This window comes from Leucogemmata humicola, from assembly GCF_055379415.1.
In genome coordinates, this window is the sequence record NZ_AP040875.1 from 2,415,348 (window position 1) to 2,473,018 (window position 57,671).

General features: G+C 63.3%; 40 protein-coding genes (2 of these 40 cut by a window edge). 17 read left to right on the plus strand and 23 right to left on the minus strand.

Annotation, left to right across the window (positions count from 1 at the left end):
- The 7 genes from AC6H4Z_RS10070 to AC6H4Z_RS10100 all read left to right on the plus strand — a co-directional run.
- Nucleotides 1-255: the 3' end of a hypothetical protein gene (locus tag AC6H4Z_RS10070; RefSeq protein ID WP_497546616.1), read on the plus strand. Its footprint begins 318 nt before the window's first position; only the last 255 of its 573 coding nucleotides appear in the window; its start codon lies off the left edge, out of view; the stop codon is at nt 253-255.
- A 297-nt stretch (nt 256-552) separates the two neighbouring features.
- Nucleotides 553-1,866 carry an alkaline phosphatase family protein gene (locus AC6H4Z_RS10075; protein WP_497546617.1) on the plus strand — a complete coding sequence of 438 codons (1,314 nt, stop codon included), beginning with the start codon at nt 553-555 and terminating at the stop codon, nt 1,864-1,866.
- A gap of 270 nt (nt 1,867-2,136) precedes the next feature.
- Nucleotides 2,137-2,586 carry a nuclear transport factor 2 family protein gene (locus AC6H4Z_RS10080; RefSeq protein WP_497546618.1) on the plus strand — a complete coding sequence of 150 codons (450 nt, stop codon included), beginning with the start codon at nt 2,137-2,139 and terminating at the stop codon, nt 2,584-2,586.
- Between the two features lie 264 nt (nt 2,587-2,850).
- Nucleotides 2,851-3,369, plus strand: coding sequence for a hypothetical protein (locus AC6H4Z_RS10085; RefSeq protein ID WP_497546619.1), 519 nt, complete (start codon nt 2,851-2,853; stop codon nt 3,367-3,369).
- A 12-nt stretch (nt 3,370-3,381) separates the two neighbouring features.
- Nucleotides 3,382-4,011: a hypothetical protein gene (locus AC6H4Z_RS10090; protein WP_497546620.1), complete on the plus strand. Its 630-nt coding sequence runs from the start codon at nt 3,382-3,384 to the stop codon at nt 4,009-4,011.
- 97 nt (nt 4,012-4,108) lie between these two features.
- Nucleotides 4,109-6,922, plus strand: coding sequence for an ABC transporter permease (locus AC6H4Z_RS10095; RefSeq protein WP_497546621.1), 2,814 nt, complete (start codon nt 4,109-4,111; stop codon nt 6,920-6,922).
- A gap of 2 nt (nt 6,923-6,924) precedes the next feature.
- Nucleotides 6,925-7,536 (plus strand): hypothetical protein, encoded by a 612-nt coding sequence (locus AC6H4Z_RS10100; protein WP_497547094.1) that lies wholly within the window; start codon nt 6,925-6,927, stop codon nt 7,534-7,536.
- A 73-nt stretch (nt 7,537-7,609) separates the two neighbouring features.
- On the opposite strand, the gene AC6H4Z_RS10105 is transcribed toward AC6H4Z_RS10100, so the two are convergent.
- Nucleotides 7,610-9,172: a M61 family metallopeptidase gene (locus tag AC6H4Z_RS10105; protein WP_497546622.1), complete on the minus strand. Its 1,563-nt coding sequence runs from the start codon at nt 9,170-9,172 to the stop codon at nt 7,610-7,612.
- Nucleotides 9,173-9,193: 21 nt separating this feature from the next.
- A complete protein-coding gene (locus AC6H4Z_RS10110) occupies nt 9,194-10,276 on the minus strand; it encodes a WD40/YVTN/BNR-like repeat-containing protein (RefSeq protein WP_497546623.1) in 1,083 nt (360 codons plus the stop codon).
- A gap of 259 nt (nt 10,277-10,535) precedes the next feature.
- Between AC6H4Z_RS10110 and AC6H4Z_RS10115 the strand changes: the two genes are divergently transcribed.
- Nucleotides 10,536-12,800, plus strand: a complete 2,265-nt coding sequence (locus AC6H4Z_RS10115; protein WP_497546624.1) for an ATP-binding protein — start codon at nt 10,536-10,538, stop codon at nt 12,798-12,800.
- Nucleotides 12,801-13,081: 281 nt separating this feature from the next.
- Entirely contained in the window at nt 13,082-13,291 is a 210-nt protein-coding gene (locus AC6H4Z_RS10120; RefSeq protein WP_497546625.1) for a DUF2934 domain-containing protein, read from the plus strand.
- A gap of 266 nt (nt 13,292-13,557) precedes the next feature.
- Here the strand turns inward: AC6H4Z_RS10120 and AC6H4Z_RS10125 are convergent, their stop codons facing one another.
- Nucleotides 13,558-17,253 carry a carboxypeptidase-like regulatory domain-containing protein gene (locus AC6H4Z_RS10125; RefSeq protein WP_497546626.1) on the minus strand — a complete coding sequence of 1,232 codons (3,696 nt, stop codon included), beginning with the start codon at nt 17,251-17,253 and terminating at the stop codon, nt 13,558-13,560.
- A 320-nt stretch (nt 17,254-17,573) separates the two neighbouring features.
- On the opposite strand from AC6H4Z_RS10125, the gene AC6H4Z_RS10130 reads away from it, so the two are divergent.
- The 4 genes from AC6H4Z_RS10130 to AC6H4Z_RS10145 all read left to right on the plus strand — a co-directional run bounded on the left by AC6H4Z_RS10130 (nt 17,574) and on the right by AC6H4Z_RS10145 (nt 20,679).
- A complete protein-coding gene (locus AC6H4Z_RS10130; RefSeq protein WP_497546627.1) occupies nt 17,574-18,566 on the plus strand; it encodes an aldo/keto reductase in 993 nt (330 codons plus the stop codon).
- A 98-nt stretch (nt 18,567-18,664) separates the two neighbouring features.
- Nucleotides 18,665-19,108 carry a MarR family winged helix-turn-helix transcriptional regulator gene (locus tag AC6H4Z_RS10135; protein ID WP_497546628.1) on the plus strand — a complete coding sequence of 148 codons (444 nt, stop codon included), beginning with the start codon at nt 18,665-18,667 and terminating at the stop codon, nt 19,106-19,108.
- Complete coding sequence (locus tag AC6H4Z_RS10140; protein WP_497546629.1) at nt 19,098-19,841, plus strand: class I SAM-dependent methyltransferase; 744 nt, start codon at nt 19,098-19,100, stop codon at nt 19,839-19,841. Before AC6H4Z_RS10135 ends, AC6H4Z_RS10140 begins: the two co-directional genes overlap by 11 nt.
- Nucleotides 19,816-20,679, plus strand: coding sequence for a class I SAM-dependent methyltransferase (locus AC6H4Z_RS10145; protein WP_497546630.1), 864 nt, complete (start codon nt 19,816-19,818; stop codon nt 20,677-20,679). The genes AC6H4Z_RS10140 and AC6H4Z_RS10145 overlap by 26 nt, the downstream gene beginning before the upstream one ends.
- A 12-nt stretch (nt 20,680-20,691) precedes the next feature.
- Here the strand turns inward: AC6H4Z_RS10145 and AC6H4Z_RS10150 are convergent, their stop codons facing one another.
- The 5 genes from AC6H4Z_RS10150 to AC6H4Z_RS10170 form a co-directional block, all read right to left on the minus strand.
- On the minus strand, nt 20,692-22,416 hold the full coding sequence (locus AC6H4Z_RS10150; protein WP_497546631.1) for a serine hydrolase: 1,725 nt from the start codon (nt 22,414-22,416) through the stop codon (nt 20,692-20,694).
- Between the two features lie 52 nt (nt 22,417-22,468).
- Entirely contained in the window at nt 22,469-23,056 is a 588-nt protein-coding gene (locus AC6H4Z_RS10155; RefSeq protein ID WP_497546632.1) for a hypothetical protein, read from the minus strand.
- Nucleotides 23,049-23,594: an RNA polymerase sigma factor gene (locus AC6H4Z_RS10160; RefSeq protein ID WP_497546633.1), complete on the minus strand. Its 546-nt coding sequence runs from the start codon at nt 23,592-23,594 to the stop codon at nt 23,049-23,051. Before AC6H4Z_RS10160 ends, AC6H4Z_RS10155 begins: the two co-directional genes overlap by 8 nt.
- A 73-nt stretch (nt 23,595-23,667) precedes the next feature.
- Entirely contained in the window at nt 23,668-26,868 is a 3,201-nt protein-coding gene (locus AC6H4Z_RS10165; RefSeq protein ID WP_497546634.1) for a VPS10 domain-containing protein, read from the minus strand.
- Nucleotides 26,869-26,919: 51 nt separating this feature from the next.
- Nucleotides 26,920-30,267: a WD40/YVTN/BNR-like repeat-containing protein gene (locus AC6H4Z_RS10170; RefSeq protein ID WP_497546635.1), complete on the minus strand. Its 3,348-nt coding sequence runs from the start codon at nt 30,265-30,267 to the stop codon at nt 26,920-26,922.
- Between the two features lie 157 nt (nt 30,268-30,424).
- On the opposite strand from AC6H4Z_RS10170, the gene AC6H4Z_RS10175 reads away from it, so the two are divergent.
- Complete coding sequence (locus AC6H4Z_RS10175; protein WP_497546636.1) at nt 30,425-33,523, plus strand: hypothetical protein; 3,099 nt, start codon at nt 30,425-30,427, stop codon at nt 33,521-33,523.
- A gap of 91 nt (nt 33,524-33,614) precedes the next feature.
- On the opposite strand, the gene AC6H4Z_RS10180 is transcribed toward AC6H4Z_RS10175, so the two are convergent.
- Nucleotides 33,615-37,082, minus strand: a complete 3,468-nt coding sequence (locus AC6H4Z_RS10180; RefSeq protein ID WP_497546637.1) for a WD40/YVTN/BNR-like repeat-containing protein — start codon at nt 37,080-37,082, stop codon at nt 33,615-33,617.
- A gap of 273 nt (nt 37,083-37,355) precedes the next feature.
- Here AC6H4Z_RS10180 and AC6H4Z_RS10185 point away from each other — a divergent pair, with 273 nt between their 5' ends.
- Nucleotides 37,356-38,414, plus strand: coding sequence for a PepSY-associated TM helix domain-containing protein (locus tag AC6H4Z_RS10185; protein ID WP_497546638.1), 1,059 nt, complete (start codon nt 37,356-37,358; stop codon nt 38,412-38,414).
- Here AC6H4Z_RS10185 and AC6H4Z_RS10190 read toward each other — a convergent pair.
- From AC6H4Z_RS10190 to AC6H4Z_RS10200, 3 genes are all read right to left on the minus strand, one after another.
- A complete protein-coding gene (locus tag AC6H4Z_RS10190) occupies nt 38,411-38,782 on the minus strand; it encodes an SPW repeat protein (RefSeq protein ID WP_497546639.1) in 372 nt (123 codons plus the stop codon). The two genes, AC6H4Z_RS10185 and AC6H4Z_RS10190, sit on opposite strands and share 4 nt — an antisense overlap.
- 66 nt (nt 38,783-38,848) lie before the next feature.
- Nucleotides 38,849-42,379, minus strand: coding sequence for an efflux RND transporter permease subunit (locus AC6H4Z_RS10195; RefSeq protein WP_497546640.1), 3,531 nt, complete (start codon nt 42,377-42,379; stop codon nt 38,849-38,851).
- 3 nt (nt 42,380-42,382) lie between these two features.
- On the minus strand, nt 42,383-43,552 hold the full coding sequence (locus tag AC6H4Z_RS10200; RefSeq protein ID WP_497546641.1) for an efflux RND transporter periplasmic adaptor subunit: 1,170 nt from the start codon (nt 43,550-43,552) through the stop codon (nt 42,383-42,385).
- Between the two features lie 122 nt (nt 43,553-43,674).
- Here AC6H4Z_RS10200 and AC6H4Z_RS10205 point away from each other — a divergent pair, with 122 nt between their 5' ends.
- Nucleotides 43,675-44,913 carry a TolC family protein gene (locus AC6H4Z_RS10205; protein ID WP_497546642.1) on the plus strand — a complete coding sequence of 413 codons (1,239 nt, stop codon included), beginning with the start codon at nt 43,675-43,677 and terminating at the stop codon, nt 44,911-44,913.
- Here the strand turns inward: AC6H4Z_RS10205 and AC6H4Z_RS10210 are convergent.
- From AC6H4Z_RS10210 to AC6H4Z_RS10230, 5 genes are all read right to left on the minus strand, one after another.
- Nucleotides 44,910-46,055 carry a sensor histidine kinase gene (locus AC6H4Z_RS10210; RefSeq protein ID WP_497546643.1) on the minus strand — a complete coding sequence of 382 codons (1,146 nt, stop codon included), beginning with the start codon at nt 46,053-46,055 and terminating at the stop codon, nt 44,910-44,912. The two genes, AC6H4Z_RS10205 and AC6H4Z_RS10210, sit on opposite strands and share 4 nt — an antisense overlap.
- Nucleotides 46,048-46,743 (minus strand): response regulator, encoded by a 696-nt coding sequence (locus AC6H4Z_RS10215; RefSeq protein ID WP_497546644.1) that lies wholly within the window; start codon nt 46,741-46,743, stop codon nt 46,048-46,050. Before AC6H4Z_RS10215 ends, AC6H4Z_RS10210 begins: the two co-directional genes overlap by 8 nt.
- A gap of 182 nt (nt 46,744-46,925) precedes the next feature.
- Nucleotides 46,926-49,433 carry an ABC transporter permease gene (locus AC6H4Z_RS10220; RefSeq protein WP_497546645.1) on the minus strand — a complete coding sequence of 836 codons (2,508 nt, stop codon included), beginning with the start codon at nt 49,431-49,433 and terminating at the stop codon, nt 46,926-46,928.
- Nucleotides 49,434-49,487: 54 nt separating this feature from the next.
- Complete coding sequence (locus AC6H4Z_RS10225) at nt 49,488-50,180, minus strand: GntR family transcriptional regulator (protein ID WP_497546646.1); 693 nt, start codon at nt 50,178-50,180, stop codon at nt 49,488-49,490.
- A gap of 66 nt (nt 50,181-50,246) precedes the next feature.
- Nucleotides 50,247-50,525, minus strand: a complete 279-nt coding sequence (locus AC6H4Z_RS10230) for a metal/formaldehyde-sensitive transcriptional repressor (RefSeq protein WP_497546647.1) — start codon at nt 50,523-50,525, stop codon at nt 50,247-50,249.
- Between the two features lie 217 nt (nt 50,526-50,742).
- On the opposite strand from AC6H4Z_RS10230, the gene AC6H4Z_RS10235 reads away from it, so the two are divergent.
- Nucleotides 50,743-51,624, plus strand: coding sequence for a cation diffusion facilitator family transporter (locus tag AC6H4Z_RS10235; RefSeq protein WP_497546648.1), 882 nt, complete (start codon nt 50,743-50,745; stop codon nt 51,622-51,624).
- Here AC6H4Z_RS10235 and AC6H4Z_RS10240 read toward each other — a convergent pair.
- From AC6H4Z_RS10240 to AC6H4Z_RS10265, 6 genes are all read right to left on the minus strand, one after another.
- Entirely contained in the window at nt 51,588-52,538 is a 951-nt protein-coding gene (locus tag AC6H4Z_RS10240; protein WP_497546649.1) for a sigma-70 family RNA polymerase sigma factor, read from the minus strand. The genes AC6H4Z_RS10235 and AC6H4Z_RS10240 overlap by 37 nt on opposite strands.
- A 19-nt stretch (nt 52,539-52,557) precedes the next feature.
- Nucleotides 52,558-53,367 carry a hypothetical protein gene (locus AC6H4Z_RS10245; protein WP_497546650.1) on the minus strand — a complete coding sequence of 270 codons (810 nt, stop codon included), beginning with the start codon at nt 53,365-53,367 and terminating at the stop codon, nt 52,558-52,560.
- A gap of 109 nt (nt 53,368-53,476) precedes the next feature.
- A complete protein-coding gene (locus AC6H4Z_RS10250) occupies nt 53,477-54,391 on the minus strand; it encodes an AraC family transcriptional regulator (protein ID WP_497546651.1) in 915 nt (304 codons plus the stop codon).
- A 29-nt stretch (nt 54,392-54,420) separates the two neighbouring features.
- On the minus strand, nt 54,421-55,386 hold the full coding sequence (locus AC6H4Z_RS10255) for an NAD-dependent epimerase/dehydratase family protein (RefSeq protein WP_497546652.1): 966 nt from the start codon (nt 55,384-55,386) through the stop codon (nt 54,421-54,423).
- A 10-nt stretch (nt 55,387-55,396) separates the two neighbouring features.
- Nucleotides 55,397-56,593, minus strand: coding sequence for an aminotransferase class I/II-fold pyridoxal phosphate-dependent enzyme (locus AC6H4Z_RS10260; RefSeq protein ID WP_497546653.1), 1,197 nt, complete (start codon nt 56,591-56,593; stop codon nt 55,397-55,399).
- A 12-nt stretch (nt 56,594-56,605) separates the two neighbouring features.
- A protein-coding gene (locus AC6H4Z_RS10265) for a beta-ketoacyl-[acyl-carrier-protein] synthase family protein (protein ID WP_497547028.1) crosses the window boundary here: on the minus strand, nt 56,606-57,671 show its 3' portion. Its footprint extends 164 nt past the window's final position; 1,066 of the gene's 1,230 nt are visible here — the last part of the coding sequence; its start codon lies off the right edge, out of view — the gene reads right to left on this strand; its stop codon occupies nt 56,606-56,608.

Below are 57,671 nucleotides of genomic sequence, written 5' to 3' on the forward strand. Positions count from 1 at the left end.
CAGCTCAAAGGCGAAGGGTTCTTCGAGCGCGAGATCTTGCACACGAGCGATACGTTCGGCGCCATCATGCACGTCTTCAGCACGTATGAGTCGCGCCACGCGCTAAGCGATCCGCAGCCGTTCGGCCGAGGCATCAACAGCATCGAGCTGTTCAACGACGGCACGCGGTGGTGGATCATCTCCGTGCTTTGGGACCGCGAGCGTCCGAACACGCCCATTCCAGCGAAATATCTGCCCGCGACGCGTACGCCGTGACGGCGGATTCGGTAACCGCTCGGTGAGGTGATGATATAGCCCGTCGCAAATCGTCGGCACGAGCGCGACCCGGCGAGAACTCGTCGTGTCCATGGTGCGGACCGTGTCCGAGGATCTTCACATCCTATCTGGGCATGTGCTTCAACAGCGCGGAAACAGTTCCGTAACGCAACGATCTACCGCCTTCGGGTTCCACCGCCGCGATCCCTTATTGTAGCTGCCTCGGCCCTTCACCTTGCTCGCGCTCTGGTGACCGAGTGACGCTCCCAACTCGACATCGCGCCCGCAGGTGACAGCATGAACATCGGATTCTCTAAACTCGTCTCGCTTGGCGCCGTCCTCACGATCGCGGCCAGCCAGGCGTTCGCCCAAAATGCGAACCGTCACGTCGTGGTAGTCACCATTGACGGCTTTCGTCCCGATTTCTACTTGGACGAGAAATGGAATGCGCCGAACCTTAAGGAGATGAAACAAACGGCGTACGCATATGGCGTGAACAGCGTGTTCCCGTCGATCACATATCCCTCGCATACGACTATCGTGACGGGCGTGCAGCCCGCCAAACATGGCGTGTTTTACAACGGCATGTTTGCAAAAGATGAAGCGACCAAAGGCAAGATCTACTGGCGCTTCGACCAGATTACGTCGCCCACGCTGTGGGGCGTGACCCAGCAGGCCGGGTTGAAAGCGGCGTCGGTGAATTGGCCCGTGTCGGTCGGCGCGCCCACGGTGTTCGATATTTCGGATGTGGGAGACCAGGGGCCACAGGTGATGAACGACTCCACCACTCCGTTGGGCATTAGCAGTGTTCTGAAAGAGAAGTTGTTTAACAATGCGCCGAGGATTGCGAACGGAACCGATCAGAACGTGGCTCGAATTGCCGCGTGGGTGATCGCAACCGACAAGCCCAACTTCATGACCGTGCACCTGTTGGGTATGGATGGCCAAGAGCATCGACACGGGCGCAACGGCCCGGAAATCGAGCATGCCATTGTCCTAGCCGACAGCGCTGTGGGCATCATGCGGAGGGCGATCGCCGATGCCGGGCTCACGGACAGGACGATCTTCATCGTGACCGGCGATCACGGGTTCGATGACGTCACCACCACGGTGAGTCCGAACGTGTGGCTGAAGCGGTGGGGCCTGCTCGACAGCGACGATCAGTGGAAGGCGAAGTTCCACGTAGCCGGCGGGGGAACGTTCTTGTTTCTGAAAGACAAGAGCGATACGGCGTCGCTCAACATCGCGCGCGCCGGATTGAAGGCGTTGCCCGAAGCCGAGCGCAAGTTCTTTGTGATCGAAGATCGGGCGAAGCTGGACTCCATCGGAGCGGACCCCAACGTTGCGCTGGCGCTATCAGCGATCAATGGCGCGGCCTTCGGTGCACGAGTCGAGGGTTTGTCCGTCGACAAGGGAAGCGGCGGCACGCACGGCTATTTCCCCGACACGCGAAATATTCAAACGGGCTTTGTGGCCGAGGGCAGTGCGTTGAACAAACACGTGATGCTACAGGAAATCAACTTGCGGGACATTTCTACGATCGTCACGAAGTATTTGGGGTTGCGAATGCCATCATCAGATGGAACGCTCCCGAGCGGGTTGTTCAAGTAGGCGCGTCTGCTTCATGCTCGGCCGCTTCGGGCTTCTCGGATAGTTGCACCGAAGCGATGGAGCGAGGTCGAAGCACCCGAGCATGAGCCCGGTGCCCAGATCTGTTCGCCGCTCGTGAGAACCGGACCGAGGGGCAGGTCGCTACGTAAGCTTGGGGTAGACCGCTAGACGACATGGGAAGACCCGCGTACAATCGTAGTCCGCCGGCGGCGATGCGTGCGTCGGCGTGAGACGCGGTCGGGCAGAAGCACCAGCGATGAGGAGGGTGTGATGAGCAATGTTGAATTGGCGCGGGACCTGTACGCCAAGTTCGCCCGTGGCGATATCCCGGGTGTCCTTGCGGGCTTCACGCCCGATATCGCCTGGCGTGAGGCCGAGGGAAGTCCCTACAGCATGGACGGATCTGCCTGGATCGGCCCGCAGGCCGTGTTGGAAAAACTCTTCATGTCGCTCGGGACCGAGTGGGACGGATTCGCGGTGAACATCGGGACGCTTCACGACGCCGGCGACGTTGTGGTGATGGAAGGGCGGTACGCGGGCACGTACAAGGCGTCGGGGAAGGCGATGACCGCACAGACGTGCCACGTCATTCGCTTTCGCGATGGCAAGATTGCGAGCTTCCAGCAGTACAGCGACACGGCGCAGTGGCAGGCCGTGATGACGCCGATCGCGACCGCGGCGCAGATGCCGGTGTCCAGCACAGCCGTCGGCGCGCACTAGGCGTTGGACGTCGGCACCACCCGTGGCGTGACGCAACCGACCCTCCGGTGCACGTTTTTCGGAGGGTCGTTGCGGCTGACGGTAGCGGACTCGCGCCGTTCGCGATGGAAGGCTAGTTTCGACGCGGCGCGCAGGCGACAGCGAAAGTCCTACCCACTGCCGAGCATCCGTGACTCGATTCCGCGTACCGAAGATCGACGCGTTCGAGTTCCTAACCCGCCTCGGGCACGGCGCCGCCGAAAACACTCTACGCCGAGACGAATCATGCACACGATGGCTAAGCTGGCTCGATTGACCGTTGCTGGCACGTTGCTCATGGCGAGCGTCGCGTCGGCCCAAGCAGGCACGAAAGCGCAGAAAGAACTGGCGACCGCAATGCGCGGTGCGAACCACGTGGCGCTCGTGGACGCGATCACGACGGCCAGCGCCTCCGGCAAGCCGATTTCCGCGAGGTACGAGTTCGAGGATGGCAAGCTGCAGCTCACGGTCTTTGTCGAAAAGGCGGGAGCGTTTTCGGAGGTGTTCGTCGATCACATGACCGGCAAGGTGGCGAAGATCGACAAGATCACCGGCGGCGACGACATGAAGGATGCAAAGGCCCAGAGCAAAGCCTCGGCGAAGGCGACTGAGGCGCTCGCTTCGGCGGTCGCCAAAGCGGTCGCGGCTAATCCCGGTTACACGGCGTTGGACGTTACGCCGATCCTCGAGGGCAAAGTCATCGTCGCCGAGATTACTCTGATGAAGGACGGGCGGTTCAAGGGAGTGTCGCAGCCGATCGGTTGAGATCAGCGATCAATGAACGTGCAACGACTCGGCGCGCTCGTCGTTGTGGTCGTTGCCGTTCTCGCGCTCGCTGGGTGTCGGTTTCCGTTGGTGAGCAGAGGGCCCGTTGTCCAGTTTCACGGTGAGGCGACGGACCCCATTGGCGACACGGCGTTCGTCGCTGATGCGCGTGTCGCGCGTCCGGCGGACCTCGTCTACGCCAGCATCCAAGTCACGAAGGACGCACTTCGTCTGACCGTCCGATTTGCGCCGGGGTCGTTCGACCCGACGACCACCGGTGCGACGTTCCTCCTCGACACCGATCTCAATCTGGAGACCGGCGTGAGTAGTCCCGGCCTCGGGGCTGACTATCTCGTGAGTCTGCACCCGGGGCCGGCGCGCGAGGCGACGGTCGCCCGCGCGGTGACGGACGCGAATTGCGAACCCCCCGCGAGTCCGTGCCGCTACGAGCCATTCGAGCGCGCCGGCGTCGCGCTCTCGAATGACGAGATGGAAGCGGTCGTTCCGCGATCGGCGTTCGCCCGGTTCGACGGACGACTCAATTTTCGAGTGATCGCCTATGCGATTCTCGAGGGTGGTCGTCAAACGCGGACCAGTGATCACATGCCTGACCTGCCTGCGCAATTCATCGCCGTTCGATAGTCGGCGTCATCGACTCTTAATCTTTCCCGCCAGCATTTGCGCTTGACCTACAGGCTCGCAGGTTGAATCATGCTTCCTCCACCAGGTGGAGGAAGTCATGGACACCGACTCGAAGGGCCTCCCGCGGGGCGTACGCCGCTTCTTTCGGCTCCCGGTGACACGCGAGCGACTCCTGCAAGACGCCGATGACGAGATGCGCACGCATCTCGAGCTCTGGGCGCAGGAGTTCCGCAACCAAGGCATGAGCGGCCCTGATGCTGAAGCCGCTGCCTTGCGCCGGTTCGGCGATCTGAGTGGCTATCGGGATCACGTTGCGCAGCGCGCCGAGCGGAAAGCACGGTGGCAGCGAATCACCGACTGGTTCGCCGAGTGGCGGCAGGACGTGCGTTTCGCGCTACGGCACTTCGCGAAGGCTCCGGCCTTCACGGCCATCGCGGTGACCACACTGGCACTCGGGATCGGCGCGAACACCGCGATCTTCAGCGTCGTTCACCGTTTGCTCATCGCGCCGCTGCCATACCCAAACGGCGACCGTGTGGTTGCGCTCAAGACACTCGGCAAGGTTGGAATGGCGGGCGGCCTGGCGAGCAATGCCGCCGATGCGCCGAGCGATCCGCCGAATGAAGTCTTGCAAGCATGGGCTGAACGAGCGCGATCATTCGCGCAGGTCGCTGGCGTCGAGCAGATCTTCATGTCCATCGGAGCGAATTCGCAACCGGACACGGTGAGCTACGCGTTCACAACTGCGAATCTCCTCGACCTGCTCGGGGCAAGACCGTCGCATGGAAGGATGTTCACGCGCGACGAGGAGAGGCCTGGCGCTAACCACGTTGCGATGATCAGTCATCGCTGGTGGCAGGCGGCCTACGACGGCCGTGACGATGCGCTTGGGAAAACCCTCGAGTACGGCGGAGCGAAGTACACCATCGTCGGTGTGATGCCGGCCGGCTTCACGATCCCGATGTCGGCACGCGTGGTCGATGCGCCGTCGATGCCGCCGCCCGACGTCTGGCTTCCGGCACCAATTGAAGACACATCGATCGGATTCGGGTTGCTGCGCCCCGGTATTTCCACGACGGCGGTGACGAACGAGTTGAACGCCATCGCGAATGCGGCCGACGCAGTCGGGCCGCCGATGCGCGCGGGGCCGCCGGGTACGCGGGACTCGATTCGTGCTCGCGCGATGCGCGCGCAGGATTTCCTCGGCGATCGTGAACGTCGAACGATCGAGATTCTCTTCGCTGCGGTAGGCGCACTTTTGCTCATCGCCTGCGCGAACGTCGCCAATCTGCTGCTCGTGCGCGCCTGGACGAGGCGGCGGGAGTTCGCGGTTCGCATGGGACTCGGGGCAGGGCGCGCGCGGCTCATTCGACTCGCGCTCACCGAGAGCGTGCTTCTCGCGGTCGCGGCCGGAGCACTCGGCGTGTTGGTCGCGTGGCAAGGACTCCGTGTCATCATCGCGCTGCGTCCGCTCGCGCTCGATCGTCTCGCCGATGTGCAGATCGATCCGACCGTGCTGTTGTGGACAGGCGCGATCTCGATGTTCACCGGTGTACTGTTTGGTGGTGCGGCAGCTCTCTTCGTGGCGTCGCAGGACGTGGCGGAGTTGTTACGAAGTGAGACGCGAGTTTCTTCGGGCGGCGGCGCGTCACGTCGCGTGCGCTCGTCGTTGATCGTCGTCGAGATCGCGCTCTCGTTTGCGCTGCTGGTCGGAGCGGGGCTGCTCACGCGTTCGTTCGCTGCACTGCAACGCACTCCGCTTGGTTTCGATCCACACAACCTCGTTTCCGTCGACGTGTTCCTCGGGCCGGCGATCAGACGTGCCGGTCGCACGATCGAGGTGCGTCACGCGATTGTCGCGCACCTTCGCGAGACGCCGGGCATCGTCGGCGTGTCGCTCGGAACACTTCCCACTGCAGGCTTTCGCGATGCGCCTGCGCTCGAGATGGAAACGGACGCCGGCCCCCGAACCGTGGGCATCTCGCAGTTTCAGAAAACGTGGATTGAAGGAGACTACTTCGGCGCAAGCCGCATCAAGCTGCTCGCTGGGCGTGCTCCGAACGCCGGCCCATCGGATGAGACGTCGAGCCATGGAATGGGTGCGTTTTCCGAAGAGGTTGTCGTGAGCCGCGCTCTCGCACGGCGCATTGCACCAGACGGCAACGCGATCGGCGCACTCGTGCGCGCTCGGGCCGCGTCACACCCATTGCCGCCGGGCCCGCCTCCGCCGGGGCTATCTCTCGGACAGATGCCTGCGCGCGCCGCTGACGCGTGGTCGACGATTGTTGGTATCGTGGACGACGCTCGACTGCCTGGCTCGCACGGAGATCTCGAGACCTTCCAGGTGTATCAAATGCCGGTCATGCCGCTGGGTGCGACGACGTGTGTCGTCCGCTTCGCGAGCGTTCCGTCGCAGGTTGAATCCGTTCTTCGAAAGACGATTCAACAGGTCGACCCGACGATCATCGTGCGGCGCGCCCGAGTCGCCGATGATTACCTGCGCGAGGCTCTTGCGCCCACGCGGTTTACGCTCGCGCTGCTCGGCGCGTTCGCCGGCGTGGCGCTCTTCCTCGCTATCGTCGGTTTATACGGCTCGATTGCGTACACGGTGAGCCAACGGACTCGCGAGATCGGCATTCGTATCGCGCTCGGAGCATCGGCGAAAACGGTTACTCGTCTCGTCGTCGGCGATGGTCTTCGGTTGGCGCTCGTGGGATTGGTTGTCGGCGCCGGGATCGCTGCCGCCGCGACTCGCACTCTTTCTAGTCTTCTCTATGCGGTCACGGCGAGCGACCCAGCTACCTTCGCTGCGATCGCGGCTCTGATTGCGGTCGTTGCACTTGCCGCGTCGTACTTGCCGGCGCGCCGCGCCGCGCGCGTCGATCCGGTAGATGCACTGCGATCGGAATAGAGATGATCTCGCGCATCGGGCTGCGATCCCTCGCCGTTTGCGCATGGTTGGCCGCACTCGGCTGCTCCGATGCACCGCGTGTCCGTGGAGTCGTCATGCTCTCGCGATGGCAGATGCGCGAGCCCGCGGCGTCCGTGGATGTCTACGCGCTGCCGGCACGCAACGAGATCGATCGCGACCTCGCCGAACTTTGCGCACACGATTCGCTGCTGAATGCGATTGGCGGACCGGAAATGCCAATTGGTCCGGTGCGTATCCGGGCTGACGGGATCGAGCTCGGCGCAGCGCTTCAGAGCTCTCGCCCGAGCGAGCGACGAGATAGCATGCCTACGGTGAAGCTCACCCCGTGGGCGAGGCGAGACGCGTATCTCGCGTTTCATGCGCGCATGGATTCGCTGCTGCGACGGCGGGCGATCGCGAGTGCCCGCACGGACGAGACGGGGCTTTATCAAATGCCGCTGTTGCGCCGCGACTCGATTGAGCTGTTCGCTTTCGCACGCTTCGACGACCGCGGCTCGTTGCTGATTTGGCGCGACCGGGTTCCGGGTGACGGCACGCACGATCTTCCGAAGCCGATTCGTCACATGAATCACGTGTATTGCGGCGAGCCATGAGCTGACGGCCTCATCAGGCGCACGGCGGCGTAAATGAAGGCCCGACACCGAAGCGGCGGAGCCGGGCGCCTGATCAACTCGATTTCGAGTGGGCCATGAACGCCATAAAGTGCGCCTTCTGCGCCGTGGTTGCATCGGGACGCACTTCCAGGGTCCACGCTTTGGTTGGGTCGGAATTCGGAATGAAGCGCAGCCCGAACCAGTCGAGCATTTCCGTATAGTCGATTTCGTCAGTGGTCGCGATCAACGAGTGCAACAACGGCTTCAGATCGAACCCGACGGCATCGGACGCGGTTTGATTGAACTGCTCGGCGGTGTAGCCGCGCGCGCCTGACCAGCGCTGGTACTCGAGGCGGATGACGTCGTCCATACTCTTCTTTCCGTCGGTCATCTTGCGGATGTGCGCATCCAGAATGATCCCGACGACTGGACCCTTCACGTAGTAGTCGACCGTCTTGTCTCTCGGCAGGCGCTCGAACATCTGCGACGATGATTGTTCGAGAGTCTGCGACAGACGTCCGGGACTATTCTGGAGATCGGTGATGTGCTTCGACGTGAGGTTGAGGTACTCTGTAGGTCCGCCGAGTCCCGCTCGCTCCGCGAGTAGATCGCCGAAGTACGACGTGAGACCCTCCGCCACCCACAGTCCGGTGGTCACGGGCGGATGCTCGTAGTCGAATGGCCCGAGTTCCACCGGGCGCAGGCGTTTGACGTTGATCGCGTGGAAGTACTCATGGCTGATGAAGCTTGCGGTGCGGAACTTCGACTCCGGCGTGGTTGGCGTTTTCGCTGCGCCGGTAATCGCGACGGAGTTGAGATGCTCGATACCGGAACCGCCGCCGGCGGTGATGATGTTGAGGAATGAGTATTTCTTAAATGGAAGGCGTCCCCAAAACCGGAGGTGCTCTTCCATGAGCGGCGTCATCGCCTGAGCCGCCGCGGGGGCATCCCACTCGGCGTTGCCGAGGTAGACCCAGGAATGCTTTGCGCCGCCGACCGTGAAGTCGGCGGACGTGAGGTGGACGCCGGCGATAATCGGCGAGTCCGCAAGGATGTCGTAGTCGGGAGCGACGAAGTGATTCGGCTGGCCGTCTGGCGCGGCGTCGAGCGAGGTGGCCGCGGGCTTCCACGTGGCGGGGAGCTCCAAGCGGAGGTCCGCGGGGCGGTGCGCTTGCTCGACGAGCGTGATGTAGGTCGCGGGGCCGACGATGACCAGCGAGGAATCCGTGACGCCATTGGACAGGTTGCTGCCGCGCGGCGCAGCCAACGTGTACGACACGATGACGGACGGGCGACCACCCGTGCGCACGATCCATCGGCTCGGGGTCGCGTTGGAAACGTCGAGAAGCGTGCCGTCGGGTGCCTTCGCCGTGAACGCGGAGACCTTATCGGCGTAGTTCTGCAGCACGTACATGCCCGGCGACCAGACCGGCAGCATCAGCATCACCGAGTCGCGCCTCTCGGTTGGTACTGTTATTTCCACGCTGAACGTCTTGGATGCCGGCTCGGGAATCCGAACGGTGTACTTCAATGGATCGAGTTGCCGAGATTGCGCGTTGCTCTCGTTCGGCACGAGCGCGGACAACGCCAAGAGGGCAGAGGGCAAGGTGTTCGAGAGGCGGCGACGTTTCGGCATTGAGTCTTTCCGAGTTCGTGGTTAAAAGCCGGATAGTTTGGTGATCCGACCGCGCACTCCCACAGCCCATCCGGCGCGCGGCGATGCGAAGCCAACTGACCAGTATTCGAGCGAGTCGATCGTCGTCCAACTTGCGCCGTCATTGCGCGAGAACACCGCGCCTCCTGGTCCAACTGCGACGACGGTCGGCACACGCGGCGACGGGACATAGGCGCCGCCCCACACGCCGGTTCGCAGCGGCGGACTCGCGCGCGTCACCCAGGTGTGTCCACCGTCGACGGTTGACGCTGCGAGAGCATCGCCACGTTTGGCGGAGTTCCCACCGCCCAGCACGATGCCATTTTCATTATCGCGAAAGGCGATCGACTGGGGCCCCGAGCCTGAGCGCGTTGTAAGCGGGAGTAGGTCGGTCGTCCAAGTGCGGCCATAGTCGCCAGTGCGAAGGACTCGGCCGCGCGCCTCGTTGCTCTCGACGATCCATGCGCGACCTCCCGGACGCGTGACGAGACACGTTCCGCTCGCGGCGAAGCTTCCGTCTCCGCGCTGCGCTGCTGGAAGACTTGATTGCGCGACGCGGCTCCACGTGGCACCGCCGTTCGCGGTCGTCAGGATCGCGACCTCCGTTCCGATCGCGTCGCCGATGACGATACCATGATTCGCATCCCAGAAGTCCATGCAATCGAAGAAGCCGGCTGAATCAGGATTCGTGTACTGCAGCGTCCAGTGCTCGCCCGCATCTGTCGTTTTGTAGATGCGCGATTCGGAACCGGAACCGATGCTCAGCAGATATGCCGTCGTGGCGTCGACCGCGTGGACATCGCGGAACTGCAGGGAATCAGCGCCGGCAACTCGACCCGATTCCCACGTTGTTCCGCCGTCCGTCGTGCGCAGCCACGTTCCGCGCGATCCGCTCACCCATACAACGCGCTCGTTGACCGGGCTCACTGCAATGAGTAGCGCGGTCGTACCGCTGGCCTGGTCGGTTCGCGCGATCTGTGTGAGCGTAGGCGCGACCGCCGGTGGGCGACCGCACGCGAGCAGCGCGAGACAGAGACCAATACTGCAGAGTGGTGCGGGGAAGGCCGTGTGACATCGGGGCGCCACTGATCATTCTTACTCCACGCCGGTGACGCAGCGAAATCCCGTGTTTCCGCGCGCGCCGGCGAATCTCGCGCAGCCAGTCGAGGTCCTGCGCTTGGTGACGTTGGCGAACGGGACGACCGCCCAGGCGGGTTGGTGAATCAGCGCGGCTGGTCGCCGAGGCGGGGCTGACGCATGGCCCCGAAAGTACGGATGGCGCGCGCGAGCCGCTACCCTCGGAGTTCGGCGTGCGCAACCCTCTTCCTAGGCGTACCTTGTTTAGATGCGTGAGCGGAAGGATGCGATCGGAGCGGCACCTGCCGGCAAGCTCTCCACTGAGCAACTACTCTCGATCGTTGCGGGCGTGGTCGTGTTGCTGGTCCTGACGGCAGGAATCGGGATCACGTGGTGGACGCTGACCAACGCGTCGCTGCACAGTGCACAGGACCGACTAGACCGAAGCGTGCGCCAACTCGCAGCGGTCAGCGCCACCGGCATCCGTCAAACGCAGAGTCGATACCGAGCTGTCGCGAGGAACGCGAGCGTGCAGGCCGCGCTTCGTGCGCGGGTGAATGCAGGCGGCGCTACCACGCGCGAACTCGTCGCGGCGCTTCAATCTCTTCGCACTCCGACGGACTCTGGACTTCCGATCGAGCTATGGCGCGCGGCGGATGGCCGACGAGTGGCGGTGGACGGCGTCGATGTGGCCAAGGGAATTGAACTCGGAATGCCCGGAGAGCTGGCTCCGGCAAACCGACCGCTGCGGCAGGGACTCGACTCGCTCGCGATGCGCGATTCGTTCCAGGTCGGGCAACTCTATCTTCAGAACAACCGTTCCCATTTCTGGGCGGTGTTGCCGGTGATCGATTCGGGGCGAGTGCTGGGATTCGTCCTGAAGCAAAGCCGCATCGCGACCAATCCGCAGACCGAACGAACGATTCGCGAGTTGAGTGGCGACTCCGTCACGGGCTATTACAGAAACGTAGACGGAACGGGTTGGACGACGTTCGGTGGCACTCCCGTGTCGGCACCCACGACGACGGGGAATCGACGCGAGCGTTCGCAGTCCGGATCCGTCTTGTTCTCGGAGCAAGTGGTTCCCGGTACTCCGCTCGTGCTCGTGATGGAGATCCCGCGTCGCTTCATCATTTCGGGCGCCGCCGCATCGATTCGTCGTCTCAGCATCCTGGCGATTGTGTTGACGATCGCCGCCGCAGCGCTTGCGTGGTTTGCGGGGCGTCGCGTGGCGCGTCCGCTCACGGTGGTCGCCGGGGCCGTCGAGGATTTCGCAAAAGGTGACTATGAGCGTCGTGTCGATACCGCAGGCACGCGAGAATCGCAGTCGCTCGCCATCGCGTTCAATACAATGGCCGAGCGAATCGGCGAGTCACGGCGGGCACTTGAACGGCGCGAAAACGACCTGCGTGCGCTTTCGGACGCGTTGCCGCAGCTCGCCTGGATGGCCTATCCGGGGGGAGACATTTTTTGGTTCAATGCCCGCTGGTACGAATACACGGGATTCGCCACGACGGACGACTACTCCGAGCAGTGGGCGGCAGCACATGATCCAGGTCTACTCCCTGACGTAACGCAGCAGTGGAATGCCTCCGTCGTTTCTGGATTGCCTTTCGAGATGGAGGTGCGCTTGAAGCGCGCCGACGGCGACGCGCGATGGTTTCTGACGAGAGTCGTTCCCCTCCGCGACGGCGACGCGGTGGTGCGATGGTTCGGTACGAGTACCGACATTCAGGCGCTTCGCGAGGCACGCGATGTCGCAGAGTCGGCGAGCCGGGCGAAGTCGGATTTCCTGGCGGCAATGAGCCACGAGCTTCGCACACCCCTGAATGCAATCGGCGGATATGCCGAGCTGATGGAGATGGGGCTTCGCGGGCCGATCAGCAGTGAGCAGCAGCGTGATCTCGCCCGAATCCGCATGAGTCAGCAGCATCTTCTGGGATTGATTGGCGGAATCCTTGACCTCGCCCGCATCGAAAGCGGTCGTGTTCAGTACACACTTGCCAGTGTCGCGCTCGATCCGGTCTTGGAAGACGTCGAAGCGCTGATTGCTCCGCAGGCATCTTCGCACCATCAGGATCTTGATTTCCGCGGCGGTGAGCATGGGCTCGTCGTGAACGCCGATCGTGAGAGACTCCGCCAGATTCTGTTGAACCTCCTCTCGAATGCCGTACGGCACACGCCACCGCGAACGCAGATCGCCGTCGCCGCTTCTACCGATCCCTTCGGGTGCGTACAGATCGCGGTGAGCGACACCGGTCCTGGAATCGCGGCGGACGTGCAGCAGACGATCTTCGAACCATTCGTGCAGCTCGAGCGTTCGCTAACGAATTCGGTACCAGGGGTCGGCCTCGGTCTCGCGATCAGTCGCGACCTCGCGCGAGGAATGGGCGGCGATCTCACCGTCGAGAGTGTGCCGGGGCAGGGCAGCACCTTCTGTCTCACCCTCGCCGCCGGCGTGCTCGATGACACAACGATCATAAAGCGGACGAGCGAGCTTCAGGCCGTTCCGGGGCGAAGCAATAGAGCCTGAACGGAAAGTTCGTCGTGCAGACGACTACGCCTGCCGACCAGAGCCGTATCGGGCGGCACGGGAGAGTAGCTCAAGATCGCTCCCCGCTCGCTGAGCCGGCGTTACGCTTCCTAGACACATCGGTGGCAGCGAAACGCTCCGAGTTCGCGAATATGAGAGAGTCCCGTGAGGTGGGAACGATGGAGGGCCACGGTACCAGGATCGTCGCGCCCGCGAATTGCGGGATCACCCACCCTTGGCCAACCAATCGTTGATGAACCCAATCCGCGGAGATTCCGAACGTGAACGCAAACGAATCGGCTGATTCATCGTTCGACACCAGCAGCATGGCAGACCGTGAGGCCCTCAACGCTGACGATCTCGAGAGTGAGATTCGCCGGCACGCGTATGAGCTTTTCCTTTCGCGTGGCAGAGGAGACGGCAATGATCTCGCGGACTGGCTCGAGGCGGAGCGATTGGTTCGGCGTGATCGCGAACCCGAGATTTCGTGAACCACGGGTCCGCGAGCCGGCTCTCACTTTGCTCCGCCGCCCAGCGAGAGAATTCTTAGCGCGACACTTCGCCGCTCGCGGACGTATGTGATGTAGACGCAAGGCGAGCGGATCGGTCGAAGTCTCGGGTGGGAGACTCCTCGGCCGGTCCGTTCTTGCGTTCCATAGAGGTGAGGCCGCGCCTGCAGGTCGCTAGTTCTTCGCGCCGAGCCGTGCCACGCGCTACTCGTCGCCGGCGCTCGTGTTGGCATCTCTGGCCATGAAGCTCAGAAGCCGTAGAAGAATCTGCCCTTATAGTCCGGCGTCGTCACCATGTCGCGAATCGATCCTGGCAGCAGCACGATCTGCCCTGGTGTGAGCGTCTTGAGGAGAAAGTCTCGCTCGCGATAGATCACCTGCCACACCGAATCGCTCGCTGCGCGGACGCGCGCCGCCGCCGCCTTGCGATCGAAGTCCTCCGGAAGCGCCGCGAGATAGTCCGCGAGTGGTGCGTAGATCGCGTCCGCCTTCAGCTTGAGCTGGATCTCCTGCGCCTGAACGCGCTCGAGCTGGTCACGCGACAGCGCCAATGAGTCGCCAAAGCGCAGCATCACCGCATAGATGTTACTGAAGCTGCTGCGCAGGTAGCGCGCCTTTACCGTGTCTGCCGACGCGCGCGTGCCGAGCATGCTCGGTCGCACGCGAATGTTCTGCTCCACCTGCTGTTCCTGCGTCGACGGCCCGAGATCGAGTTGCAGGTCGAGCGTGATCCTGAATGGATTGCGCCGCGTCGTTGTCGCCGGGCTCGACGAGCCGAAGCGCGGATTCACTTCATAGACGAAACGCTTTGCGGCGGCGTCGAAGCCGCGCACCTGGTAGAGCGTCTGATCGGGGAGCGGCAGCAGACCCCAACCGCGAAGCGCGTTGCCATGGAGAAGATCATCGAGCGCACCCGGCAGGTTAGCGAAGCTCAGATAGACGCGCGCTCGATTGTCGGTCCGCGGAATGTTATTGATGCCGATGTTGCCGTTCATCGTCGCATACCATGGGCCGACGCAACTGTTGCGCGCGGCGATCTGACCAAGCTGGCGCGCGAGACAGTCGCGCGCGGACGATGAACCTGTGCGCAGCAGCGACTGCATCCCATTCGCCACCGCAGAATCGCGCGCCGCGGCCGGGTTGAAGACGAAGGCGCGATCGTTGGAGCTGCCGTCGCCGCTGATGTCGCCGGCTACGATCGGCGTATACGTGAATCCCGAGGAGGCACGCAGCGCGGCGGAGAGGCCCAGGTCACCACCGAAGAAGAAGCGCGAGAGCTGCAACGTCACCTGATGCCGCGGGGTGAACGACGACGGCGCCCACTCCATGGAGCGCGGGTCACCGGCTGTGCTGCCGTCGAAACCGCGCGACTGCGTGCTGGCGTCGATAAACGTGTAGCCGAGGATGACCACACCCACATTGAACGGCAGATTGGGGATGGCGTAGACCGTGAGCTGTTTGGCGTTCGACCGGAGGTCTGAGACGCGCTCGCTCACTCGGCCGAACTGCCCACTCGTACGCGACTCCACCGACGAGATCGATCCGGTCAGCGGGACGATGCTCGCTGGGCTGACGAACACCGGGCGATTGGCTTCGTCGGCCAGTGAGAAGCGTGGTGTTCCCGCGAAGTTGAGGTCGAGTGTGCCGGGTTGGTGCAGATTGAGCGAGTACGTCGCATCGATCGCAACGTACGTCTTGAGGAAGCTTGTCGACGTCCATCCAACGTTCGCGCGCCAGCTCTCGGCGGGCTGATAGCCGCGATCGAACAGCGTCACCGCCCGGGCCGTGTCGGCAAACGTCGAGGCGCCGCCAGCGCAGGCTGTCGGCACGGCCGCTGTCGTTGACGCGAAGCGCTGCCAATCGGGCGTCGGCACGGCGTCTCCCACGCAGAGCAACTGCTGCATGCCGCCGGGCAACCCGGTGGAGGAGATCGCATCTGCGAGCAGCGTCGACGGCAGCACGCTGCGGAATTTCCCAATCCCGCCGCGCAACGAGGCGGACCCGCGGGTCACCGTCGCGTTGCCGGTCGACAGCGCGCTGTAGCCCGTGGAACCGGTGTACCGCCAGACGAACCCCAATCGCGGGCTCACGCCAAAGCCGTTCGGCGCATGATCGGTCCGTGCGCCAAACAGTCGCTCCACATCGGCGTTGAGCTGAGGAGCCGCAGTGAAGGCGTTGGCCTCGAGGCGCGCCCCTCCGGTGACCGTGACTTTGCCGTTGATCCAATTCCCCCCGAGCGCCGCAGCGCCGGTCCATTCGCCGCCCGAACGATCGGACGCATTGAGTGTTCTTAAAAAACTCGACGGCCGGTTCGCGGCAAGATCGGCAAGCGAGTTGAACCCGAACCGGCCCAGTCGATTGGCTGAGAGCGACTGATCGAATCCGTCGAAGCGCGATTGGAGATACACCTTGATCGGAAGCGACTGGCGTCCGCGCACCAACAGGCTTGTCTGGTTGATCGTTTCCCAGGTCCAGTTGCGCGAGTCGTTCGACAGCGCGCTGTTGCCGCCGAACGCCAGCGACCCAAGCCCAATGTCCGACGCGACGAGCACGCTGCCACTCGGGAGCGTGACGTACGGCGAGCCCCGATTCGTCGAGATGCTAAGGCCCGACGTGGTCTCGCTCACATAGTCGCCATCTTTGCCGAAGTAGCGTGAGTAGAGCCCCTGCACACCGGCGAGGCCCGCGGTGGACTTTCCTGCGAACGCCGGCGCGATGGTCGGTGATAGCGACTGCGCCTCGGCTTGAGACAGGCGCCCGAACACGGTGGCGGCCATCACTGGACCGGGTGGCGCGTTTGCTGGCGCGAGCGCCGCTGCGCGGTCGATGCGTTCGATGAACGAGAGCGTGTTCGTCGTTCGAGCGTGCGGAATACTGTTGGCACCGATCGGCACGCCCATGCTAGACAGCAGTTGCACGAGATGCGCTGCCGAGTCGGGTGCGATGCCGGCGTGGGCGAGCGCGTCGGAATCAAGGTCGGCGAGCGACGAGACCGACGCTGTCTGCCGCGCGGCGTGAACACCAAAATTGTAATAGTAGCGGTCGAGCCGATACGCTCCCGTACCGCCCTCGTCGAGCGCGATGTTGGTGAACTTCTGTCCGAGACGGCTGGCGACGGGATCAGAGAGCTGGAGGCCTGGCGCGTCGAAGGTGACATGGCCGCGCCGGCGGATGATGTTGCCACCGCTCGACAGCGATGCCGATGTCTGCACACCGGCGAATCCGCCGACCGTCGGATCCCACGGCGAGGTTCGAAAGCGCGTCGACGTCTGCGCGTCGCGCGGCAGATCTCCGCCGGCGAACGCCAGACCATTGAGCGTCGTGGAGTTCGCATCGGCCGCGAGTCCGAACGCGGAAACCCCGTTCGGACCGAGCGCTAAGCCTGGAATGAGCGACGCCATCGCCTCGAGATTTCCCTGGAGGTCGGGAGGTAGTGCGCCCGAGACACCGTCCACCGTTTTGTCTGTCGCGTCAGTACCCGCCGGCCCGTCGGTGCCGAGTGAGCGCGGCGGTCGCGCCTTGCGGGCTTCTACGCGCACCGCGGCCACGGTGGCCACCGCCGAGCCGAGCGATGCGTTGACGACGGCGACCGAATCGGTCGCGGCAATCGTTACGCGCTGACGAAACGGCTTTCGTCCGAGCGCGCCTATGTAGAGGAGGTATTCGCCTGTGGGTTTGGCGATGACGACGCGATAAATACCGGCCGAATCGCTCTTTTCCACGACCGTTTCGGCTGATGGTGCAATGGTCACGATGATGTCGGCGCCAGAAATGACGACGCCACTGTCAGTAGTGACCCGTCCCCTGATGACGTGGGGTGAGCGTTGCGCGCCAGCGGCGATCGAGAGAGCAACGCTCAGAACGAATGCGCACAAAAGGTGCGACGCCGTGATCCGCCAGGCCGACTGCCCGCCATTTCCCGCGCGTGGTCGTTGTTGGCGCATGCGTTATTTGGAGAATCCTAGATAAGGCATGACGGGATTCTGCCCATGAGACACTGGGTAGCTCGCGAGCGGCCGCCGACGATGACAAACTCTGCATGAGCGTCTCAGTATTCAGCAGTCGACGTCGCCGGCGTCGGCCGCAAGAGAATACGGAGCAAGTTCTGGATCGGCAACCGCGGCGACAACGAAGTGTGTTTCCGCGCGGCACTTCGCCGGCGACTCGTATGCTCACCCTGACGAGGCCGTCAGCCATGGCGGAGGCGAATAGCTTCCGTTGGCACGGGGTGATTCTTTCGATCTGAAATCAGGGTAGGGGAGCTATGAAGCTACGCCAGCTAGGTCGTGTCGGCCCGCAGGTGTCCGCCATCGGCTACGGCTCGATGGGTCTGAGCTCGGCGTACGGGCTGCCCACCGATCGGCAGGATGCGATTGCGATCATCCGCGCCGCCATCACGCGCGGCGTGACCCTCTTCGATACCGCCGAAGCGTATGGTCCCTTCACGAATGAAGAACTGCTCGGCGAGGCGGTCGCTCCGTTTCGCGAGCAAGTCACCATCGCCACGAAATTCGGCTTCGGCATCAATCCCGACGGTTCGCGCTACGGCCTCGATTCGCGGCCCGAGCACATCCGGAAGGTGGCCGATGCCTCGCTGCGTCGGCTGAATGTCGACGCCATCGATATCCTCTTCCAGCACCGCGTCGATCCGAATGTGCCCATCGAGGACGTTGCGGGCACGGTGAAGGAGCTGATACACGAGGGGAAGGTCCGGTTCTTCGGCCTATCGGAGGCGAGTGCGCCGACGATCCGTCGTGCTCACGCTGTTCAGCCGATCGCCGCGGTCCAGAGTGAATACTCGGTTTGGACGAGAGACCCTGAGCGGAACGATGTACTGGCGACGTGCGAAGACCTGGGGATCGGCTTCGTAGCGTTTACTCCGCTGGGCGCCGGATTCCTCACTGGGAAGATCGACTCCACCACGAAGTTCACAGCGAACGACTTCCGAAACATCTCGCCGCGCTTCGCCGAAGACGCTCGCGCAGCCAACATGGCGGTTGTCGATCTGCTCAAGCGCGTGGCGGACGAGAAACACGCCACGCCCACACAGATCGCACTCGCGTGGCTGCTCGCTCAGAAGCCGTGGATCGTGCCGATTCCCGGCACCACGAAGCTGCATCGCCTCGAGGAGAACCTCGGCGCGATGAACATCGAGCTCACAGCCCACGACCTGCGCGAGATCGAGGATGCAGCCTCGAAGATTCCGGTGCAGGGGGAGCGGCTGCCGGAGTCGTTTCTGAAGCTCACCAACGGATAGCTCACCTCGTCAGTCCGTCGAGCAGGCCCGGTGTGCTCTTGTGCCAGCATTGATGTGTACGCATCATTATGATGCATACACATCAATGAGGACGCCCAGTGCAATCAGCCACCGCCACGTGCGTTGCGGGAACGCTTCGCCGCGCCACGCGCTCGATCAGCCGAGTCTACGACCAGCATCTCGCGGTCGTCGGGCTCACGAGCACCCAGTTTTCGCTGCTGCGCGCCGTCGAGCGATACGACGCGCCCGTCCCGCTGAGCGAGTTGGCGAACGATCAGGTGTTCGAGCGCACATCGCTCTATCGCGCGCTCGAGCCGCTCGAACGTGATGGCCTCGTCACCATCAATGCCGGTCGCGGTCGCGCGAAGGTCGTCGCACTGACCGCGAAAGGGCGTCAGCGCATCGCGCGAGCGCTTCCTCACTGGACGTCGGCTCAAGAAGACTTCGTCGCCCGCTTCGGGCGGTCGGAGTGGAATCGGATGTCAGTGCAACTCGCCGAGATCGTTGAGATTGCGCGGGCGGCGCGGGGCGATGCAGACTAGCATTGTCGTTGCGGCCGCGGCCGTACTGCCGGTGATCCTCGACTTTGCCTTCGGTATCACCGGAACTCGTCAGTACCGCAAGCCGTGGGGACCAGCCGGCGTGCTCATCGTGAAGAGGATGAATCGCTCGCATGCGGCGTTGACGCGTTGGGCGCTGAGTCAGGTGACGATCGCACCCAACGCGACGAGTCTCGACGTTGGCTGCGGCGGTGGGCAAACGATCCACACGCTCGCCCAACTCGCACCACTCGGCACAGTGCAGGGCGTGGACTATTCCGCCACGTGTGTCGATACATCGCGTTCGCTCAATGCGGCGCTCATCGCGGAGAAACGCGTCGACATTCAGCTTGCGTCGGTATCAAAGCTTCCCTTCGCCGATGCGACGTTCGATCTCGCCACTGCGATCGAGACTCACTACTACTGGCCCGACCTCGAGCACGACGCTGGCGAGGTTCGCCGCGTTCTTGCGCCGGGGGGGCGACTGTTGATCGTTGCCGAAGCGTACGACCGCCCGGGCGCGCCAAGGGGCCAGCGTCGGCTAATGGCTTCAATCAAAGCAAAGTATCTCACGCGCGATGCACATCGTGCCTTCGTCGAAGCCGCGGGCTTCGCCGACGTTCAGACATTCGAGAACGAGGCGAAGGGATGGCTCTGTGTGGTCGGCACAAATCCCCGCTCGGGCCACGAAGAGGTTGACGCGGCGCCAAATGGTGGAGGCTCGTCGGTTGGCTAGAGAAGGAAGCAGAACTGCCCTCGGGGTCGCGATGATGCGCGCGGCCCACATGGTGCTCGATGGCGAACCGAAGATTCTGAATGACCCAACGGTGCTCCGGCTGGTGGGCCCAGCGGCGATCGAACAGATACGCGCGGTCGCGGGCACACCTCAGGTGCGCTTGTCTCGCGAGCTTCGAGCGCACGTCGTACTGAGGAGCCGGTTCGCGGAAGACCGTTTGGCCGAAGCGGCGAAGCGAGGCGTGACGCAGTACGTCATCCTCGGGGCCGGGGGCGACACGTTCGCGTACCGCCAACCTGATTGGGCGAAGTCGATCCGCATTTTCGAAGTCGATCACCTCGCGAGTCAGGAAGACAAGCGGCAGCGACTTGCCGCCGCCGGAATCGGCGTGCCAATCAACGTGCGGTACGCGGCGATCAATTTCGAGACGACCACGCTGCGCGATGGCTTGATTGCCGGTGGCGTCGACCTCGCCGCACCGACGTTCTTTTCCTGGCTCGGCGTCACGATGTATCTCACGGAGGCGGCGATCGATGCCGTTTTGAACACGGTGGCTGCGTTCGGACGGGGCAGCGAGATCGTCTTCACGTATGCGCGCCGGGAGCGCGCCAAGCGCGACCCCGCCGACGGACCGTCGCCGGCCGAGATAGCGGCGGCCATGGGCGAGCCATGGCTTTCGTATTTCGACGTCGAGGAGCTCGACCAGAAGCTCCTGTCATTGGGATTATCGAATACGTATCATCTGACAGCGGCCGATGCGAGTCCCCGCTACTTCGCTGACAGGACCGATGACCTGCAATCGCCGCCGTATCCGTCGGTGGTGAGCGCTGCGGTGTGAGCCGCAGCGCATTCACTCGATTCGTTTCGCCCTCCTATCGCTCCCGTTCTGGTGCAGCACGAGGGCTGTCGCGCGACCCTGCTCGTTCACCTCGAAAGTGATCTGCGCGTCCACCGCCTTCAGGAAGAAATCGCGCGACGACGACGCGAACGCTTCGAGCTTTTGCTGCCCCGTTAGCTGAACGTAGAAACGTTCGCTGTCGCGTGAAACTTCTATCGCGATCTTCGGCGTGAGGGCGTAGCGGCCAACATACGCGTCGAGCACGGTCGGCGAGACGCGAATTTCGGCAAGCGGGGCGCGATCATACAGCGGTCCGCCGCCCTGAAGGAGATAGAGTCCGATGTCGTCGCCTCCCTCGACTACAGACGCGTTTGACAGCACGATGACGCCGACGCGTCGCGCACGATCGAAGCCGACAAACGCGCGAAACCCGGTCGTGCCACCATTGTGCCAGATGATCTCGTGGCCGGTCGGCGTAGACACGTGCCAGCCGAGCGCAATGTCCAGGTTCGGTGTTCCGCTGGGACGGCGAACGGTGAGCATGTCGCTCATCGCTGCGGAGAGCGGCGACGTGACATTCCCAATGTTCGCGGCGAGGAACGTCAACATATCGTTCGCGCCCGAGTATATACCGCCGGCGCCGAGCAATGCTGGAAGACGGAAATACGGCGCGGGCTCGAGGCCGGCGTCGTGGCCGACGGTCAGACGTCCTTGGGCGTTCAATGGCACTGTGATGTTCGTATTGCGCATGCCGAGTGGATCGAGCACGCGCGATCGGACAAGCGACTCATAGTCCGTGCCGGCGCGACGCGCGAGCGCTTCGCCAAGCAACCCGAAACCAACATTCGAGTACTCGTATTTCGCGCCGACATCCCGCGTCAACGTGTAAGTCGCCAAGAACTGGTAGAGATTCGCCGTGGTGTAGTCGGCGAACGGATTGCTCGGGTCCTTGGGGGCGAGATTGGTGGGATCGCGCGGGAGGCCCGACGTGTGGGTGGCGAGGTCGAGCAGCGTAATCTGGCGCCCCGCACGCTCGGGTACTTTGGTGCCGGCAGGTAAGTACTTCGCAACGGGATCGCTCAGCGCGACCTCGCCGCGACGAACCATGTCCGCGAGGACGAGCGAGGTAAAAACCTTCGTCACGGATCCGATCTCGAACAGCGAACTGCCATCGAGCGGCGCGTCGTCTCCCTTCGCGCGGTGTCCGTATGTCACGATACGACGCCCGCTGGAATCGATGACCCCGACGACCATTCCGACGCTTCGCTTCTGCTGGTCGATTCGCTTGGCCAGGATCGCCCGGATCACCGAGTCGGAGGCCAGGCGCGTCGGGTATGGGAGCGCTGTGCCCGATGAGAGTTCCGTGACGCGCGCCAATCGCAGTGGGGTCGCCGCGCTCGGGTCTTTAAGCAATCCATAAAGCGAGTCACGAGCGGGAGTCATCACCGCGGTATATACGGCTTGGCCCCCCGCCCAGGAGACGACGACCGTATCGCCGTGCGTCGCGCAGGTCGCTGGCAGCCGGAGGTTGCCGGCGTCGAGGTTGGTGATCGACGCGATGGGCGCGCCGGCGGAATCACGCTTGATCCGAAGGCCAAGTCGCGCATGCATTCCGCCGACATCGAGCGTGCCTTGCCACGTCCCCGGAGCACAGGGAAGAAGTGTCGACTTCGGTTGCTGCGCGAGAAGCCGGTGTGCCGCGCACAGCAAAATGAGTGAGTGAAGAACGGACCGCATCATCATCTCCGGAATGGGATTCCGAGAGACAGTCGCCGGGTTTCGATTTCTCTTACAGCCGTCCGCGCGATTCTCTGAATCGCTCCATTTCGTCGTACGTCGCAATCGCGTTCCGGCGTCCCCACGAGATGACGGCCACGTGAAACCCCGCGTATACGACTGCCATGCCAGCGATGATTGCCCGGGAGGCGGGCTCTGCGACAGCGGCACCGGCGAAATAGATCATCGGTGGAACGATCAATCCGATATAGGCCGGCCATCCGCCGCCGGCGAGCCGGGCGCGACGATCGATTTCGCGGAGGACTCGGTAATACTCGATCGAGGCTAGCTCCGATACGCTGAGCGATGCCGCCGCCAACCGTCGATGCCGATGAATGGCGAGACCGGCGTTCCATACGTACGCGAGGGCGGTGACAACCGCTCCAACGCGCATCAATTGGTTCTCAGCCAACGCTGCGAGGACGCCCCACGTCCCGATCGTAACTACGACGGCCGCCGCCATCGCGCCGACAGCGGTCCGCGCTTCGCCCCCGATTCGCTTCGCGGCGCGCCGAATCTCGGTCGCGCTAAAGGCCTGTGGCTCGGCAGGCTGCTCGCGCCACGCGGCGACGACCTCGTCGACGTCATTCTGTTCAGTCATCGGGCACCTCCGCCGCGCGAGCGCGGCGCGCGATCACGCGCTTTATCCGGTGAATCTTCGTGGCGACATTCGACGCTGAGAGCCCCGTGACTTCGGCGATCGCCGCGGCGTCGAAGCCTTCGAGATAGAGCAGCACGAGTTCGCGATCGCCGGGCGTCAGTTGCTCGATCAGGGAATAGAGACGCTGTAGCAGCAGGCCTCGATCGAGCGCGTCTTCGGCGGGATGCGGCTCCGGGATGTCGTCCAGCTCCTCGAGACTAACCAGCGTCGAGGTCCTGGCGCGGCGGTGCCGAAGGATGAACGTGGCGCCGACGTTGTGCGCGACACGAAAGGTCCACGTACGAAGCGAGCAGCGACCATCGAACCGGGCGAGGCTGCGCCAGAGTGCGAGGTGGATTTCCTGGCGAAGATCGCGCCGGCGCTCGGGGTCGCGCTCATACGACCGCACCAGTCGGTCGATCGCGCCGCCGAATTGTGCGGCGGCGTCGTCATAGAGGGCGTGTGTACGCCCGAGCTCCTCGGGGGTCTCCGGTGACATCTACCTAGATAGTCGCCGGATCACCCCGGGTCTTACAGCGGTCCAGTGTGAAGGCTGGCCGAGCGTTGATGGTTCAGAACACCACCGGCTTCCCAGCGACGACCGGATCAAGACCAAGCTTCACGAGAAGCCCGTTGAACGTATGCAGATCGACGTTCAGCACCTTCTGAAGGTGATCCATCTCAGTCTTCAGCTCGAGCTTGAGATCCGTGAAGATTGGATCGGCATTCGCGATCGGCTTGCCGTCGCCCGACGTGACGACGCGCAGCAACGACGCCAGGCGGTTGTTTGTCTTGATGGGGAAGTTTAGCGGGTCTTCGCCTGCGGCGTTGCGCACCTGATACAACTCCTCTTCGACACCACTCAAGCTTGCGCTCAACCGGTCGCCGGTCGTCTTGAGCGTCGTATCCTGCGACTTCGTGAGCCGGTCGCCGATCTGCTTCTTGAGAGCGCGAATTTGAATGACCGCGTTGTTTGCTTCCGTGACCTTATCGCGGATTTGCAGCGCGAGCGTCGTCTGCGCCACGAGATCGGCGTCGGTCGCTTCGTGCAGCGGGTGACGCTTCATGATCAGCGGCGCCGTGGTCGTCTTGCCGTCGGCCGTAAAGCGCACGGTGTACTTGCCTGGCGCGGCGAGCGGGCCATTCGTCGTAGCACCCCAGAGAATCATTCCCGGAAAGGTCACTGCATTCGTGTAGCGACCGTCCCACGTGAACGAGTTGAGGCCTGCGGTCTTCGCCGGGCCCTGCGGCGCGCCGCCGCGGCCACCTCCACCCCCACCCCCTCCGCCGGCGCCGCCACGCCCGCCGGCGGCAGCGGTGTCCGGAAGGCTGCGTACGAGTTGGCCCCGCGCGTCGAGGATGTCGATGCGAATGTTGTTCACTGGGTGCTTGAGCCAGTACTGCACCGTCGCGGGCGTGCCGGAGCGAATCGCCACCGCGGGTGTGAACAGCACGACGTCATGTTCGGCGACCATCGCCGGTTTGTACTGCCGCAGCGGCTCGATGTTGTCCAGCACATAGAAGCCGCGGCCATGCGACGCGATCGCGATGTCGTGATCCTCGACCTCGATGTCGGCGATCGGCACGTCTGGCAGATTGAGGGACATCGAGTCCCAGTGGTCGCCGTCATCGTACGAGATGTACATGCCGTGCTGCGTTGCCGCGTAGAGCAGGCCTTTGCGCTTGGGGTCCTCACGCACGGCGTGCACGTAGTCATTCGCGCGAATGCCGGTGACGATCTTCGTCCACGTCTTGCCGAAATCGTGCGTGCGGAAGATGTACGGCGACTGATCGTCGAGCAGCGGACGCTTCACCGCAGCGTACGCGGTCGCTGAATCGAAGGCCGAGGCGTCCATGACGCTGACGCGTCCGAAGTCCGGCATGTTCTTCGGCGTGACATTCGTCCACGTCTTGCCCGCCGTGCGAGTGACGTAGATCAAGCCATCATCCGATCCAGTCCAGATGACGTTTGTCGTCTTCTTCGACGGCGCGATCGTGAAGATCACGCCGTACACCTCTGGTCCGTTCATATCGTGCGTGATCGGACCGCCCGACGGGCCCATCGTCGCCGGATCGTGACGCGTTAGATCAGGGCTGAGCTGATTCCAGCTTTGGCCGCCGTTCGTCGTCGACCAGAGATGCTGCGATCCCGTATAGAGGATCTTCGGGTTGACCGGCGAAAAGATGATCGGGTACGTCCACTGCCAGCGCTCTTTCAAGATTGCTGATTCTTCGCCAGAGAATTCGCGCGGATACGGGTTTACCTCCCGCTGTTCGCCTGTGCGGCGGTTGAGACGGGTGAGGAACGAGCCGTTGTTGCCGCCGGCGAAGAAGACGTCAGGGTTGGTGGGATCGGTCGCGATGTACCCATCCTCAGAGCCGCCGGCGCCATAGGTGTCGGCAAGGGTCAGCGGGGCAGCGCCGCCACGCCCGCCACCTCCGCCGCCTCCGCGCCCGCCAAAGCCACCGCCGACTTGAGGAACGTGCACGCAGATCGTGCCGTCATCCTGCTGTGCGCCGCAGAGATCGTACGGGATGTGTGCGGTCGCGACGACATGGTACAGCTGCGCGGTCGAATATTCCTCTGGCGACCAGTTCTGGCCGCCGTCGTTCGACACCGCGCCGCCGCCGTCGTTGGCCAGCACGAGGTGCTGCGTGTTGTCCGGGTCGACCCACATGTCATGGTTATCGCTATGCGAGCCGCGCACAGCGGTGATCGTCTTACCGCCGTCGGTCGATTTGTAGGCCGAGACGTTGAGCGCGTAGAGGAGGTCGGCGTTCTTCGGGTCGCCGACGATATGAGTAAAGTAGAAAGCGCGCTGACGGATCTCGTGGTCGCCGCTGATGAACGCCCAGTTCGCGCCACCGTCTTCCGAGCGATACAGACCGCCGCCCGGCTCGTTCTCGATCAGCGCGTAGACACGATTGGGATTCGCCGCCGTGAGTGCGATGCCGATCTTGCCAACGAGACCCGTGGGCATTCCGGGACTGCGCGTAATCTCCGTCCAGTGTTCGCCACCATCCGTGGATTTGAACAGTCCACTACCCGGGCCGCCGCTCGACATCTGGTACTCTTTGCGATACGCCTCCCACATTGCCGCGTACATGATGTTGGGATTCGTTTCGTCGATCTCGATGTCGACGGCGCCCGTTGCCGGGCCACGATCGAGCACCTTTCGCCACGTCGTGCCGCCGTCAGTCGATTTGTAGACGCCGCGCTCCTCGCTGTTGACGCTGTATTTCCCGAAGTCGGCGACGAAAACGATGTTCGGATCGGTTGGGTGGATGCGGACCTTCGCGATCGCATCGGAGTTCTTGAACCCGACATGCCTCCATGTCTTGCCCGCATCGGTCGACTTGTACACACCGTCGCCGGGCATGATGTTGCCGCGAATACACGACTCGCCGGTCCCGATGAAGACGATGTCGGGATTCGACTCCGACACAGCGACCGCACCGACCGACGCGCTCGTGATCTGTCCGTCGGTGACCGACGCCCACGTCGTGCCGTTGTCGGTCGTCTTCCAAAGGCCGCCACCGACGGCGCCGAAGTACGCTTCCTTGGGGCGGCCCTTCGCGCCGCTCACGGCGATGGAGCGACCGCCACGCGGCGGACCCACGTTGCGCCACTTGTACGAGCTCCAGATCGCGGAGTCGACCGGCGGGGTAGGGACGGGGGGCGCAGCGGCAGTGTGAACAATGCCGACGATGCTCGTGATACCGACAAACGCGACTGACGCCGAAAGCGCGAGTCGGCGGGAAAACAGCGACATGAAGATCTCCGAAAAACCGATTGGCTTACGCGAGAAAAGAAATTTGCGCGATTACGGCTGCACGGGCGACTGGCCGGCGGCCTTGAGTTTTGCGTTCAACGCGCTCAGCCCAGTCGTTCGTAGACGATTCCAATGCGCGAGGACGGCTGTCGCCGTTGCGTGCGCCTGGTTGGCTGTGGCGACTTGCGTCGCCGTCGGCGCGACGTCGGCACTTTGCATTGCCATTGCGGCGCCAAGCGCGCTGGTGCTCGCCGCGTCGAGCGAAGGCGGCGCGTTGTTCGGCGCACCGCCTGCGCCGCCGCGACCGCGACGTCCGCCGCCTACCGGCGCGGCAGGAGCGAGCGAATCAATCTCCGCTTTGAACATGGCGGCGTCGTTACCGGTCACACCTCCCAGCTTCGCGACCAACCCACGCGCCGCTAGCGCCGCGGCGTGGGTGTTGACGGCGTCGTCATACAACGTGCGTGTCAACGCGAAGAGCTGCGTGAGCGCAACCGCCGGCGTTTTCACACGTGGGTCGAGCTTCACTACGATTGGCTGCGTGTACGACTTGCCGTCCACGGTGAGACGCACCGTGTAAGTGCCTGGTGGCGCCCACGGCGCGTTGATCGCGGCGTAGGTGCGATGCGGAACCGCTCCGCCGGCGCCGCCACCGCCACCGCGACCACCGGTCTCTTCGCCGATCGGATCGAACCGCAAATCCCAGTTGAACCGATGCATCCCGCCCGTCGTTCCCAGCGTCAGCGCGGGCGCGGGCCAATAGAGTGGAAGTCCGCAATCGGCCAGCGACGGGTTCTGTTGGCAGAGCGTGTTGTACTTTGCCGAATCAGCGGCTGGATCGGTCCCGCGAACGAGCAGATCGTCGCTCGAGTATGACCGAACGACCTTGCTTCCACTCAGGATGTCGAGCTTTACCGGCCCGCTTGTCGTCGCCGGAAGGAAATAGTCGATCAACGCATACGGCGGCGGATTCTCGCCGGCGGGGACCTCGGGCGGCCACGGTGTCGGATCGTTCGTCGCGAACCGGACGCGCAACCCGACAGCCGGCTTCACGAGATACGCCGACCGGGAATTCTGCGCAGCGGCGATCGCTGCTGCGGCACGCAGCGGCGTGACGTCGTCGAGAATATAGAAGCCGCGACCGTGCGTGCCCGCGATGAGATCCGAGCACTGGCAGGTGCTGTCGTCCTTGAGTTGCAGGTCGCGCACGGAGATCGCCGGCATGTCGAGACGAAGCGAGTGCCAGTGATCGCCGTCGTCGTACGACACCCACACCTGATTATCCGTGCCGGCGTAGAGTAGTCCTTTCTGCCGCGGATCTTCACGAATCGTGTTCGCGACGTTGCCGCCGGCGATGCCGTTGTCGATTTCCGTCCACGTCTTGCCGCCGTCGTGCGTGCGAAAGAAGTGCGGATTGAGATCATCGAGACGGAAGGTATTCGCGGCGGCGTACGCGGTCTGCGTATCGAAGTGACCAGCGTCGATGTTGAAGATGCGCGTCCACGCTTTGATCGTTGGCGGCGTCACGTTCTTCCATGTCGTGCCGCCGTCCATCGTCGTCTGGATGTTGCCGTCGTCAGTGCCGGCCCACAGCACTTTGACATCGCGCGATGACGCGGAGAGCGCCGTGATCGAACCCTGCGGTGCCGGCGTCACCTGTGACGCGTACTTGCCGACCGTCGCCGGCACGTCCCACGTCTTGCGCGTGAGATCGGGGCTGATGCGCGTCCAGCTGTGCGCCTGATCGGTCGTCTTCCACACGACGTTCGACGCGTAGAACAGCACGCGCGGATCGACCGGCGACCACAGGATCGGCATCGTGCGCACGTTGCGTCCGAACTCGGTACCGCGCTGCTCGGTGCTCGGACCGAGGGTGCTCGTCTGGCCCGTGCGACGATCATAGAGCGACACGTTCGTGCGCTGGCTGCCGAACACCAGGTCGGGATTCTTCGGATCCGGCGCGGCGACGCCGTATTCCTGGATGTTCACCGGATGCCAATCATGGAAGGTGATCTCGCCGTCCATCGACCGGCTGTCTACACATGCCGACCCCGAGTCTTGCTGCCCGCCGCAGACGCGATAGGGGAAGCTGTTGTCGGTCGAGACGTGGTACATCGCGGCGGTCGGCTGCGTGTACCAGTTGCTCCAGCTCTTGCCGCGATTGCCCGACACGACCGCGCCCTGATCCGCTACGACGATGATGATGTTCGTGTTATTGGGGTTGATCCACGTTTTCTGATAGTCGTCGCCGCCCGGTGCGCCGCGTACCGCCGACCACGTCTGCCCACCATCCTCTGTTCGCCAGAACACGGTCGAGCAGCTGTACACGACGTTCTCGTTCTTCGGGTCGACGGTGATCGTCGGAAGGTCACCGCCGCCGATGCGAACGAGCGGGCGTTGATCGGTCACACGCGGCTGGCCACCGCGGCCGCCGCTCGCTGCGTCTGCGGCGAGCGCCCAGTGCTCGCCCGCGTCACTCGACTTATAGAAGCCGACGCCGCCGCCGGCCGGCGCACCACCGCGACCCGCGCCGCGTCCGCCGCTCGCCGGGGCGATGCCCGCGACCATCGCGTACAGCACGCGCGGGTTGCTCGCCGCGATGGCGATGTTCGCCTGAATGACGCCGGGCAGCCCCTGGTTGATGGGCTTCCACGTGGTGCCGCCGTCGGTGGACTTGAAGATCCCGTTGCCGCTGCCGTCGCCAGCCCCGCCAAAGCCAACGCCTTCAATGTACGCCTGCTGCTGCTCCCAGAGCGCCGCATACACCGTGTTAGGATTGCTCGGATCGATACGAACGTCGTTGCCGCTCGTATAGTTATCTTTAAAGAGTACTTTCTCGAACGTCGTTCCGCCGTCCGTCGAACGGAAGATGCCGCGCTCTGGGTTCGGCCCGTACGGGTGACCCAAAACCGCAACGAACAGCCGATTGGCGTTCGTGGGGTCGACGTCGATGTGGGCGATCATTTGGCTTTGGCGCAGACCAAGATGTGTCCACGTCTTGCCGCCGTCGGTCGACTTGTACATGCCGTCGCCGGTGGCGAGGTCTGGGCGAATAATGCCCGCGCCAGTGCCAACGTAGATGACGTTGGGGTCGGACGGCGCCACGGCAATAGCGCCAATGGACCCCGTCGCCTCCTTATCGAACAGCGACTCCCAGTTCGCGCCGTAGTCGGTCGAGCGCCAGACCCCGCCGTTGTCGAAGCCGGCGTAGGCCACATTCGGCTGCGACGCCGCACCAGAGACGGCGCGGGCTCGACCGGCCCGCGTCGGTCCGATCTGTCGCCAGTGCATGGCGGTGCTTGGCTCAGTCGTCTGCGAGCCTGCCGTCAGGAGCGGCGTCGCGAGCGGCGTCACGGCGACTGCGGCGGAAACCGCAAGATGGAACAGGTGTCTCGACACGATTGCTACCTTTCCCTGGCGCTGTAGTCTGGCTGTAAGGTTCGCCGGCGTCGACGAACTTCCGTCGTGAAGTAGACGTTTCAGGTCGACAGGGCAAGGATTGACCGCGCAAATTATGACAAATCACGCTCGTCCGGTTTCCGATATGAGGAGAATGATGTCCGCTCGTCCTTCCGCGATCCTGCTCGGTGCTGCGAGCCTTGGTCTGGCCGCACTGACTGCGCCCGTTTCTGCGCAGACGCGCACCGCCGCGACTTCAAAGCCGATGATGGCCTCAGTCGACACGATGCTCCTCCACGGGCTTCGCTATCGCAACGTGGGTCCACCGCGGGGGGGACGTGTCACGACAGTGACTGGCGTGCCGTCGCAGCCACGCACGTTCTATATGGGCGTCGCCAGCGGCGGGCTATTCAAAACCACTGATGCCGGCGCGAGCTGGATTCCCATTACCGACGGCAAGGTGCCGGTTGCGTCGACGGGTTCGGTCGATGTCTCGGATTCCGATCCGAACATCATCTACCTCGGCACCGGTTCCGACGACATTCGGTCGAACGTCTCGACGGGCCGCGGCGTCTACAAGTCGATCGATGCCGGCAACACGTGGAGCTTCGCGGGCCTCTACAACTCCGGCCAGATCGGCGCGCTGCGCATTCACCCAAAGAATCCGAACATCGTCTGGGTCGCCGCGAACGGCGACGCGTTCTCGCCGAACCACGAGCGGGGCGTTTTCAAGACGATCGACGGCGGCAAGACCTGGAAGAACGTGCTGTTCATGAGCGACAGCGTCGGCTCGTCGGACGTCGAGATCAATCCCGCGAATCCGGACATTGTTTACGCATGGATGTGGCGAGGCCAGCGCAAGCCGTGGACGATCATCAGCGGCGCGGCGGATGCGCTCAACGGCTCGTTCTTCAAGAGCACCGACGGCGGCGAACACTTCACGAAGATCACCAACGGTCTGCCGACGAATCTCGTCGGGAAGGGAAACCTCGCCGTCACCGCGGCGAATCCCAATCGCGTGTACGCGCTCGTCGAAGCGAAGCCCGGTGGTGGTCTCTACCGCTCTGACGATCAGGGCGAGTCATGGAAGCTCATGAACTCGACGCCGGGCATGATCGCGCGTCCGTTCTACTACACCACGATCGGCGCCGATCCCACGAATCAGGACGTGGTGTACGTTGGCGCGGAGACGTTCTACAAGAGTACTGACGGCGGCGCGACGGTGCGCGTCATGCCGACGCCGCACACCGACAATCACGATATCTGGATCAGCCCGACCAACGGGCAGACGATGATCCAGTCGAACGATGGCGGCGCGAACGTGTCGTTCGACGGCGGAAAAACCTGGTCAACCCAGAACAATCAACCGACCGCCGAGATCTACGGCGTGTGGATGGACGACCAGTTCCCCTATCGTCTGTACGGCGCCCAGCAGGACGCGTCGACAGTGATCGTGCCCAGCTTCCCGCTCCCCGGCCAGTCCGCTCCGTTCGAGGATGGCCCAGGTTGCGAGACCGGCCCGATCATTCCGCATCCGAAGAATTCTCAAGTCGTCTACGGCGCGTGCAAAGGCCAGTTCGGCCGCATGTTCATGAACACGCGCACGGAGCAGAGCTATTGGATCGGCAGCCAGTCGCTGTATGGCAACGATGCGAAAGATCTTATCCTGCGTTTCCAGCGCGTCGCGCCGATGGAGACGTCGCTCTTCGACTCGAGCGTGGTCTACTACGGCTCGCAGTATGTGCACCGCTCGAAGGATGGCGGCGTGCACTGGCAGAAGATCTCTCCTGATCTGACGGCAAATCCTCCCGGCGAGTCGCAGCTCGGTTCAGGCGACCCGATCACGCGCGACGTCACCGGCGAAGAGTTCTACTCGACGCTCTACGCGATCAGTGAGTCCAAGCTCGAGAAGGGTGTCATCTGGACGGGTGCGAACGACGGGCCGTTCTATCTCTCGCGCGACGACGGCAAGACCTGGAAGAATGTCACGCCGAAAGACCTGCCGAAGGGCGGACGCGTGCAGTACATCGAGACGTCGCCACACCGCAAAGGCTCGGCGTACTTCGCGGTGTATCGCTATTTGTTGGGTGATTACCAGCCGTACATCTACAAGACGGACGACTACGGGACGACGTGGAAGCGGCTGACTGATGGAAAGAATGGCATTCCTATGGACTGGCCGACGCGTGTCGTGCGTGAGGATCCCGATCGCGAAGGGTTACTCTATGCCGGCACCGAGTTCGGCATGTTCATTTCCTTCGACAACGGCACGCACTGGCAGCATTTCGACCAGAATATGCCGACGGTGCCGATCACCGATATCAAGCGTCATCAGAAAGATCTAATTGTCGCGACGCAGGGTCGGTCGTTTTACATCATGGACGACGTCACTCCGCTCGCCCAGCTCACAGCGCAGACCGCGTCGAGCGGCGTGACGCTGTTCAAGCCTCGCGACGCGATTCGCGCGCGAATCGGCGGTGGGCGTGGTGCTGGACGCGGTGCGGCTCCAGGCCAACCGGAGTTCCCGCAGTATGGCGCGACGATCAATTATTACCTCGCGTCGGTGCCGACTTCACCAGTGACGATCGCGATTCTCGACGCGAACGGCAAAACGATGCGCAGCTTCTCGAGCGAGGCGCCCGTGCGTCCCGCTGCTCCCGCGGACGCTCCCGTTGCTGCTCCCGACGATGAGGAGAATGCGGGTGGCGGACGCGGACGCGGCGGGCCGCCCCCGGTTCGTCTCACGACAAATGCGGGAATGAATCGCCTGATCTGGGACTTCAATGACGCGAACGGACTGATGTTGCCGCCAGGCAATTACCAGGTTCGGTTGACCGCGAACAGCAAGAGCGACACTCAGGGCCTCACTCTTACGATGGATCCTCGTCTCGTCGCGAACCATTTGACGGCGGCGGACCTCGCGGCGCAGTACGCGCACAATGTGAAGCTGCGCGAGATGGTGAACGAGACGAACCGCGTTGCGACGCGTATTCGCACGGCCCGCACGGGCGCCGAGAAATCGAACGCCGCGAACCTGAAGGATGTGCGCGACCTCGGTGTGACGATGTTCGGAGTCGGCGAGGGGATTCGCTACGGGCAGCCCGGGCTGCAGACGCAAATCACGTATCTCGCCGGTGAAACGACGCGTGTCGATCAGCGCGTCGGGCAGGATGCGATCGACCGTGCCGTGGTGTTGCGCAAGGAACTGGACGCTCTGGAGGCGAGGGTGAACAGAGTGCTCGGCGTGCAGCCGTAGCTTCTGGGCTCTAGAGAAGCGACAAAGGACTCCGGTGCGTCGAAGCATTCTCGACGCACCGGAGTCCTTCGCTTTTCCCGGAATGACACTCTTACTTAGGAACCGGCGGTGGATTGAAGGTCACGCCATTCCGCTTGAGCGTTTGCGATAGTGTGCCTGCGCGAACCAGCAGGGCGTTCGCGTCGCTCACCGCTTTCGGCAGCGCCACCTTCACCTCGCTGTACTGTTGTGACAGCGACGAACTCGGCATCTCCCAGATGCCGACGAGTGCCGTTCGAAGCGCCGCCGTGCGGCCGTAGACGTTTTCCGGATCGACGCCACCACCGCCGCGCCCACCGCCACCACCTCGACCGGCGCCCGGAGCCGGCAGCGGAACGCCGAACTTCTTTCTCACGACGTCGAAGTCTTTGATGAACGTTTCCACCTGCGTCTTCACATTCGCTGGGACGTCGCTCTTCGCGGCGACCGAGTCGCGCAGCGCGTTCACCATCGGATACATCGCGTTGAGCGCCGTCTGCATTTTGAGCCCGCGAGACTGCAGCGCGCCGAGGTCGGCGATGACCGCGTTGTACTTCTCGTGTTCGCCGGCGGCGAACTTCACGTCGGGGTCCATCACGAGTCTGAGCGGCTTCGAGTCGAGTACCTTGCCGTTGCTCACGAGCGCCACGGCGTATACCCCGGGCATGGCGTAGCCTCCCGGTCCGCCTGCGGCGCCCCCGCCCGCACCACCGCCGCGACCACCGGCGCCAGGCGCTCCGTCGATCGCGCAGGGATTGCTACCATTGATCGGCGTCGGGACAGGTTGTGAGACACCTGCGATCGCCGGCGCGCCGCCACGACCACCACCACCGCCACGACCTCCGCGTCCGCCGCCCGCCGCGCCGGCCGCGGCTGAGTCGCTCGCCGCGGTGATTCCCTCACCTCGCATATCCCAGCAGATCGTCTGAATTCCCGGCTGATTCTTGGCGTTCGGAACGTCGAGCTCGCGCACGATGTGTCCCGCTGCGTCGCTGATGCGGAGCCTCAGGCCAGGCACGGTGCGCTTCATGTCGTACTGGATCACCGCGTCCGTCGGTGGATTCTCGCCGATGAAGTACGCGTGGCCCCAGAATTCGTCGTTGCGATCGTCTTTGGTCTTCCACTCGAGCGCGGGCCCTGGCGTGAAGAGCTTCACGTCGCCGCCGGCCGCCTGCGCGGATGAGTATTCTTGAATCGGTTCGAGGTGGTCGAGAACCCATATCGCGCGTCCGTGCGTCGCCACTAGCATGGCGTTGTCGCGCGGATGGAGCGTGATCTCGTCCACTCGAACATTCGGAAAGTTCGCCTTGAGACGTTGCCACGACTTCCCGCGGTCGAGCGATAGGAAGATGCCGCTCTCGGTGCCGATATATAGTACGTCGCGATTGCGCTGATCTTCCGTGAGCGTACGGACATTCTCGCCGGTGAGATTGCCGACGATTGATCGAAATGTCTGTCCGTAGTCCGTGCTCACCCACATGTACGGCGCGTAGTCGTTCTCGCGATGGTTGTCGACGGTCACGTACACAGTGGCCGCATCGAACGCCGATGGCACGACCTCGCTCACGAAGGCATTGCCCGCTGGGAAACCCGGGATGTTCTTCGTCACGTTCGTCCAGATCTTTCCGTCGCGCGATACTTGGACGTTGCCGTCCTCGGTGCCCGCCCAATACACGCCTTTCTGCTTCGGCGACTCGGCCAACGCGACGATCGTCGGCCACTGCGACATGCCGTCGTCGCGTGAGATATGAATGTCCGAGCCCTTGAGTCCCATCGTGACGATGGTATCGCGATTCGCTTGCTTGGTGAGATCGGGGCTGATCGCGGCCCACGTATCGCCACGGTCGTGCGACACGAATACCTTGTTGCCCGCCGCGATGAGCGTACCCGGATCGTTGGGCGACAGGATCATCGGCGTATCCCAGTGGAAGCGATACGTCTCCCCGGCCTTCGCCCCCGCAACGTTCTGCGGTGTCGGACGAATGCTTTTCGATTCGCCGGTCACCTTGTTCCGGCGAATCATGTTGCCGTCCTGCGACTCGCTGTAGACGAAGCGCGTGTCGCGGCGATCGGGCAGGGCGACGAACCCATCGCCGCCCTCAACCTGGAACCACTCGTGATTGAAGATGCCCTGTTGTTGTCGCGAGCGGCTCGGACCGCACCAGTCGTAGTTGTCCTGCATCCCGCCGCACATGCCGAATGGTGTCGCGTTGTCGTAGTTGACGTGATAGAAGAGACCGACTGGCAAATTGTTCTGGAACACCCACGTCTTGGAGCCGTCGTACGATTGGTAAACGCCGCCGTCGCCGCCGATGAGCAGATGATCGGAGTTTGCCGGATCGATCCAGATTGCGTGCGTGTCGTCGTGCGCGACTGTGTTCGCCGACGTCTCGATGGACTTCCCGGCATCGGGCGTGACCGACATCTTCACGCCGCCTTGATAGACCTTGTTAGGATCGTTGGGATCGATACGCACCTGGCTGAAGTACATCGGACGCGGATTGTTGGTCGAGATCTTCTGCCACGTCGAGCCGGCATCGTCGGAGCGATAGAGCCCCGTGACGCTCGCGTCAGCCGCGCCGCCCGCGCCTCTGCCACCACCGCGTCCCGCGCCGCGACCGCCGCCGCGACCGCCTGCAGGAGGCGTGGCCGCCGTTGATGCCGCCGCGGCGCCAGTCGAATCAGGACTATCCGCATTGTCGCCACCACGACCCGCGGTCGGTCCTTCGATCGACGCGTAGATGATGCGTGCGTCCTTGCGATACACATCGAGTCCGATCCGCCCGAGCTGGCCAGTCGGCAAACCCCCTCCGGCGAGACGCGTCCATGTGTCACCACCGTCGGTGGATTTCCAGATGCCGCTGCCTGGTCCGCCGCCGTTCATGCAGCATTCCGAGCGACGTCGTTGGTACGTCGAGGCGAAGATCGTCTTCGGATCATTCGGCGACATGGCGAGATCGTTCGCGCCGGTCTCGTCGTCGACGAAGAGCACGCGCTTCCAATTCGCGCCGCCATCGGTCGTTTTGTAGATGCCGCGATCGCCCCCCGGACCGAAGAGCGGCCCTGTCGCGGCGACGATGACGTTGTTGTCGTTCGCCGGATCGATGAGGATGCGATTGATGTGCTTCGAGTCCGCGAGTCCCATCTTCTGGAACGTTTTGCCGCCGTCAGTCGACTTGTAGACGCCGTCGCCCCATGACGTGCTCTGACGATTGTTCGACTCGCCGGTACCGACCCACACAACGTCGGGATTGGTCTGCGACATCGTGACGTCGCCGATCGACATCAACCCGATCTGCTCGAAGATCGGCGTGAGCAGCGCGCCGTTGCTCGTCGTCTTCCAGACGCCGCCATGTGCGGTGCCGACGTACCACACGGCGGGATTTTTCTCGTAGACTGCAAAGTCGGCGATGCGCCCCGACATGATCGCAGGTCCAATCGACCGGAAATGCAGTTTCTCGAATTGCTGCGCGACGGGCGCCTGTGCGCCTAGTGTCGACGTCGCGATGAAGGCCAACCCAAGCCGACGAACTACGGACATCACCCCTCCTGGCCTGTCTCGGTAGAACTACAGAGGGGCAAAATTGTAATGCCTCCCGTCGATTCCGGCGAGACACACGACAACTCTGGCGGCGAGAGGTCGCGAGGCTCGTATGAGATCAGCGCGCGTGCTGTATTGGTGCGTACAACCAGTGGGGGAATGACCCGCACCACCGGTCGTGCATAGTTTGCTTGGTCGCCGTCCATCGCACGCCGGCCGGCGCGAGCTTACCCGCAGCCGCTCCTTCTCCCGCCGCTTCGATTCCCGAATTTCGTGCGCAAGACTCTGATCCTTACTCACCGCTGGCTCGCGCTCATCGTGGGCGCAGTTCTGCTGGCGACCGCGCTGAGCGGCGCCGCGCTCGTGTTCGAGGGAGCGATCGATCGCGTCCTCAACCCGTCGCTATGGCGCGTGACTCCCGGCGCAGTGACGCTGCCACTGGACACACTCGTCGCGCGAGTCGAGGCTTCCGTCGCCGGCGGACATGTCGCCTCGTTGAGCGTGACGAGTGCGTCGGATCAGGCGTGGACGATGGGCGTCGGCCCACTCACTGTCTTCGTCGATCCCTACAGCGGTCGCATCACGGGGACGCGCACCTCTGCGCAATCGCAAGCGACGTTCGCGCGGCGCCTGCATGTGTTCCACGTTGAACTCGTCGCCGGCTCGGTCGGTCGTTCGATCGTCGGCGTGGCGACTGCCGTCGCGCTTTTTCTCCTGATCACCGGCATCTTTCTCTGGTGGCCGGACAAGCTGATTCGCGTTCGCACGACCGCGAGCTGGAAGCGCATCAACTTCGACCTGCACCATGTCCTCGGGATCGCCGCCTCGCTGATTCTCATCGTGATCACGTCGAGCGGGCTTCTGATTCACTACGACGCTCTCGCAAACCTCGTAAAATCGCTCGGCGCCGTTCCGGCGCCGCACATCGCGCCGCAACCACCCGGCCCGGCGAATGCGCCGCGTCTGTCGTTCGACAGCGTTGCTGCGGTGGCACACCGCACGCTCCCGGGAGCGACGATCAGGAGTCTCTCGATGGGCAGTGCGAAGAATCCTGTGACCATTGGAATGCGCTTCCCCGACGATCGCACGCCGGGTGGCCGCAGCCGTGTGTTTCTGAACCGATACACAGGCGAAGTCCTGGGAGTGGTGAGCACGCACGATGCACGCTTGGGCGCGAGGATCGACAACCTCAAACGCTCATTGCACACCGGCGACGTGCTCGGTAAACCAACCGAGGCACTGTGGATGCTGGCGAGCTTGGTCATGGCCGCACAGGTGCTGACGGGGACGCTGATGTGGTGGAACGCGCGCCGTGGCCGTCGCCGCGCCTAGCGCCCTCGGTTCACCGCGCCGCTCCCGACGCTAGACAGCACGATAACCGCGCCGACGATAACCGCGTTCAGTGTCCAAGCCTGGCTGTCCGAGAAGCGCAGGATCCATGGCGAGGCGATGAACCACAGACCGATCAGCGCGTTCACCCAATTGGCCTGCGGACGTAAGGCATCGCCGTAGATCAGCGACGACAATACCATGACGGCCAACCCGAGTCCGCAGCCGCTGATGCGCCCGGCAGCATTGTGGGCCGCCACGAACGACGTGATGAGCATGTAGGCGCCAGCAAGAAAGATCACACCGGTCGCGAGCTTGATGCGATGCTCGCGCGCGGGCTGGAACTGCGGTGGATGCGTCGCGCTCGTCATTACGGACTCCCTGCCAATGAACTTGCACCAGGGAAAACGGCGAAAAGCATGCCCTGCGCCCCGATGTCACCGTGCGACGCGCTGAAGTAATTCTCGATTCGAGGTGCTGTGCTCACCCTGATAGCTGTACAACATCAGCCGGACTCGGGCACCGTTGCTGTCGTTGAGTGTGTCGACGGAAAACGCGACACACGTTGGCGCGCGCCGGCCGATTCGATTTCCATAACAGATCTGACGATGTGCGCTGTCGGCCATATCGCCGCGAAAGTACCACGTGGCGTAGCGACGGTCGGTCCGTTTCCACTCGGTGCTTCCGTCGACGGTGCGAAGATGCGCATTGCCGTCATAGCCATCGGCCCGGAGTACCCACAGCGACGTGTCCGCGGCGGTGGACTTCGCCGTGTCCACCCATTCGCCGACGAGGACGGGTGGATGCTGGAATCCGACGAGCGACATCGATTGCACTCGACTGCACCGAGTGAAGAGCAACGGCAACAACATCGCGGCGATCGCCGCGCGAGGTATGGACGGGCGACCTGATTGAACGCGTTTGGTGATCGCAAGGAACAGCGCCGGCAGCACGACCAACACGAGAAGCGTTCCAGTTACCAGTCCGCCAATGATCACGACGGCCAACGGTTTCTGAGTCTCTGAACCGATCCCGTGTGAAAGCGCCATCGGCAGCAACCCGAGCATGGCAAGGAGTGTCGTCATCAGCACGGTCCGCATGCGCAGGAGCGCGCCTTCGATCACAGCCTGTTCGGGATCATGCCCCGCCTCGAGTAGTTGATTGAACACCGAGATCATGACGACGCCATTCAGCACTGATTGTCCGAACAGCGCGATGAAGCCGATTGCCGCCGACACGCTGAGGGGAATGCCGGTGATGAGCAGCGCGACGATTCCGCCGATCATGGCGAAGGGCACGTTGAGCAGAATCAGCAGCGTGTTCTTCACCGACTGGAACGCGCTGAAGAGCAAAACGAAAATGAGGAAGACGCTGACGGGGACGATGAACATCAAGCGCGTCATCGCCCGCTGTTGATTCTCGAACTCGCCGCTCCACGTGACGCTCGTACCCGGCGCGATATTCAGCTTCGATACGCGTCCCTGCATGTCCTTGACGACGCTGCCCATGTCGCGCCCCGCGATGAACACGCCGATCGCCACAACCTTTCGCCCATTCTCTCGGCTGATGTTCATGCTTCCGCTCCCGACGGAGAAGCGCGCCAAGTCGGCGAGCGGAACGCGAGAGCCCGTCGGGGTGTCGATCATGATACGATCGAGCTTCGCGAGTTCGCGGTCGGCCGCGGCCAACCGTGGGACGACGGCGAAATGCTTCTCGCCTTCCCAGAGGTCGGTCACCGATCGGCCGCCAAGCGCGAGCTCGATCTGATCCTCGATGTCTCCGACACTCAAGCCATACCGCGCTGCAGCGCCATGGTCGATCTCGAGGCGCGCCTGCGGCACTTCGCCGGCACGATCGACGAACGCGCGCGAGACACCGCGAACCTTGGTCACCTCACCGAGCACTTGCTGTGCGGCGGCATGCAACGCGTCAGGTTCGTCGCCAAAGATCTTGATGACGACCTGGCCGTCGATCTGCGAGATGCTCTCCAGGACGTTGTCGCGAATCGGTTGAGAGAAGCTGACTTCGATGCCCGGAAGGACGGCGAGGGCAGCGTCCATCTCATTCAATATCTGCTCTCGGCGGACACCCTTTCGCCACTGCGATGCCGGCTTTAGCCCCACGAAAATTTCCACCATGTTGATTGGCTTGGGATCAGTGCCATCCTCCGGGCGTCCCGCCTTCGACACGGTCGTCGTGACTTCGGGAACGGTCGCGAGCCGCGCGCGCGCTTTGGCCAGCAACGCCATTGTCTCGGGCACTGAGATTCCCGGCGGCAGGTTCAGGTTGATCCAGATCGTTCCTTCGTTCAGCTCGGGCAGAAACTCAGTGCCGAGTCGCGGCGCGAGCGCGAAGCTCACAACGAGGGCGAGGACCGCAGCGGCGAGCACTCGCGTCGGAAAACGAACCGCCCAGCGGAGCACCGGTTCATAGATCCGTTTGCACGCGCGGACGACGGCGTTCTCTTCGTGCGGGAGTGGCCCCCGCAGCATGACGTAGCAGAGAAGGGGGACCAGCGTGAGCGACATGATCAGCGAGCCGATCAACGCCGACGTCACGGTCCACGCCATCGGCGCGAAGATCCGGCCTTCGTGGCGTTGGAGCGTGAAGATCGGAATGTTCGCCGCGATGATGATGAGCAACGAGAAGAACGTCGGCCGGCCGACGTCCACCGTCGCATCGAGGATCGTTCGCTTCGCCAGCGCGGCGTCCGCTTTGCTTGGAAGTTCCGACAATCGCCGAAAGACGTTTTCGACGACGATCACGGCACCGTCAACGATGATCCCGAAGTCCATGGCGCCGAGCGACAGCAGATTGGCCGGGATGCCACGCCAGGTGAGCCCAATGAACGTCGCGAGCAACGACAACGGAATGATCAACGCGACGATTGCGGCCGCGCGGATGTTGCCGAGGAACAGCAGGAGCACCGCGGTCACGAGCAGCGCACCCTCGAAGAGGTTCTTGAAGACCGTCTTGAGTGTTGTCTGAATCAGCCACGTGCGATCGTAGAACGGTTCGAGTCGCACGCCCTTCGGAAGCACAGTCGTGTTGAGCTCAGCGACTCGTGCCTTGAGCGCTTCGAGGACGGTCGACGGATTCTCGCCCTTGCGCATCAGCACGATACCGGTGACGACGTCGTCATCGCCGTCCTGCCCGACAACCCCTTGGCGCGGTACGGCGCCGACGGTCACCCGCGCCACATCTTCGACGAGCACTGGCGTCGTGCCTCGCGACGTGACGACCACTTTCCCAATGTCGTCCGCCGACCGAAGCAAGCCGATGCCGCGCACCAAGTACTGCTGCGTCCCTTGCTCCACGTAGCTGCCGCCCGCATTGGCGTTGCCTCTCCCGAGCGCCGTGGCAAGTTGCTGCAGAGAGATGTCGTAGTACCGCATCTTGGCCGGGTCCGGATTGACCTCGTATTGCTTGACCAAGCCGCCCATGGTAACGACGTCAGCAACACCTGGCGTCATTCGCAGATAGCGTGAGACCGTCCAGTCCTGGAGTGTGCGGAGGTGGGTCGGGCTGAGATGATCGCCGCGAAGCCGATAGCGATAGAGCTCACCGATCGGCGTCGACAGCGGCGCGAGTTGCGGCGTCACGCCGGCGGGAAGATCGGCCGATTGCAGACGCTCGAGAATCTGTTGGCGGGCGAAATAGTCCGTGACATTGTCGTCGAACGTCAGCACGACGAACGAGAGACCGAACTGCGTATGCGAGAACATGCGCACATTGTGCGGTAGTCCGGACAGCGCGATCTCGACCGGAATCGTCACTTGCTTCTCGACTTCTTCGGCGGCGCGACCCGGGTAGAGCGAGACTACGTTCACCTGAATGTCGGAAACGTCAGGGAACGCCTCGATCGGCAGTTTCACGAACGCGATGATTCCACCGCCGATGAACAGCACAGCGAGGAGCGCAACAAACAACGGTTGATTGAGCGCGAACGAAACGACTCGGCGAATCACAGATTATGAGCGCGGCGCGCTTTGAAAGAGTTGCTCCAGCAGAAGCGGAGCGGTGGTGACCACCCGGTCGCCGGCAGTCAGCCCGTCGAGCACCGGCACCACGCCGTTGTGGGCCGAACCCACGCGCACTTCACGTCGCACGTAGCGTCCCCGCTCGCGCTCGACGAACACGATATGGCGATCGCCCTCGAGCATGACGGCCGACTCCGGCACGGCCAAACCGACCGCGGTCGGCATTGCGACATCGACAGTGACGAGCATCTCCGCCCGTAAAACGCCGCTCGGATTATCGATCACGGCACGCACCTTCATCGTCCGCGAGGTGGGATCGATGGCGCCTGACGTCAGCGTGATCGTTCCATGAAAGGTCTGCTCGGCGAGGGACCGAGTACGCAGCGTGATTGGCAGCCCTGGATGCACGAAGCGCGTGTCGCGTTCGGGAACATCGAGCAGCACCCAGAGCTTCGTCGGGTCGGTCACGACAAATAGCGGCGCGAATAGCTGCGGCGCGTTGGCGAGCATTTGGTCAGGTCGAACTTCTTGGCCGAGCGTTGCATTGCGCTCGACGACGATCCCGCCGAACGGCGACCGCAGGGCGAAGACCTGCATGGCGGAACTCGAATCCGCGCCGTAGAGCGCGAGGCGCGCGCGTGCTCGCTGATCCTCCGCGCGAGCGCGCTCGACGTCCGCCTCGGCCGCTTCGACGTCTTTCTGCGCGACGACGCCGTGAACGAGGAGGTCGCGCTGCCGAACTAGCGTACGATCGGCGAGCGACAGATCCGTCGCCGATCGCCGCGCGTCGGCCTGAGCCTGTCCAAAATCAGGGGAGGCAATCGCCGCCAGCTCCGCGCTCGAGCGCACCGACTCTCCAACATTGGCCGCCAAGCGAACGATGCGTCCGGCGAACGGTGAGAACACGCGAGCTGTCGCGTCCTCGTTCCAGACAACACGACCGTTCAAGGTGACTGTGCGAGTCGTGTCCGCGGCGACCGGTCCGGCGAGGAGCGTCGCGGCCTGCGGGCTGTTCGCCGCGAGAAAGACGCTGTCTCCGGCAACGCGCGCCACGGTAGAGGAGTCGGCACCAGCTGCGTCGGCGCCAGACGCGTGACGACAGCCGATCGAGAATGAAAGCAATGCATGCGCGAGAAGCGCGCTAATACGAGGTGATGGCATCGAACAGAACATCGCCACGTACACACCACCCCAACGTTAAGACTCCGCTAAAGGCACACTAAAACTCCGCTAAAGTGGTGCGCGACTCAGCATGGATGTTGGCGCGCTCGGTATTCCTAGTCATGCGTTCTCCCATTCTTTCAAGCCTGGTGCGCCTTCTCCTTGGCGCCTGTTTCGTTCACGGAACGTCAATCGCCGCGCAGACCGCGCGACGGATCACACTCTCCGAGGCGCTTGCAGCGGCCTTGCAGCAGAACCCAGATCTGCTCATCGCCGGCGCGACGGTCGACTCGGCGCGCGCTGAACGGCGGATTGCCGGCGCGATTCCCAATCCAACGCTCGCCGGTACGCCGAACTCGCCGTACCAGTACTCGATTTCGATGCCGCTCGATGTCACCCCGCAGCGTCGTTATCGCACGCGTGTCGCGGAATCCGCAACCGCGGCTGCTGCGCTCGATCGCCGCGACGCGGTGCGACAGGTAACGCTGGCCGTTGCACGAGCGTTCTTCGACGCGCTCCTTGCCGAGGAACGCCGCGAGATTTCGGCACAGCGGCACGCGGCAGTCGTCCAAATGCTCGCCGCCGATTCGGCGCGGTATCGCGCCGGCGACGAGGCGTGGCGCAACCTGTCGCGCAGTGAAGTGGAACTGGCACGGGCCGACGCCGACCTTGCGCGCGCTAGCCTCGATGTGCACACGAGTCGTATCGCGCTCCAAGGCGTCATGGGAATCGCGCACGCCGACACGTCAGCGCGGCCCGAAGGAACGCTGAGCTTCCGCCGAATCGATCTGCCGAGCGACTCACTCGTTGCGATCGCGCTCGCGTCGAGGCCGGACCGACAGGCGAGCACTCAGCGAATCGACCAAAGCCGAAACTCCGAAGGACTCGCTCACGCGCTGCTCGTTCCAACGCCACAGGTGGCCGTCGTTCGGCAGTTCAATTCTCCGTTCGAGAATGGCTCATACTATTCGTTCGGTCTGCAGTTCGAGCTTCCCAGCTTCAACCGATACGACGGCGAGCGAGACAAAGCGCGCGCAGGGCTGAATGCCGCGTTGGCCGCCGACCGACGCTCGACCGCGCAAGTAGAACGCGACGTGGCGATTGCCCTGTCGGAGTTTCGCACCGAGCGAGAGCTCGCAGCGCGCTACAGCGGCGGCGTACTCGACAAGATGACGCAGTCCGTCGAGGCAGCGCGCTACGCGTATACGAGAGGAGCCGCGTCGCAGCTCGAGGTTCTCGATGCATTGCGGGCCGAGCAGGACATGAGGACCGATTACGCCACGGCACTGCACGACTACTGGATCAGCGTCTATGCGCTCAATGCGGCGGTGGGACGCAACGTCTTGGGAGTCGAACCCTAGCCCTGCGTTGCTGCGTTGAGACTATCGCTCGCTTCGAGGTCCGAGTGAGCCACATTGGCGGCGGGCAGACGCAGGATGAACACACTTCCACCGCCAGGTCGCGGCTCGTACGACAGACTGCCACCCTGAAGCTCGGCGAGTTGGCGCGCAATCGAGAGACCAAGCCCGGCGCGACCAGCGTCGGGAATCTCCGACCTCGGCCGATAGAACGCGTCGAAGATTCGCGTAGCTTCCGCGGAGACAATTCCCGTCCCGCGATCAGCTACGCGAACCACGATCTCGCCTCCCTCCGCGGCCTCCTCGAGTTCGATGACACCGTCGGGGGCCGAATACCGTATCGCGTTGTCTATCAAATTTCCGACGATGCGTAGCGACTGCACGAGATCGAAGCGACCGACGAGCGCCGGTGCGTCGAGATCCAGACGATGGACAATCGTTCGGCCGCCGCGGATTCCTTCGGCGCGCCTGATCGCGGCACCAAGCAGATCTTCGACCGTGTTGAGCTGAACGTCCAACGCTACTGCGCCCGCGCGAATGCGCGACAGCTCGAGCACGTTCGTCACGAGCTGCGAGAGTCGGTCGGTCTGTTCCTCGATTGGTATTGCTGTTGGTTCGCCGCGCGCCTTGGCCTGTTGCGCGAGTAGCTTGATCGTCGTGATGGGCGTTCGGAGGTCGTGCGACACGGTTGCGAGAACCTCGTCCTTCGCGCGATTGGCCTCTCGCAGATCGCGCGCAGCCTGCGCCTCCTCGGCAAGTCTGACACGCTCGGCGCTCAGTACCGCAATCTCGTCAGCACGGTGCCGCGCCGTTTCGGCTTCGGCGCGAGCGCGGGTGAGCAACTCGGTCGCAACGAACGCGACGCCGAGAAACGCGAGTAACACAACCCAGTCGAGCGGCTTGCCGACCGACATCAGATCGTACGGCGGCTGGAAGTAGTAGTCGATGAGGAGAAAGCCGCCGATCGCGAGCGTGAAACCAAGTCGGCGACCAGCGCTGGCGCTTCCGCCAAGCACGAGGAGGAGGAAGGTGAGAACGACATGCACCTGATCGATCTCGCCGCGTGCCTGTCGTAGTAGAACTGTGATCACCGCGAGCGCCGAAAGCCAGAGGCCCCAGCGCACGGTCGTGCGTGTCCTAGTCATCACCGTTTCCGAATCGATATCCCACGCCTGGCTCCGTGATGATGATCCGTGGAGTGGCGGGAGCTTGCTCGATCTTTCGGCGCAGGTGCGTCACGTACACGCGGAGATACTGCTGCGGATTGCCGAAGTCGCGTCCCCAAACGCTGTCGAAGATCTGTTGATGACTGACCGGCCGTCCAGCGTTGATCGCGAGCGTGCGCAAGATCGACCACTCGATCGGCGTGAGCGCGATCGACCGGTCATCGCGCCGCGCGCGTCGGCGTTGAAGGTCGATCGTAAGTCCGTCGCATTCGATCAGCGACGGATGGTCAGTCGTCTGTGCACGACGCAGGTGCGCCTGCACTCGCGCGACGAATTCGGCAAGACTGAAGGGCTTGCTTACGTAGTCGTCCGCACCCGCCTCGAACAAAGAGATCTTTTCGCTCTCCGCATGCCTGGCCGAAAGCACGACGATTCTCGCCGAGCACCATGCGCGAATCGCGCGGCAGACGTCGATGCCTGGCCGATCCGGAAGGCCGAGGTCTAGAACGACGAGGTCGGGATGGCGAGTCGCGACGTAGTCGACGCCCTCGGCTCCCGTAGCTGCAACCGCGATGCGTGCGCCGGAACTTGCGAGGCCCTCCGAAAGCACGCGGCGGATCTCCGCCTCGTCGTCGATGATGAGGATGTGGTGGGACGATCGTACCATTGGTATCTCAGGCGCTACTGCGTGTGTCCGAAGTGTATCATTGGCGCAACGCGCAGATGACACGCCGAGCCCTAACGTTTCTTAGTGCCTGTTGGTCTCGCCGCGAGCCGTGACGAAGAACGGCCCGTCGAGTGCTTCTCGACGGGCCGTTGTTGCTCGATGGTCACTCCCTCTCGGGCTTGTTATTCCGAGCGGAGGATCGTGATTGGGTCGAGCCGCATCGCGCGTTGCGCCGGGATATAACTGGCAGCAAGCGCGACTCCAGTCAGTGCGACGGTGACGCCAGCGAAGGTGGGGAGATCCGTCGGCGACACGCCGTAGAGCAATCCGGCCATGAGGTGAGAGACAACGAGTGCGCCGACAACACCTAGCACCGCGCCGGCCACAGCGAGACGCAATCCTTGGCGCAGAACCATGGTGAGGATATCGCCTCGTTCGATTCCGAGTGCGAGACGAATGGCGAACTCACGTCTCTGTTCGTTGACAACGAACGAGATGGTTCCGTAGATGCCAAGTCCGGCAAGGAGCAACGCAGTGGCTGCAAAGAACGCCACCATCTCCATCGAGAATCGCCGGATCGAAAGTGAGTCGGCGACAACATCGTCCAGCGTCTGTACCTGGAACACCGGCAACGTCGGATCCACCAACCCAACTTGCTCGCGAACCTGTGCGGGAATGGCGCGCGGATCGAGGTGTCCACGAAGAAGGATGGTGACACCCTTGAAAGGATGCTGGTACACGCTGCGGAAAATCTGCGGAGTGACGGCGTTCACCAACGACTCCGTGCGGGCATCGCCAACTACGCCGACGATCGTCGTCCAATCAGAATTGACCGACCCGCGCGTGTTCCCATCGCTCGCCGAGCTGAGACGGACGCGTTTGCCAACCGGATTCTCGCCCGGCCAGTAGGCGCGCGCCGCAGCCTGATTGATCACCGCAACCTGGGGCGTCGACTCGAGGTCCTGATCGCTGACCACGCGTCCACTCAACAGCGGCATTCCTAACAGGTGGAAGTATTCTGGTGAAACGACGGAGCCGCCGATCACGGGTGCTTCGTTCTCCTTCGTCCCCAGACCTTCGCGAACCATAGCCATCGGCTTGACGTCGCCGCGGCTGTGGCCGAGGGGCAGGGCTGCCGCGTCGCCGATGGCTGCTTCTTCGACGCCCGGGAGACTTCGGCTGCGCCGAAGAATCTCGCGAAGCAATACCGATTCCTGCGTGGCGGTCCGATAGATATCGGCCGCAGGATCGTTCGGCCCCGGGAGCCAGCTTCGAATCGCCATCACACGGTCGGGATTGAAACCCGGCGGAACCTTGTACAAGTCCCAGAAGCTGCGCAGCAGAAGGCTCGCAGCGATCATGAGCACCAGCGACAATGCCAATTCACTAATGACGAGAATCTGGCGCGCGCGTGAGCGTTCCTTGGAACCCTTTGAACCGCGTGAATCCTGGCGAAGCGTGCCAATCAAATCAGATCGGCTCATGAGCCATGCGGGACCAAGGCCGAAGATCGTTCCGACTGCGACGGAGAGAGCCACCGCAAACCCGAGTGCGCCCCATCCCACCGCGATATCGTTGAGGTGTGGGAGACTGTCAGGCACAAGTCGCAGCAGGAAGTGCTGGGCGGAGAAGAGAATCGCAAACCCAGCGAGGCCGCCAATCAGGTAGAGTAGCAGAATCTCGGTCAGAAGTTGGCGCATGAGACGCGTCCTCGGCGCTCCAAGCGCCAAGCGCACTGTGATCTCCCGACCGCGCGCGCTGGCCCGCGCGAGCAGGAGATTGGCGACGTTTACGCAACTGATCAGAAGAACCAATCCGACGGCACCGAACAGCAGAACGAGTGATTGGCGAACGCCGGCGACGACGCTATCGCTGAGCGGAATCAGACGTACGGTCCACGCAGTCTGCGTCGGGTAATTAGCCGGATACTGCTTCTTCAGTGATGCAACCAATGCCTCGAGGCGCACCCGCGCGGTGGCAACCGAGATCCCAGGCTTCAAGCGCGCGGTGACGGCTCGCCGCAGCCGAACACCGCGCTCCGGACGTGGGAACGGCAGGCCGGAATAGCCCGCGCCCATCCACAGCTCCACACCTTGTTCGTCGCTGGTCGAGCCCTGGTCGCGAAAGCCGCGCGGCATCACGCCGATGACCTGATACGGGTCGTTGTCGAGATTGAGAACTTTGCCGACGATGTGCGGGTCGGCTCCGAACTCTCTCCTCCATAGTCCGTCGCTGATCACGGCCTGCAGGTTGTAGCCGGGCGTGGCATCGCGCGGATCGAAGGTGTGACCCAGCTGCGCGTCGACCCCGAGGATCGCGAAGTAATTCGGCGTGACAGCCTTGAAGCTGAGACGCTCCGGTTTCACCCCGCCAACGAGATTGACGTTTGCGCCGTGGCCGGCAATCGATATGGATTCGAATATGCCAGAACTCTCGAGGTCCCTCCACTCAGGGACCGAGATGCCGACGTCCTGTGCGCCCGCGCCAGGAAGGTCGGCCTCGATGTGAACGAGTTCGGTGGGGTGTGGATACGGCAAAGGGTGCAACAGCGTGGCGTCGATCACGCTATAGATCGCGGCGGTCGCTCCGATGCCCAGCGCCATGGTGGCGATGGCGATGAACGAGAACCCTGGAGAGCGCAGCAGCACGCGAACCGCGTACCGTAAGTCGGAGAGCAGATCCTCGATCATCGGACAATCTCCAGGCGGGGATGGTGCGTGAGGGGATGCTGAGCGGCGGAGCGCTCAGGCCGCGTCGACAGCGTTAGCGCTACTGCGGAGGCGCTCGACCAACGCGGCGCCGGCCGCGCGGATATGAGCCTCCAACAACGCGCGCGCCTCTGCTCCGTTGCGGCGTGTAACGGCGTCGAGAATTCCCCAGTGTTCGGTATCTGAGCGTGGCTGCCAGTCGAGCTGTTGCCACGTCGCGAACAGAAAGCGCGCGTCGCTCCGATGCAGATCGCTGATCGACGCGATGAGACGCGGCATTCCGCAGGGGACGGTGAGCGCGAGATGAAAGCGCCGATTCGCCGCTTCCCAATCCGCGATCTGGTCGCTGGCCTCGCCTGCGACGAGTGCGCTGCGCGCAGCATCCAGGTCCCCAGCGGTCAGATGGGGCAGGGAGTGGTGAAGCGCGAGGCTCTCGAGGGCGGCGCGCATCTCTGTGACTTCGAGGACCATTCCGGGATCGAGCAGCGACACGCTTACGCCGCAGCGCGGTTTGCTGACGACGAGACCCTGAGCTTCGAGCTTCCGGAACGCTTCGCGAACGGGCACGTGGCTGGCCCCGAACTCGGTGGCGAGATGGTCCTGCATCAAACGCGAACCCGGCGCGAGCTGGCCCATCATGATCCGATCGGCCAGCGCCTGTGCGATGCGACCCGAGAGAGACTGGTCGATGTCAGCGGCAGGCGTCGGAGGCGACGATTTGTCAGTCATAGATTATCTATAATCCTCGAAATACGCGTGCGCAAGCATCCGGGCTGGAGGTAGGTCCGAAGCTGCTCAGCGCAGGTACGCGCGCATCAAATCGATGAGTTGTTCGGCGGCTTCGGCCTGCTCGGAATCGGGCGCGGTGTCTGGATCGATGACGTGATAGCGCACGTGATCCTCGAGAATCTCGGCCATCAATCCATTGAGTGCGCCGCGACAGGCAGCGAGTTGCTGAAGGACGGCTCCACAGTCGCCTTCACGCTCGAGTGATTTCTCGATCCCGTTGAGCTGGCCTTTGATCCGCTTCACGCGGTTCATCAGCTTCGTCTGATCGCGAACGGTGTGTGGCATGGCGGGGCAGGGTGGAAGTCGCGGGATGCTCTAACTATACTCCCCTATAGTATAGACTCCTGCGTCCTTTCACGGCAGAGCCGGTGCGGCACCAGCCTTTTTCCAATCAACGATGACGCACTCGCACGCTCACTCTCACGCGCACGACCACGATCACGCGCATTCGCATTCACACGGTCATTCGCACGGACCCGGGCATGCGCACCACCATCATCATGTGCCGTCCAGCTTCGACCGAGCGTTCGCGATCGGAGTAGCCCTCAACGTCGCGTTCGTGGTCGCCGAAGTGGTGTACGGCGTGCGGGCTCACTCGCTCGCACTGACCGCGGACGCCGGCCACAATCTCGGCGACGTACTCGGTCTGGTCCTCGCGTGGGCGGGAAGTGTCTTGGCGCGGCGCGGCCCAACCCCTCGGCGCACCTACGGTCTGCGACGGTTTTCGATTCTGGCGGCGATCGCGAATGCTGGATTTCTGCTCATCGCTGTCGGCGCCATCACGATGGAGGCGATCACGCGACTGCGACACCCGGAACCTGTTGCGAGCGGCACCGTGATGCTGGTCGCCGCGATCGGCATCGTGATCAACGTCGGAACGGCGCTCGGCTTCATGCGCGGCCGGGAACATGACATCAATCTGCGCGGCGCCTTCTTGCACATGATGGGGGACGCGGCCGCGTCGGCCGGAGTCGTCGTAGCGGGACTGCTGATCGGAGTCACGGGTTGGCTGTGGCTCGATCCTGCTGTCAGTCTCCTCCTCGTCGGGCTCATCCTCTGGGCGAGCTGGGGGCTCGCTAAGGATTCTCTAAATCTCGCACTTGACGCTGTCCCGCCAGGTGTCGATCACGTCGCGGTGGAGCGGATGCTCCGCAACCTCGACGGCGTCGTCGAGGTGCACGATCTGCACATCTGGGCGATGAGCACCACCGAGGTTGCGCTGACCGCCCATCTTGTGCGGCCGGGTGGTGAAAACGACGACGCTCTCATTCACGCGGCCTGTCACCAGCTTCGTTCGCGCTACGGCATCGTACACGCCACGTTGCAGCTAGAGCGTGGATCGGCGAATCATCCCTGCGAGCTAGCCGTGCCGGGTACCGTGTGATCGTTCCTCGCATCGATCGCTGCGGTGCCGACGTCGATCACCCACGGACAGTGGATGTAATCCACGATGCGTTCGATGCGGTGACTGATGACATCAAGACGGACCGTTGAGTAGGGAATCCACGCATCTGCCTGACTTTTGAGAATCAGAACTACCGATTCACCGTCCAATTCGCCCAGGGCAAGGTTCCACGGCCACGGCCATCGCTCGTAGTTCGGAAAGTACGACGCGTCCGACAGCTTCCCAGCAAATCGGTCGAGCACATTGAGTCGTGCGTCGGCGCTGACGAGATCCCGCACGCCATTCCAATCACGGCGGTTGAACCGATCGACGTAGAGTTGCATGACCTGTTTCAACTCTGGGCTCGCGGTACGAGTCGACTGCGCCGGTGGAGAAGCCGTCGCAAGCTTGGTTCGGGCGCGGCTGAGCGCTGCCTTGACGGCGCCAACGGTCGAACCCGTGAGGTCCGCAATCTCCTCGAGCGAGTAGTCCAACACATCCTTCAAGAGAATCGATGCGCGTTCTCTTGGAGGCAGAATGCCGACGAGGTGCTCAATCGCTTTGCTGACGCCAACCACCGGGAGTTCGGCTGGCGAGGCGACATCCGGCAGAGCCGCAGCCATCGACGCTTCGTCCCGAACGCCTCTGCTTCGCAGGAAGTCGATGCAGCGATTGTGCGCGATACGGAACAGCCACGGCTTGAGCGGACGGCTCTCGTCGAACTTGTCCAGTTTTCGGTAGGCTTCGAACAGCGCCTCCTGCACCACGTCCTCGCCATCCATTGCCGAACCCGTCATGCGGGCGCAGTACCGGTGCAGACTCGGTCGAAGCGCGGAGATGGTCGCCAGGAACGCGAGATAACGTGCGTCAGCAGCACCGTGCATCCGCAGATTCTGGTCGTTGTCTATCGTCATTGAGAGAGCCCGCTACCGGCTATTTGGGCAAACACCATGTCTCTTTGATCTTGCACAGCCTGCCGAGCATCTCTTCGTATTCCGTCGTGAGTGCCGCGGTTTCGGTCACGCCGAGAAACTGAATGTGGTACGCGTGTGGGCCGGGCATGATCACGAAGGGCGATGGACTGGCTTCCCAGCGACCGTGCTGACTGTAGTAGCGCAATGCGTCGGGCGTAGGGATTGCCCCTCCGACGTTTTCATTGGACACATTCGGCGCGTAATGCATGACGTGAGGAATGTTGCTCGTGGCCACAGCAGCGTCCAACTCGGGATTCAGGTATGTGCGGAGAATCGGAGACAACATGTACGAGACACCAGCGCGTTCCGGCGCTCGATACGTGTTCGTTTTGAATCGGTGCTGTACGATCCGCTTTGCTTCTTGAGGAGCCACTCCTTTCGCTTGCATCTCCGCGATGTCCAGGAAGACGCGGAGCTGCGCCTTAGCGCCGGCTTGGTCCCATGAAATAGGGTAGAGAATGTTGTCGGGATATTGTGTCAGCGGCCACGACCCTCTCATCGCATCGTCACCGGTGCGCGCGACGAGCGCGTGAAAGCCGTTCGTACCCGAGCGGGCGACTTCGAATCCTTTCGCAGGATTGAGCACGTAAACAGTCGCTTGGTCCCTCAGATGCGCCGGCAAAGAGCTGAGCGCGAGCTGAATCTCCAGATCGCGCGGCAGCTGTTCGATCGCGCTGGCTTGCTTAGCGGGTTGCTGACCTTGCGCTCCGGCTGTCAGCAACGCCAACAGACAGAGCGCGAGTACGCGTGTGGTTCGTGTGGTCGGCACTGATCTTTCTCCTCCGTTCTATCGCCTGCTCGCGCAAGCTCCTGTCGATGTTCGTTCGCGTGGGCTCTGCTAGTACGGCTGCCGACGCCGACAGGATACGGACCAGTCGTTAGAGCGGAGTGACCGGAATGCACAGCTCGCAGCCCAGTACGCCCGTTGCCGGATCGTACGTGGAGTCCACGGCGTAGTACTCGAACATCGGGCGCGCATCGAGCTGCATGCCGCTTCCCGGGAGCCAGTCGCGCAACAGCGCGCTCCACGCGGCGACAAAATCCGCGGTCGTGCCTTTGAATCGCATCGACGCGTATTTCCCGCCAGGAATCACGCTGATGTGGAACGGCCCAGTGCCCGCAAAATCCGAAGCGACGTCGACGCACGCGTCGTACCGGCACTTGTCCGGCGCGGTGATCCCGGGATCGTCGTGGCTGATGCCGTAGCGCGGCCGTCCCATCAGGCCGTTGGTCAACATCCACGGCGCGACGGTGTCCTGCCAGAATGCGCCGATGTTCTCGCCGTATGGGCCGATGTGGCGGAGATATGCGACTGTGGTGGGCTGGCGATCGATCAATGTGACTTTCATGAAAGCCTCCGTTGCAGAAGTGCGTGAGGCTTCACGATAGGATCGATTGTCGATCGTTTCTTGATCGAGATTGCTATTCACCTGATCGAGCTTGCGCTGCGTGCGTTCTTGCGCGCGCCATGCGCTAGGACTGCTTCCAAAACGCGTCTTGAACGCCCGGGCGAACGCCTCGGCAGAACCGAAGCCGACGGAGAGCGCCACGGACAGCACCTGCGTGCTCGGCTGGGTCACGAGGCGCATCGCCGCAATCTCGAGGCGGCGGCGCCGCAGATACTCGCCGAGGGTCTCGCCCATCCAGGCGGAGAACAGCCGGTGAAAATGGAACGCGGAGAAGTGCGCGACAGTCGCGAGGCCGTCGAGCTCGAGCGGCTCGTCGAGATGCCGATCGATGTGCTCGAGCACGCGATGCATTCGCGACGCGTATTCGGAACGGCTGTCTTGCATCCGCACGTTTTGGAAGATGTCCGCTCGCGTTATAGCCGGCGTGTCGCTCTCAACCACTCAACCGTCGATCTAACGGTCTCGCGAGCTCCGCGAAAGGTCACGCCGAGCTCGCGGCGTGCCTTGGCGTTGCTGACAAACCAGTATCGAGTGGCGAACGGAACTACATGCGGGTTGAACGGAACGGGAACGGACAGCCGTATCGCCAGCCTCGCCACCGCGCGTACAACAGCCGTCGGCACGCGGACGGTTGGGACGCGACGTTTCGTGATTTCGATGACAAGTTCGGCGAGCTCGCGAATCGTGAGATTGTCGCCGGCGAGTATGTAGCGCTGGCCAGAACGGCCGCGCTCGAGGGCGGCCAGTATCCCCGCCGCGACGTCGTCGACGTGCACGACCGCCGTACCCCCGTCACAGACGAGCACCGGGGTCGATCGGGCGAAGTCGATCAGATTGCCGGCTGTGACGAGCGTGGTGTCGCCGGGACCATACACCTCGGCCGGATTCACGATCACGGCATGCGCGCCGCGACCATGCGCCTCGAGTACCAGCGTCTCGGCGCGATGCTTGGCGTGCGCGTACATCAGTGCAGGATCGCGCACAGTGAATTCCGCGTCCTCATCAAAGACGTGCGGCGTATCCGACGCATTGATCGCGGCCGTGCTGGATACGTAGATCACACGAGCAGAGTGCATCGCCGCGGCGCGGAGAACGTTCTCGGTACCGCCTTCGATGACGTCGGCCAACAAGGCCGAACCCGAATCTCCCCATTCGCCCGGAGCGGCGAGATGCACGACGCACTCACAGCCGCTCATGGCGGACTGTACGCTCGCGAAGTCGCGCACGTCGCCGAGTGCGCGCTCGAAGGGAAGATCGGCGATGCGATCGGTGTTGCTGGTTTCACGGAGGAGGCAAACGACGTGGTGGCCGTGCGCAACGAGGCGCAGAACCGTCGCAGATCCCATGAATCCGTTGCCGCCCGTGACGAGGATTCTCACATCGTTGGGCTCATGCCGGCAGCGTCCGAGCTAGCGCGTCGACGACGCCGTCGATGTGCTCAAGGGTGTGGTGCGCGTTGAGCATGAATCGGAGGCGACTCTGGCCAAGTGCGATCGCCGGGAACACGATGGCATCGACGTGAAACCCTGCTGCGCGAAGACCACCGGCAATGCGCACGCACTCGTCTTCGTCGCCCACGTGCACCGGCACGATCGGCGTGGCGGTCGTCAGCGGCACGAGTCCTCGCGCTGCGAGACGCGATACGAAGTAGCGCTGGTTTTCCCACAGTCGTGTACGTCGTTCCGGCTCGTCGACGACCATGTCGATCGCTTCCAGAACTGCCGCCGCCTGGTCGGGAGGCAGCGTCGAGGTAAAGCCAAACGCGGAGCAGCCAAACCGTAGGATCTGAGCGATGTACGCTTCCGTCGCGACAAACCCGCCGATGCATCCATAGGCCTTGCTGAGCGTTCCCATATGAATGATGCGGGGACTCTCGATGCCAAAATGCTCAGTGGTGCCGGCTCCGGTGGCGCCGAGTATGCCAGTACCGTGCGCGTCGTCGATGTAGACCATGGCATCATATCGCTCCGCGAGCGTCATCATGTCGGGGAGGGGAACGATGTCGCCGTGTTGGCTGAACACGCCGTCCGTGACGATGATCTTGATCTGTGCCGGCGAGCCGCGGAGCTTGTCCTCGAGGTCGTTCATGTCGAGGTGCTTGAACGCGAACGACGGCGCGCCCGACGCCCTGATCCCTTCGCGAATGCTCAGGTGATTGAACTCGTCGGTGAAGAAGGCGTGCTTCCGATTGGTTGTTGGTGAATAGCCGAACGCGCGGGCGAGGTTCGCCGTCTTCACCAGCGTCGGCAACACGCTCAGGTTGGTGAGGTACCCAGTCGCGAAGACGAGCGCCGCCTCCTTGCGCTTTACGGCGGCAAGGCGTGCTTCGAGCCGATCGTAGAGCTCGAGATTGCCACCGAGGAGTCGCGACTCACAATTGCCGACACCGTAGCGATCGAGCGCTTCACGCGCACTCGCCTTCATCCGGCTGCTCGTGGCCAGCGCGAGGTAGTTGTTCGTGCTGAACGAAACGAGCGTGCGTCCGTCGCTCTCGAACGTCGGATCAGGCAGCGTGGTTGGCGTGAGGTCATCGCGATGTGTGCCGCGTGACGCCAACCAAGCGCCAACCTCCTTCAAGTCATGCATTATGTGAATGTCCTAATGATCGTAGCGCCGCGCGATGAGCACCGCGTTCATGCCCCCGAATCCGAACGAGTTGGACATGACGGCATACAGGGCGACACGACGCGCGCCGTCAGACACGTAGTCGAGATCGCACGCTGGGTCACGGACCTCGAGGTGTGCAGTCGGCGGCACGGTGTTTTGCTCCAGCGCCACGATGGCGGCTAGCATCTCGACTGCGCCAGTCGCTCCCATGAGATGACCGTGCAAGGCCTTCGTGGATGAGACGGCCAACCCTGGCGCGCGATCGCCGAAGACCTGTTTGATCGCGCACGTCTCCGTCGGATCGCCAACGGCCGTCGCAGTGCCGTGCGCATTCAAGTACCCGATGGCCGACGCGGCGAGGCCTGCGTCGGCGAGAGCGGAGCGCATGGCACGCGCTTGTCCGTCGGCGTGCGGTTTGGAGATATGGTTGGCGTCAGCCGTGTTTCCATAGCCAACGACCTCGGCGTATATGTGCGCGCCGCGGGCAACTGCGCGATCGGCGCGCTCGAGCACGAGCGCCGCTGCGCCCTCGCCCAGCACAATGCCCGCGCGATTCGCCGAGAATGGCTTGCAGCTCCGCGATGGGTCGGTCGCGTCGGCGTGTGCGAGGGCCTGCATCGCGTCCCACGCGCGAAGGTTCCCATTGGTGACCAGCGCTTCGGAGCCACCGGCGATGATCACGTCGGCGTAGCCGTGCTTAATCATTCGATATGCTTCGCCGATCGCCGACGCCGACGACGAACACGCGGTCGACACGTTCAGCACCGGGCCGCGCAAGCCATTGGCGATGGAGATCTGTCCGGCGGCGCCATTGCTCATTCCGAGCACGACACTCGTTGGCCGCACTCGCCCATTGCCGCCGTAGAGCTGGCGATACGATTCCTCGATCGAGGTTGCGCCGCCGAGGCCCGTGCCCCAGTACACGCCAGCTCGCTGCGCATCGTCGTCATCGAGTTCGAGTCGCGCATCGGTGACTGCCTGTCGCACCGCAATAAGCGCGAACTGCGCTGCACGATCAAACTGCGATGCTTGATGCGCGGGCCAGTACGCTGTTGCG

What these genes read in the sequence shown, in the direction of transcription:
- AC6H4Z_RS10225 (WP_497546646.1), bottom strand. Translation starts at nt 50,180, where the DNA reads ATGACTGACAAATCGTCGCCTCCGACGCCTGCCGCTGACATCGACCAG.
- AC6H4Z_RS10085 (WP_497546619.1), top strand. Translation starts at nt 2,851, where the DNA reads ATGCACACGATGGCTAAGCTGGCTCGATTGACCGTTGCTGGCACGTTG.
- AC6H4Z_RS10175 (WP_497546636.1), top strand. Translation starts at nt 30,425, where the DNA reads ATGTCCGCTCGTCCTTCCGCGATCCTGCTCGGTGCTGCGAGCCTTGGT.
- AC6H4Z_RS10250 (WP_497546651.1), bottom strand. Translation starts at nt 54,391, where the DNA reads ATGCAAGACAGCCGTTCCGAATACGCGTCGCGAATGCATCGCGTGCTC.
- AC6H4Z_RS10075 (WP_497546617.1), top strand. Translation starts at nt 553, where the DNA reads ATGAACATCGGATTCTCTAAACTCGTCTCGCTTGGCGCCGTCCTCACG.
- AC6H4Z_RS10200 (WP_497546641.1), bottom strand. Translation starts at nt 43,552, where the DNA reads ATGCCATCACCTCGTATTAGCGCGCTTCTCGCGCATGCATTGCTTTCA.
- AC6H4Z_RS10130 (WP_497546627.1), top strand. Translation starts at nt 17,574, where the DNA reads ATGAAGCTACGCCAGCTAGGTCGTGTCGGCCCGCAGGTGTCCGCCATC.
- AC6H4Z_RS10260 (WP_497546653.1), bottom strand. Translation starts at nt 56,593, where the DNA reads ATGCATGACTTGAAGGAGGTTGGCGCTTGGTTGGCGTCACGCGGCACA.
- AC6H4Z_RS10230 (WP_497546647.1), bottom strand. Translation starts at nt 50,525, where the DNA reads ATGCCACACACCGTTCGCGATCAGACGAAGCTGATGAACCGCGTGAAG.
- AC6H4Z_RS10240 (WP_497546649.1), bottom strand. Translation starts at nt 52,538, where the DNA reads ATGACGATAGACAACGACCAGAATCTGCGGATGCACGGTGCTGCTGAC.
- AC6H4Z_RS10210 (WP_497546643.1), bottom strand. Translation starts at nt 46,055, where the DNA reads ATGACTAGGACACGCACGACCGTGCGCTGGGGCCTCTGGCTTTCGGCG.
- AC6H4Z_RS10115 (WP_497546624.1), top strand. Translation starts at nt 10,536, where the DNA reads ATGCGTGAGCGGAAGGATGCGATCGGAGCGGCACCTGCCGGCAAGCTC.
- AC6H4Z_RS10090 (WP_497546620.1), top strand. Translation starts at nt 3,382, where the DNA reads ATGAACGTGCAACGACTCGGCGCGCTCGTCGTTGTGGTCGTTGCCGTT.
- AC6H4Z_RS10095 (WP_497546621.1), top strand. Translation starts at nt 4,109, where the DNA reads ATGGACACCGACTCGAAGGGCCTCCCGCGGGGCGTACGCCGCTTCTTT.
- AC6H4Z_RS10180 (WP_497546637.1), bottom strand. Translation starts at nt 37,082, where the DNA reads ATGTCCGTAGTTCGTCGGCTTGGGTTGGCCTTCATCGCGACGTCGACA.
- AC6H4Z_RS10145 (WP_497546630.1), top strand. Translation starts at nt 19,816, where the DNA reads ATGGTGGAGGCTCGTCGGTTGGCTAGAGAAGGAAGCAGAACTGCCCTC.
- AC6H4Z_RS10155 (WP_497546632.1), bottom strand. Translation starts at nt 23,056, where the DNA reads ATGACTGAACAGAATGACGTCGACGAGGTCGTCGCCGCGTGGCGCGAG.
- AC6H4Z_RS10205 (WP_497546642.1), top strand. Translation starts at nt 43,675, where the DNA reads ATGCGTTCTCCCATTCTTTCAAGCCTGGTGCGCCTTCTCCTTGGCGCC.
- AC6H4Z_RS10105 (WP_497546622.1), bottom strand. Translation starts at nt 9,172, where the DNA reads ATGCCGAAACGTCGCCGCCTCTCGAACACCTTGCCCTCTGCCCTCTTG.
- AC6H4Z_RS10080 (WP_497546618.1), top strand. Translation starts at nt 2,137, where the DNA reads ATGAGCAATGTTGAATTGGCGCGGGACCTGTACGCCAAGTTCGCCCGT.
- AC6H4Z_RS10150 (WP_497546631.1), bottom strand. Translation starts at nt 22,416, where the DNA reads ATGCGGTCCGTTCTTCACTCACTCATTTTGCTGTGCGCGGCACACCGG.
- AC6H4Z_RS10125 (WP_497546626.1), bottom strand. Translation starts at nt 17,253, where the DNA reads ATGCGCCAACAACGACCACGCGCGGGAAATGGCGGGCAGTCGGCCTGG.
- AC6H4Z_RS10190 (WP_497546639.1), bottom strand. Translation starts at nt 38,782, where the DNA reads ATGACGAGCGCGACGCATCCACCGCAGTTCCAGCCCGCGCGCGAGCAT.
- AC6H4Z_RS10140 (WP_497546629.1), top strand. Translation starts at nt 19,098, where the DNA reads ATGCAGACTAGCATTGTCGTTGCGGCCGCGGCCGTACTGCCGGTGATC.
- AC6H4Z_RS10160 (WP_497546633.1), bottom strand. Translation starts at nt 23,594, where the DNA reads ATGTCACCGGAGACCCCCGAGGAGCTCGGGCGTACACACGCCCTCTAT.
- AC6H4Z_RS10165 (WP_497546634.1), bottom strand. Translation starts at nt 26,868, where the DNA reads ATGTCGCTGTTTTCCCGCCGACTCGCGCTTTCGGCGTCAGTCGCGTTT.
- AC6H4Z_RS10220 (WP_497546645.1), bottom strand. Translation starts at nt 49,433, where the DNA reads ATGATCGAGGATCTGCTCTCCGACTTACGGTACGCGGTTCGCGTGCTG.
- AC6H4Z_RS10100 (WP_497547094.1), top strand. Translation starts at nt 6,925, where the DNA reads ATGATCTCGCGCATCGGGCTGCGATCCCTCGCCGTTTGCGCATGGTTG.
- AC6H4Z_RS10215 (WP_497546644.1), bottom strand. Translation starts at nt 46,743, where the DNA reads ATGGTACGATCGTCCCACCACATCCTCATCATCGACGACGAGGCGGAG.